The following is a 57,671-nucleotide window of genomic DNA, read 5'->3' on the forward strand; positions in this document are numbered from 1 at the left end:
TAAAAAGTTATTTCCGAAAATTATTTTTGAGCTTTAGAGGGCTCAAAAATTTTTCAGAATAACTTTTTAACTTACACAGTTAGTGAGACGCTACCAATTTTATTTTGTATCACTTCATTTCTAAGTGTATTATTCTCACTGCTATCAAGAAACGAAGGTGAGAATCCAATTACTAATATAGGTTTTCCTTTTAATTTTTATCATCAATTTTGGTTGAAAAACAATGATTTACATTGGGGGTGGAGTTTTAAAAATTTAATTTTCAATTATGTTATTTAATTAATTATAATTTTTGGGATTTACCTAATTAAAAATCGAAAGTAGAATTAAATATTCTGAATAAGTTATCAGAAAAAATCCGCTGTGAGGCGGATTTTCTAATTTCTATTTTCTTCTTTTCAATTCTTTCTGTATTAATCCTAATTCTCGTCCCGTTTGTCCGGCAACAGAAGTATTTTCCTGCGCACGTCTTGTCAAATATGGAACAACATCTTTTACAGGCCCATACGGAAGGTATTTTGCGACGTTATAATGTTGATTGGCTAAGTAATAAGTAATGTTATCACTCATCCCATAAAGCTGTCCAAAATAGATATGTGGATTATCGTGTTCTAATCCTTTGGTTTTCATTTTGTCCATCACCAATTCGGATGACTTCTCGTTATGTGTTCCGAAAAATGCAGAAACCTTGTCCAGATGTCCCATTACAAAATCGATTCCGGCATTGTAATTATCATCAGTTGCTTGTTTATTCGGCTGGATTGGGTCTGGATAATTTTGCTCTTCGGATCTCTTTCTTTCCTTCTCCATATATGCACCACGAACAATCTTATAACCAATGAAATAACCTTTTTCTCTCGCTCTTTCCAGATGAGCATTCATATATTCCAAACGACCGGTTCTGTACATTTGGATGGTGTTCCAAACGATGGCTTTTTCCTTATTATACTTTTCCATCATTTCTTCGCAAAGCTGGTCAGCCGCATCCTGCATCCAGGTTTCTTCCGCATCGACCATCACTTTCTTATCACTTTCATAACAAAGTTGACAAACTTCATCAAAACGAGTGACTACTCTATTCCACTCTTCTTTCTGACTGGTTGTGAGTTCTTTTCCTTTTCCAACTTCTTCATAGATATCAATTCTCCCAAAAGCTGTTGGTTTGAAAACAATAAATGGAATCGCAGGATTTCCTACAGAAAATCTCACAATATCCTTAATTTCCTTACATACAGCATCAAAAACTTCTTCCTCTTCCTTCCCTTCAATCGAGTAATCGAAAATACTTCCAACGCCGCGTTTGAACATCTGTTTTACCACTTTCATACTTTCTTCTCGGGTTTCGCCTCCGCAAAACTGTTCAAACAAAGTCTGCTTCACAATCCCGTCCACAAACGGAAAATTGTTTCTAACGGTAAAATTGAGAAGAGAAACACCAATATTGGTCAATGCAGGCTGTTCAATCGCCTTGAACATCCAATAGGCTTTTTTGAGCTGAGCATCCGTTTTATCGGCAAATGCGAGCTTTGTATCATTGAAAATACTCATATCCAGAATTTGGTCTCAAATGTAAATATTATTTCGATTTTTGAATGACTTTTGAAGCTAAAATTTGTCATCCTTTTTTTATTTTTAAATACAACTTTTTTAGATATTAAAATTTAAAAATTGCTTTATAAAATTAATACATACAGTGTTCTGGGACATCAATGCGTCAGATTTAATAAAAATATTGCCTTTTTGATAGAAAGAATTACTGTTTCCGGGCTTATATTTGTAATTTGTATCTTTGCAGCGATGAAATTGAAGATTATGTTTCTGGAACAAAAGATTCTTTGCACCAACAAGTTAATTGTTCTGTTGATGGTTGTTTGTGCGAATTTTTTGTGGTCACAGAAGCAGTCGGAAAATGAAGATATTTTTGAAAATGCAGCCGGAAATCTTTATACTCATCCGGAAAAAACTATTACCGTTTCCGAATACCTTTCCATCAACCCCGGTTCCAACGAGGAACGTTTCAAAGCGTTGAATCTGAAAGCCGAAGCGCTGATCTTACAGGGAAATTACATTCTTGCACTCAACGCACTTCTGGAATCTTTTCATCTCAATTCCGACAGTGGTGATACTACAACACTTTCCAGGACTAATCTTATTTTAAGTGAGCTTTACAGAAAGTTGGGAATCATCCCAAAAGCTGAGGAAAGATTAAGTCTAGTTGCGAAAAGTCTCAATAATGATCCTGCTGATAATCCGGAAAAAGCCAGTCTTTATATTGATTTTTTTACAGCAAAATCTTCATTACTACTTGAGCAAAAAAAATATGAGGAAGCAATAAAAGCTATCGATATTAAATTTCTTGAAAGATATTCTCATCAATTTCCATATCAGGTCTCCAAATCTTACCTTCAATTAGCACGCATTTACGGGTCAGCTCAGCAATGGAAAAACGCTTCAGTATATGCTGGAAAAGCATTGCAATTGTCTCAGGAATCTGGGTTGGGAGAAAATTATAACGCTTATGCCGAGCTGGAAATTTCAAAAGCCGATTTTACTCAGAAAAACAGGCAGAAATATCTTAGTGAGATCCCGCAACTTCTTATTCTTTCGGAAAAAGTTAACGATATTGTTCTAAAGAAAAACATTCATCAGTTTCTAGCCGATTATTACCGCTCGGAAGGTGATAACAACAAATATCAATTCCATAATCTTAAGTATCTTGAACTGTCAGAAACCATTACCACTGCTCAGCAAAAAGCCAGCGACTTGATTCTTTCGCTGACAGAAAATGATCTTAAAACTAAAGATGACCAGCGTTATAAAACCAATCATATTTTGATCTGGGTTATCGGTTTTGCGATAGTGATTCTTGGTTTGGTATTCTGGTTTCGGCTCAGGACAAAGCAGAATTACAATAATTACAAGGAATATATCAGCAAGCTGAAAAACAAGCAGCAAGAGTCTCAAATGCTTGTTCCGAAATCTGAATCTGTAGAAGAAGTTTCTAAAACACCACAGTTTATCCCTGAAAAAACAGAACAGATTCTATTGGAAAAACTCCTGGCTTTTGAAAACGGAACAGATTTTACCAAGAAAAGTCTGACGCTCCAATCTCTCGCCAAAGACCTTGATACCAACACAAGATATCTTTCAGAAATTGTTAATAAGCATAAACAAAAGAATTTCAACGCTTACATTAATGAGCTCAGAATCAATTACATCATCAACAAACTCCGTAATGAATCTGCTTTCCTGAATTACAAAATTAGCTATCTTGCAGAGGAAAGTGGATTTTCGTCGCACACTTCGTTTTCGACTGTGTTCAAAACGGTTACAGGAATTCCGCCAAAAGAATTTATCAGTTTTATCAAAAAAGAAGTTTCCTTAGCCGATTGATTATGAAAAGCCTTCTCCAAAAAATAAACAAATTTATTATAGTCTGCATTTTTCTTTTTATTGTTGATTATCAGATAGTATCGGCGCAAAAGACAGCGCAACCCCACCTGGATTCTCTATTTCTGATGATGAACTCGAACCCGGATAAGGTGATAAAGCTGGGGACAGAGCTTTATAAAAAATACAAAGGAAATCCAAAAATGGAAATTTCTATTCTCACCATTATCGGTAGCAGCTATTCTATAAAAAAGGAATATGAAAAAGCTATTGAATATGCGTTTAAAACAAGAGAAATTTCCCAGAAAATCAATGATTATCCTACGCAGATTCAGGTGGCGGGTTTCATTGGTGAAAAATATCATAATCTTAATATCTACAGCAAAGCCAAATATTACGCAGACGAAGCTTATGAACTGATAGAAAAACATCCTCTACCCGACGATTTGAAGTTCTATAAAGGCAACATTTTGTATTTGAAAGCCTTAATTTACCGAGATGAATTGGGATGCGATTTCGCAGAAACCTATTACAACCAAGCGCTTGAAGTTTATATATCAGCGTTGAAAAATCGAGAAATGCTTCGGTTTTCGATAGCAGATCTGTATAACGAAATCGCTAGCTGCTTTTTGGAAGAAAATAAGCTGGCAGCAGCGAAAGAATCCTATGATAAATCATTGTATTATGCTGTGAATGGTGACTATGATTTACTGAATGCAGAAAGCATTGCCGGACTTGGCAGGATTTATTATCTTCAAAAAAATCACGGAGCAGCCAAACGGGAATTTGATAAAGCTATCAGCATTTTAAACTCAAAAAAAATAGAGAATGCGAATCCGGAAGTCTATAAATACATCTCTGAAAACTATTACGCCCTTGGTGATATAGAAAATTACACATCTTATCTCAACCTTTACAAGCAAAAAACCAATACAGATATCAGTGCCAAAAAAAAATCGGTAAACGGAATTATCGTAAAAAAAACAGCTGAGGAAAATTCCGATGACGATAACAGCAGCAAATACTGGATCATCTCCATTCTTGCGATTCTGATTGTTTTAATTATTTACCAGATCGTCCAGACCAAAGTCAAAATTGCAAAACTGAAAAAGCAAATTTCAAAAGACGATAATACTTTTTCCTGATCACAAAAATCGCAATGTTCTTTCAAAAACACTGAATATTTCTTCATTTTTAAAGCATAACAATAGGAATCATCAGGCTTCTGCTCTATGTTTGTTGAAAAATGAAATATATATGAACAAAGCATTAACTTTTTTTTCTTTGCTCTGTTTTCTATTCACCTTTGGACAAACGGATCCGGTATCGCTTCCGTATTCCAATGGTTTTGAAACAGCAGCAGAACAAAACTATTGGTACAAAATGATGTCAGGTCCTGGAACTCCCTGGGAATTTTCTGATGAAACCAGTACGATTTATGGTCCTTCACAAGGCCAGTATTATGCAAGAGCCCAGAGCGACTTCGAAAATGGAGGAGCAGCGTGGCTCATTTCGAAAGGAATCAATATCGAAGCCGGTCACACTATTGCATTGGATTTCGATTACCGATCCAGTCTTAATACTCTTTTTCCGGTTAAATTAAAAGTTGTACTGAAACAACAACCAATTCCGGTTCTTGACAATTCGACAGAATTATGGGTTAACGAGAATATTCAGATCAGTACTTACCAGAATGCGCACAAGACATTCGAAGTTTCTGAAACCGGTACTTATTATCTGGCTTTTTACTTTTATCCGGATCCCAATATGGGATATATTAGTTTGGATAATATTAATCTATATGAAGAGTTATGCCCAAAACCCGTAAATGTAAAAGCAATTCCTGGACAGACTACAGCAAACATTTCCTGGGAAAGTGCTTCAACGCCGGGTGCAGGATTTGAATATGTAATTAAAACACCAGGTTCAGGCATTCCTACTGGGTCAGGTATTCCGGTACAAGGTCTGTCAACAACTGCTGAAGATTTGCAGCCAGCAACCCAATATGAATTGTATGTAAGATCTGTCTGCACAGCAGGTTCACTTTATGGAAAATGGTCCAGTCCTGTTACTTTTAAAACCTATCCTGCCACAACAGCAGCTCCAGTGAATTTGCCATATAATGAAAGTTTTGAAGGCGATAGCCGTTGGACACTCCTTGAGCCAACAGTTGGAAAGCCTTGGGTAAAAGGTGATTTTGATTCAGGTCCCGGAGGTCTGTATGGCCCATCTGACGGGAAAAACTATTTAATGCACGATGACAGCGAAAATGTTTCCGACGCTTGGGTAATCTCCAGAGGAATTAATCTTCCTGCGGGTAAGGAAATTACTTTACAGTTTGATTACAGATCCAGCCAGGACGAGTATTATCCACAAAAAATGAAAGTGGTTGTAAGCAAAGACCCGTTCCCTTCTGCAAACTCCGTCGAGATCTGGAATAATGATTTTATCCAAAGTACGACTTACAACACTGCTAATGTAACATTTACTGTCCCGGATAATGGCGTTTATTACTTAGGTTATCAGGCCTATTCCGACGCTAATTATGGCTTTGTTATGTTTGACAATGTAAAAGTTTCTGATAAAGAATCTTCTCCCTGCGAATATATTCTTCGTCTGAAGGATGCGGAAGGCGACGGATGGAATAATAACACCATGAATCTTTACGTTAACGGAGATGCTGTTTTTACAGATCTTACATTACCAATCGGAGATGTATTGGATTTTCCTTTCAAAATCAATTCCGGCGATGCCATTACTACTGTTTGGAACGGTGGAAGCCACAGTGGGTTTGAAACAAGCTACGAGATCCTGGATTCCAACGGCAATATTGTGGGAAGCGAAACTGAGCAAAGTATCAGCATACCAATTATCGCTTCCTGCCCTAACTGTGCAAAACCATCCAACCTAAAAGCCAACTATGGACAGACAACTGTAGATCTGACTTGGGATTTTCTTACACAATCCGCCACCAGTTACGAATATGTTGTACAACCAGCCGGTACGGGTACACCATCTTCCGGAACTACCATCAATAATGTGCAGGCTCATGTAGAAGATCTGGCACCAGAAACGAATTATGAAGCTTATGTAAGATCAAGCTGCGCAGAAAATGAATTTAGCTCTTGGGCAGGACCTATATATTTTAAGACTTTACCGAATCCTGGGACAGCGGTTAATTTACCTTATAAGTATGGCTTTGAGACAGATGACCAATGGATCACTCAATCTATAACAAGAAATAATCAATGGGAGATTAATTCAACTTATCCTGTTGAAGGAGAATTTCACGCAATTCAAAATTTCAATTATTATTTTGATGCTAATTCCTGGTTCTTCTCAAGAGGTCTGAATTTACAAGGCGGAAAGGAGATTCTTATCAAATTCAAATACAGATCTTTAGGAAACAATGTTCCGTTGAGCTTCAGTATTGCCGATAAAGCTTATGCATTTGTTCAAAAAAACAATATCATCTGGAGCAAAAATGTGAGCAATGAGAAGTATGATGAGGCGATCTTATCGTTCACGCCATCCAGTTCAGGGGTTTATTATTTAGGATTTAATTCCCTGGCAGCCAAAGGAACATCAGCCCTGATTGATGATGTTCAGGTTTACCTTGTCGGCTTGCCGGATCCACCTCAATGTGAATATACTTGTCCTGAAAATATGACAGTCTACACAAATCCAGGGAATATCGGTGCAGTTGTTGACTACAACCTGACTTTTGCTTGTGATGGTAATTCTAACGGCGTTTTTTCAGTGTTAGCACAAGGTTTACCTTCAGGCGCCATTTTCCCTGTTGGAGAAACGACTGTCAAACATAACCTGATTTTCAACGGACAGGTGATTGATACTTGCAGCTTTGTGGTAAAGGTTGAAGAGAGGCTTGGAACTGCGGATAATAGCAAAGATCAAGAACTTCAATATTATCCAAATCCTGTAGTTGATAACCTGACGGTGAAGATGAATGGTGATACGATTGAGAATATTGCGGTATATAATTTTGCAGGAAGTATGGTTAAATCAGAACAACCTAAAGCAAAAACAGCTAATATCGATATGAGAAATTTACCTTCCGGAGTTTATATTGTGAATATCAGAACAGCGTCCAATGTAAAATCATTCAAGGTGATTAAAAAATAAGAAAGAACTAATAACCATAAAAATAAACCCCAACTGAATTACAGTTGGGGTTATTTTTTATAAATGAATTGAAAATTCAATAGTTTATCAATGCAAGAAATGTCTCATTCCTGTAAATAACATTGGTATTTTGTGTTCGTTTGCCGCTTCGATAGAATCATTATCTTTCATACTTCCACCCGGCTGAATAATCGCTTTGATACCTTCCTGTGCACAGAAATCCACCACGTCTCTGAAAGGGAAGAACGCATCCGAAGCCAAAACCAATTCACCATCGAATTTCGATTTTGCTCTTTCAATTGCTTGTTGTGTTGCCCAGATTCTGTTCACTTGTCCACCACCTATTCCGATGGCCTGAACGCCATTTGAAACCACGATTGCGTTTGATTTCACATATTTAACAACTCTTTGAGAGAACAGCAAAGCTTTTCTTTGTTCTTCCGTCGGAGCCGTTTCTGTCATCAATTTGATATCTTCTGAGAATTGGTCGTCTGCATTCTGAACCAGCATTCCGCCATCTATTTTTACCCAAACCTGTTTATCAGTAACATTGTTTTTGATTTTAATGATTCTAAGGTTTTTCTTTTTTCTCAGAATTTCCAAAGCATCTTCATCAAAATCTGTCGCCATTACAATCTCTAGGAATGTTTTGTTTAATTCCTCTGCTGTTGCTGCATCTACTTTATAATTCATTCCAATGATTCCTCCAAAGATAGAAATCGGGTCACATTCAAAAGTTTTGGTGTAAGTTTCCAAAGCGGAAGTTCCAACGGCAACACCGCAAGGCGTAGAGTGTTTTACCGCACAACAAGCTAATTCTTCTTTGAACTCGTTAACCACTTTCCAGCATAAATCCATATCACGAAGATTATTGAAAGACAATTCTTTACCTCCCAAAATCTCAAAATCTTTCATCGCACCATTTTCGAAAGTCGAAGTGTAATAAGCTGCAGACTGATGAGGATTTTCGCCATATCTCAAGTCAGAAACCTTTTTGTAAGAAGCGTTTAAGTAAGTTGGATATTCTTCGTCCAAAAGCATACTGGAAATCGCTGCATCGTAAGCAGAAGTCAGGTTGAATACTTTTCCTGCTAATTTCTTTCTTGTTTCGATGGTTGAATCTCCGTTTACTGACATTTCATTTTGAACAACTTCGTAATCATTAACATCTGTCAAAACTGTCACAGAATTGAAATTCTTAGCTGCAGAACGCAACATAGAAGGCCCACCAATATCGATGAATTCTACTTTTTCATCAAGAGAAATATCTTTGTTTACGTTTTCAAAAAACGGATAAAGATTCACAATCACCATATCAATCAGCCCGATTTCGTACTCCTGAACTGTTTTCATATGTTCTTCGTTGGAACGAACTGCCAACAATCCGCCGTGAACTTTTGGATGAAGCGTTTTCACTCTACCGTCCAGCATCTCTGGAAAATCGGTTACTTCATCAATCTGAATTGGATTAAGTCCGGCATCTTTCAGATGTTTGAAAGTGCCGCCTGTGGAAATCAATTCGTAATTGTTAGCTTCCAAAAATTTGGCAAAATTTACCAAACCGCTTTTATCAGATACGCTGATAAGTGCTCTCTTTTTACTCATTTTTTCTTTCAAATTTTACTTTTTACAGTTTTATTCAAACTGTGATTTACCGGTTCTTTCACCTCCGGATTTACTTTTTATTTACTTTAGATTTTATCTTTTATTAATTAAAGTTAATTTTAATTAAAACTCATAAATCATTATATTAAAATAATTTACGAATTAAAATATTATTTTCACTTTAATTAAATCAATTCTGTTTATTAAGAACCAAATCAATGGCTTTTGGGAAAATATCATATTCAGTCTGATGAACTTTTTGAGCTAATGTTTCAGCTGTATCATTTTCATTCACCTCAAATTTTCCCTGCAGAATTATCTCGCCTTCATCGATTCCTGAAGTCACAAAATGAACGGTTGCTCCACTTTCTTTTTCGCCGGCTTCAATCACAGCATTGTGAACGTGATGTCCCCACATTCCTTTTCCACCAAATTTTGGCAGCAGTGCCGGATGAATATTAATAATTTTACCTTCCCATTTTTGACAGAACTCAGGTTTTAAAATGGATAGAAAACCTGCCAAGACAATCAAATCTGTATTTTCCGGAATTGCTTTTTCTAAGTTTTCAGAAAAATCTTTTCCTCGTTTGATCAATAAGTTCGGAATGTTATGTTTTTCTGCTCTTTCCAATCCGAAGCATTCTCTGTCTGCAATCACTAGATTCACTTTTGCATTTCGGATTTCGCCGTTGTCAATACAGTCTATGATTCTTTGAAGATTGGTTCCTGAACCTGAAATTAAAATGGTAATATTTTTCATAATCTAACCACAACGACACAAAAGGATTCACAAGGCTCGCAAAACAATTGTGTTCTTTGCGCAATGGCTTTGCGACTTTGTGTTTTTAATATAATTTAATTTTCTCAGAATCTTCTGTTATTTCCCCAATTTCGTAAGCATCTTCCAAAAGGTCAAGGATTTTGTCAACGTGATTCTCGTCGGTTACCAAAACCATTCCCACACCCATATTGAAAGTTCCGTGCATTTCTTTTCTATCGATGTTTCCTCGTTTTTCTAATTCTAACATCACCGTCGGAACTTTAATTTTGGATTCATCAATGCTTGCGCAAAGTCCTTCCGGAATGATTCTCGGAACATTCTCGTACAGCCCGCCTCCTGTGATATGCGCAATTCCGTAAACCGGAACTTCTTCCAGAACCTTGTGAATGTCTTTGTAGTATAATCTTGTGGGAACAAGCAAAGTTTCATACAATGGTTTCCCTTCGAATTCTTCTTCAAAATTTGGAAAGATCTTTCTTACCAAAGAAAACCCATTGGAATGAAACCCAGAACTTGGAATTGCAATGATTTTGTTACCTTTTCTGATTTTGGAACCGTCTATAATCTGGTCTTTCTCTACAATTCCTACACAAAATCCAGCAACATCGTAATCTCCTGGTTGATACATTCCTGGCATCTCAGCCGTTTCGCCACCAATTAATGCGCAGTTATTATCCTTGCAGGCATTCACCATTCCAAGAACGATTTCCGCAGCAATGTCAGAATCCAATTTTCCGCAAGCCAGATAATCCAGGAAAAATAATGGTTTTGCACCGTGACAAAGGATATCATTGGCACACATTGCAAAACAATCGATACCGATAGAATCATATTTTTTAGAATCTAAAGCGACTTTCAGTTTTGTTCCAACACCGTCTGTTCCGGAAACCAGAACAGGATTTTTATAACCAGCGATTTCGTAAAATGCACCGAAGCTTCCAAGATTATTAAGAACATTTTTGTTGTGGGTCTCAGCAACAGCAGATTTGATTTTGTCAACGGTTTTGTAACCTTCTTCCTTATCTACACCGGCTGATTTATAGGTATTGCTCATTTTACTTTCAGAATTGCAATTCTTTCGATTCCTTCAGGCTTTTGAAAACCTGAAAGAATCTTGGAATTCATTAGATTTATTTCAAACTTACTTTTTCAATTTTATCAAATAAAAAAGCCGACAATCTTAGAGATAGTCGGCCGTTATTTTAGTTCACAAGTTCGGAGGTGTTTGTGTAATTCTTTTTGCAAGAATTAAAATACTGTTGGAAATGAACTTGTGGGATTTTCATCTGATTAATTTCATTTTTCTTTGATGACAAAGTTAAGCATTCTTAACATTAATATCCAAAATGTTATCCAAAAAAGTTTTTAACAGCAGATAATTTCTCCTGAAACTCAGCATTCTTTTCTTCATCTACAATACCTTTCTCAATATCAAAAGTCTCTTTGAACTTAGGCAAATAGAAACTTTGAAGCACATTTGCACCACTAGATTTAGCTCTTTGTTCGAATGCAGCTACTACATGTCTTCCACCGCCAGGACCTGTTGCAGTTGCCAAAAGAAAAACAGGCTTCTCTCCAAAATGTTTTCTGTCCTTTATTCTGGAAACCCAATCGAACACATTTTTGAAAGCCACAGTATATGAGCTGTTATGCTCTGCCAAAGCAATAATCAACAAATCAGCTGCATCAATTTTCTCAGCAAACCTCAACGCCAGAGTTGGAATTCCGTCGTGCTTTTCTCTGTCAACACTGAAGATTGGCATTTCGTAATCATTCAAATCAAGAACTTCTACTTCAGCGCCATTGAATTGTTTTGCTGTGTATTCTGCTAATATTTTGTTGATGGATGCTCTGGAATTGCTTCCTGCAAAAGCTAATATTTTCATTCGTTTAAATTTTAAAGCGTCAAATGTAGAGACTTTAAACCAAAAATGGATTGATGTAGGTTAGTTTTATAACAAAAAAATTGAGCATCTGATGCTCAATTTTCAACATAACTTTGTCAAATTATTTTATTTAGCTGCAGCTTTGGCTTTTTCAGACTCCATCAAGTGATGTTCCAATGTTGGAACCGTTTTATTGGCAAAAGATTTAAGCGAAGATTCCGTTCCTTTAGACGCTTCTTCTTTGAATTCTGCAATATCTTTTTTATGATCGCTGACCATCAGATCCGTATAAGCACGATCGAAGTCTGCTCCTTTTTTAGCTTTCAGATCATCATATTTTTTCTGTTTGTCTGCATCCAGACTTGTTGGTAAAGTATAGCCTGCTGTGGATGCCCATTGCTTCAGCTCATCATTTGCTTTGCTGTGATCTTTTACCATCATTGCTCCGAGAGATTTTACTTCAGCACTGTTGGCGTTTGTTGAAGCCAGCTGCCCCATCATCACTTCCATCATTCCGCCTCTTGCAGCAGCGTCAGCAAATTTTTTGTCCTGAGCGCTTAGGTTAGCAGTCACACTGCTGTTGGTTCCTGTAGCGGCAGAATCTGCGGGCATCATTGTGCTATCATTGCCAACAGTTGCAGAATCATTAGTCATCATTGCTGTGCTGTCACCTGTGGTGTTCATAGTTGTCGTGTCACTTTTCTTGCAGGCTACCAGAGCTGCAACAGCCAGAAGGCTTAGGATTGAATTTTTCATAACAATATTATTTAGTGTGTGTAATGTGTTTGACTTAACAATTTGTCTGCCAAATAATTAGTTAGACCAAGTATTATGAACTCTATTCGTCTTTCAATCTGTGATAAAAAGGGAGAGAAACAAATTTGAGCTGCTTCTCTCCCGAAAGAATATAATCAATTTGTGGATTATCAGAAAAGAGGACATTGCTGCCCTCCTTATCAAAAAATCTAATACTATGAACTAGATTTCTTTGAAAATTTCACATCAAAGTATTTGCCAAAATTATCATAATCCTGAATTAAATTTGACTTATACAATTTATAACCAGTCTAATAAGGATTTACAAACTGATTAATATGATCAAATATCAATCCTACTCAACATGAAATATCTTTATCAAATAATTATTAAACTAACTTCTAAACAATCAAATTGTTATTCAAATTGATTTATGGTCTTAAAATTGATATTGAATCTCAAATACAATTTACTATTTGATTTAATTAATACCTCTTGCGCTATGATATTTGATAAAAACTACCTTAAACCAAGTAACGACAGCTCATACTTCGTTTACCAAGAAGAGCAGGAAAACACCAATTTCATCAACCCTTATAATGATAATCCTTATATGATCAGCTCTCTGCAAAAACTCAAAAAACGAATGACCTGCAAAAAGAAACAGTCTATCGTTAATGAATGTCTCAATGATTATAAAGATCATATAGTAGAACATCCTCAGATTAATCATGCTTTTGAAACAGAAGATATCAAGCCTCCTAAGGCATCCTTTGCAGAATATGCCAGATCCTCTTACCAAAAGGTTCTGAAAGACCTGGAAAACATCCAGAAACTTATTGATAAATTGAGTATCAATGAAGTAAGACTATAAAACAATTAAATAAATATTAGTTAATAGATCAAGAAAACCCGGAAGCAAATACTTCCGGGTTTTTCGTATCATAGTAATTCTGATTAAAGATTCTGGTCTTCGTGTTTACCTTCTTTGATCTCTTCCACCATTTTTGCATTGAAAGCTGGCAGATCTTCCGGAGTTCGGCTTGTTACCAGACCATTATCTACAACCACTTCACTATCTTCCCAAACTGCGCCGGCATTTTTGAGATCGGTACTGATAGAGTTGACAGAAGTCATTTTCCTGCCTTCTACGGCACCAGCATTGATGAGAAGCTGCGGACCGTGACAAATGGCAGCGACAGGCTTATGCTGTTTGAAAAAATCCTGAACAAAGGATATAGCCTTGTCATTAGTCCTCAATTGATCCGGATTGATAACGCCGCCCGGAAGTACCAACGCATCGTAATCAGATGCTGAGACCTGATCCAAGGTTTTATCTACTTCATAATCTCGTCCCCAATCTTTTTCTGCCCACGCCTTAATGGTTCCAGATTTTGGGCTGATAATATGAGTAATCCATCCCATTTGTTGCAGGTAATCTTTTGGAGATTTCAATTCGCTTTCTTCGAAGCCATCTGTTGCGAGTATTGCAATTTGCTTTGACATAATAAATATTTTTTGTGATTAATATGGTCACAGTAAGGAAAATATTATGCCGACGAAACCATTAGAATTATAAAACTTTGTTAAAGGTAGAGTGAGTCGGGTTACAAGTTGCGAGGTTTATGTTTAAAAAATCTTTAAGATTAGAAATTGACAACTGCATTATGGCTAACTTTATACCTCAATTAATAGAGAAATGACAGTAAATGATTTAGCAGGAAATTATGCTGTAGAAGGCAGCAATCAGAATGAGAATGAGATTGCTTATCACGGGATATTGACATTAAGCCTTGACAACAATAACAGAATTATAGCGAAATGGACTATTGGCGATCATATCCAGAATGGTACAGGCTTTTTCAAAGATGATATTCTGGTTATTAATTTTAATTATGAGGGTGATGAAGGTAAGATTTATAAAGGCGTGGCAGTCTATCGATTCATCAATCCAAATACTTTAGATGGTTTTTGGTCAGAGAAGCACGGTAATCCGTTATATCTTGGCAGTGAATATTGTGTTAGAATTCCTGCTCCTGAGTTTTTGAATTAATATGTCATTGCGAATGAAATGAAGCAATCTCTCGTCTTTTTGAATAAATAAGCATATTGACAAGCTGAAGCTTCATTAATTAATCATTCATAACTTATAACTCATTATTATATAAGCTTATTCTCTGCTGCTATCTTCACTAATTCGATCATATTTTTGGCTTTGAATTTTTGAAGCAGGTTTCTACGGTGGGTTTCTACGGTAATGACTGAAATGAAAAGCTTTTCTCCAATCTCAATAGACGTATGACCATCTGCAATGGCTGAGAGAATCTGCTGTTCCCGCTTGGTTAATCTCGGAAGCTCGAAGTTGTCTGAGGAAGCACGGAGCATGATTTCCTGAACTTCTTTACTCAAAGCTAAGTCACCATTGATGGCTTTATTGATACAATCTGTAATTTCTTTGGGGTTGGCGTTTTTGAGAATATAACCATTACCGCCATTTTCCAGAAAGCGGAAGATAATACTGCGTTCTGCCTGATTGCTGATGCCGATAACAATTGTTTTGGGTAATTTCTGCTTGATGCTTTTACAAAAGTCAAGACCGCTACCATCATTCAGAACTATATCCAGCAATACAACATCCACTTGGTTTTCCTGAATAAAATCCAGAATAGCAGAGCCTTTGGTAAAGGAAAAGATTTGGAACTGATTATCCTGTTGCAAAAGGGATTTCAGGCCTTCCAGAATCATGGGGTGGTCATCTACAATAGCCAGAGTGAGTCGGGGTTTGTTATACATAGCATTCTACATTGATGGTTGTTCCTTCGCCTTTTACCGAATGGATCTCTACTTTACCATTAATCAGACGGACACGGTTTTCTATGTTCTTTAAACCTAATCCGTATGTGATCTTGGACTTATCGAAACCTACGCCATCGTCTTCTACAGTTAAGGTAAGCGTATTACCGTCCTGACTGATTTGGACAATCACATTGTTGGCCTGCGCATATTTGATGACATTGCTGATGCTTTCCTGTGCGATACGATAGAACGCCAACTGAATCTGAAAAGGAATCTTTTCAGACACATCAAACGCTTCAAACTGAATCGAAAAATGCTTGTGTGTCATTGATTCGCAGAGTTCTTTCAAGGCGGTTTCCAATCCTAGATTTTTGAGCGTCTCAGGCATCAGGTTTCTGGAGATTCTTCTCATTTCCGAGATAGACTTATCTAATTTTTCAACAATATCCGTCGATTGGTAAAGCTCATTAGCAGAGATAGACATTCTGATATTAGCCAACATTCCGCCCATACTGTCATGGAGATCCTGAGCAATACGTTGTCTTTCCTGCTCTTCTCCCTGCAATACGGCTTGAGTAGCTTCATATTTTCTTTCGTTTTCTATGTGGAGAAGATCCTGTTGATGGCTGATGCTAATCTGCTGATTCAGTTTTTGTTGTTTTCTGTAGGTTAGATAAATCAGAACAGCAATGATGAGACTTAATCCTAATGCAATAGCTAAGATGGTGATACGCAGATTCTTGTTTTTAGCCATCAATTCATTCTCTTTTTTCTCCTGCTCCAATTGATTAATCGTCTTTTGCTTTTCTGTTGTCTTATGGAGGATTTCGTATTCATTCAATTTCTGGAGAAGCTTTTGTTGATTAAGGCTGTCACCCAAGTCATTGGATTTCTTCATCCATTGGTAGGCTTCTTTAGATTGACCCAACACATCATTCACAGCTGCTAATTGCGTGTAAGTGATTCTTCGGTTCAATGCTTCTTTACTTAATATATTTTCTTTGAGGATTTGCTCCAACTGTTGCTTGGCTTTAACATAATCCTTCTGCATCAGATAGACATTGTACATTCTGAAATACAAAAGATGCAAAAGCTTCAGCTGATTTTTCGCTTTAGCCAACTTCACACCAGCATCCAGACTGCTAAGCGCTTTTGGATAATCCTGCTTGGTTGTATAGTACATCCCTTCCTGATAGTAGTAATTGGCATAATGCTGAGACTGCGGATAATTCTGAATCATCGCTTTGGCTTTATCCAAATAAACCTTTGCTGTTTTGCTGTCGGGTTTGTAACAATAATTACTTACTAGGTTGAGATAGGTAATCAGGTGAACTGTCTGTGTTTTCGGGATTTGCTTCAATACTTCCAAAGCTTTTTTATGATATTCTTCAGCTTTGTCCAATTGTCCTACCGACATAAACGTCAATCCCAATTGGGTATAGCTGTAGGCGAGCAGTTCCTTGTTGTTGGTTTTCTCACTTAGCGGGATGCATTTTTCTGTCAAAGCCTTAACCAAGAAATCATAACTCTTGTCTTCTATCTGGATATAAGCTTCATTGTATAAGGCTCTTATCAGGATGCCTGAGTTTTTCTTATCATTCTGTAAGAGTTTTATGGCCTGTTCATAATGTTTTTTAGCATCTGTCCTGCTCCCCTGGTTGGTAGCGAATATCCCTTGGTAATATTCTAGAAGTCCTTTTGAAAGGAGATTTTTCTTGGGGGAATTCAGTACGGTGTTAAGAGCCTGAGCACTTTTCAGACTATCGGTAGGTGCCCAATATTCTGATAACAGCAGGTAATTCTGCAAAACTACTCTATCATCTTTGCTTGTATTGATGGTATTATTAATCTGATTCAGATACCTGACCTCATCTATCGGAATCAGCTGTTGCGATTTGCAGACTACAGTCAAAAGCAAAAACACCAGTAATAAAAATGTATTTCTGAACATTATTCCCTAATTATACTACAAATATCCAAATAAAAAAAACGCGATGTCTGACCGACACTCAAAATCATGGTAAACCATTAGAAATAAAATCATCGTTTCTGATGATTGCCTCCCCAAGCCATTCTACAGAAATTTGTGTTTCACAAACCTATAAAAATAATATTATGAAAAAGATAAGCACCCGAATAGCCCTATATGGCTTTTTATCTGTAATGACTTTTGGAACTGTATTAACGAGCTGTAGCAAGGATAATGATGACATAGTGGACGAGGTTATCGGACAAGGCAGTCATTACAAAGTGACTGTAACGCTTGAAAATGTGAATCCAGACGATGATTTTGTGTCTGTAAGCTTAGCAGGCGGATCCGGCGGTACAAAGACTGATATTTGGAAAGTGAACGGCGTGGTAAGAACAGGCGAATCTGCAATAGGCTTAAAAGACACTGACTTTGCAGGTGCTACAAAAACCTATGTTATCGAAACTACCGAACCTATCAGAGCCTTTGCCAATGGTGTCCAAATCATCAATTATGGTGCACCAATGGTTGTAAAATACAAAATTGAAAAAGGCAGCGAAACGGTTATTAATGAAAACCTTACCCTTACTGGGGACGGTGCTGACTTTACAAAACAATACTCTTTCTAAGAACACAAATATATTGTAAAACTGATGGCTTAATGATATAATAGAGGCCCTCTAATTTTAAATCCTGAGACTTGTCTTGGGATTTTTTGATAAATCATAATTAGAATGGCAAATCCTCGTCAGTTCGAGTGTTTTCGGAGTATAGCGGAGAAAATGTATCGAGAACCATTCTAAAACAACCAATCCTACACACTCTCAATTCCCCTCCCTCGGAGGGGTGGCAATTTGCTTCAGCAAATTGACGGGGTGGTTTATTCCAAGAAGACCTCCGTCAATTCGAGTGTTTTTCTGCAGCATAGCGGAAGAAAAATGTATCGAGAACCTATTAACCTAAAAACAAAAAGCCTAACATTATATCAGGCCTATTAAAAGTTACTTTTTACGATTAGGATTCAGCTGTTTTCCTCTGTTCCCTTGGTTTTGGTCATACTGCTTATTAGTTCCTGCAGTTCCTTTGTTCGCATTCTTTGTATTAGAAGCGTTTTGTTGTGGTGTGATTTTGTTTTTCATTGTTTTAAAATTTTAATTAGTAAGTATTTTTTAAATGGACACCTTGATTTTGCAGTTGTTTGATAATCCAGTCAATCGCTTCAGCATTTCTAACCTTAAGACTAAAAATTTCATCTACATAGATGTCACCTTTTTGGCTGGCACTACACGGTCGCCCATAGGCATGAGCAAAGTCTGCCCAACCCTCCAACTCTGCCACCGAAAACATAATCCGTCTTAACATCGCCGGATGCGCAAGACAAAATGCCAGTTCAGCAAAATTGAGAGATTGGTTTGATTTTTTTATACAGACATCCACTTCAAGTTTAGACTCATAATATTGAGAGGTTTCATTTAAAATAATTTCGCATCGGTATCCTGACATTTCCAAGGCATCAACCAAAGCACAAACCATTGCGCCTTTCTGAATAATGACGTCTGAGTTTATCGCTGCCGAAACCGAAATATTACATACAATGGTCACTATTTTTCCTTTTATTTCTTGTTCTGCTATCTGTTTAGTCAAAAAATATTCAGGTGAGTTGCTTAAAAACATGCCCACATCTACAACATTACCGGCAAAACAATATTCAGGATCATACCTTACAATTTTTGTAGCTACAACTTCCGACAGTTCTGCAGTGATTGACCTTACTTTTTCCATACCTTCCCACCAACCAGAAGTAGCAAGCTTTTTAGTTTGCTCCCATGTGACACCGCCATACCACTCTGATGCTGGTTTTCGTGAATCTTTCTTGTATGAAATGCTTTCTCTAAAAGAAAAATCCCAAAAGTCTTGAAGATTTCCAAACTGTAAATACCGATTACCAAACATTGATATTATTTTTAATCAGTTCAACTCTCGAAGCTTCAAGTCCTTTCCACAGAACATCATTTTCAACATCTTGTCTCCTGATGCCAACTTTCAAAAGTTCTGCCCCTATGATAGAAGCTCTTGGACTTATTACAATTCGTTCATTTATTTTTGCAACAGCTTTTCTCACTTTCTGAACATAGCTGGTCCATTCATCATTTCCCGCCAGTTGACGTTCCAGATTTTCATCAATTTCCCAAGACATAAAGATAAATCGATCAAGGCTCGCAGCGTCTAGTTGGTTTCTTCCTACATACTGTCGATCAGCTCCTGTTCCGTAGGTATTAGCGGCAGCAATACAATAAAAATCCTTATGCTTTTCTACTCTACCATCCGGAAAATCCATAAAGTCATTGGCCAATGCCGCATTGAAAGCTAATATAGCTTGAGGAAAACTCGCATCTATTTCATCAAAAAGAAAAACACCGCCCTGCTCATACGCTTTCCTAAAATCAGTGGATACAATCTTTCCGTGCGCATTCATAAAACCTGTTAATTTAAACTCACTGGTAATAGCACCTGTAAAATAAAACTCCATACCAAGCGCCTTGGCAATATTTTTTGCAGCGGTGGTTTTTCCCGAGCCAGCTGATCCTACCAAGAAAATATTATTTTTGGTCTGTACATATTTCAGTAGCTTTTCAAATTGATAATGCTGGAGACCAAGATCTTTGATTTTATGACCATCCACAACTCGGATACTCACACTTCTATAGTTTCTTAATTTATCAATTCTACTATTCAGTTGCTTATTTTTTTCTTGTAATACTTGATGATTCTCTTGTAACTGGATAATTGTAGCTTGTAACTTCTTGATTTCAGAATTAGACCTCCCTAATTGAGATTTGAAAACGTGATCCAAATCTTTTTTCAGATTTAATTTAATGTCCTGTTCCACTTTGCTCTTTATGAGATCCAAATGTTGATGCACATAATTTTCAAGTACGCTATTACCATTTTTGTGATTCTCGGGTTTTGAAGTTCTGTGGCTTCTTTTAATTTCCATAATAGTTTTTAAAATTGTTTGTTATACCATAGACTTATCAAAACAGCATCCGAAAACAAAAAAAAAGCGTTTCCGAAAAACATCATCGGAAACGCAGGAACAAAAGCTTTTTATAGAGGAACAAGAGCGGTATTAGCCCAACTCTTTTTTAATGACACTTTGGTAATTTTCAGACACAGGCAGATGCAATTTTTTCGTTTTACCCTGTCCGTCATACACCGTAATTTCTACAGTCTCTGTTTTTTTATGATAACATTGGATATACTTCCTGTTCACACGGAAAGACTTATGAATCGTGAGAAACTGACTTTTCAGCAGACCTTTCTCCTCCATCTTGGAAAATGAGAAGTCAATCAGGTTCTCTGGCTTGCGGTCGATGAAATAGATCTGCTTATTGTTGGACTCAGATCCGGCTTGTTTATCGGCACATAGATAGACAATGTTGTCCAGTAGAATTTCGTTTCGCTTGCTTTTATTAAAGTCAAGATACACATATTGGAGTTTTGCAAAAAGAGACACCTCCTGCAGAAACCGCTTAAAGCTCTTCACAAACTGCTCCTCCTTGAAAGGTTTGGTAATATGATCCACACAGATTTCAGCTTCCCGCTTCAGATTTTCAATATCCTCTATATAGTCTGCTGTATTTACGCTGGCAAAGAACACTGGCATTCTCACTTCCTGCGCCACTTCCATTCCCGTCATACTATCATTACCAAGGTCAAGATCTGCTACTAGGATATCAGGATGAGCATTAGGAAACTCCTGAAAAAAGTGATCCGAATCTCTGCTTTTCAGCACGATCTGGACATTCGGGATTTGGTTGAGATAGGCTTCCAGCTTATCCAGCTGTTTGCTGTTGTCTTCTAGAATGGCGATGCGGTGGGTGTGGTGCATAGTTTAATTTCATCAAAAAGGTTTATTATTTTTTCTCCAAGCAATACATCCAATTCATTAGCTTCATTGAATATTGTAATTTTTCCTAATCCACATTGATGATTGGAATCTTTATCAGTTGGAACAAAAGGTTTAAAATCATTTAAATGACTGCTGTTAGATGGGTAAAGTAAAAGAGCTCTGGTACTTTTCCAATACTCATTGTACACATACATCTGCCTCAGGTCGTGAGTGGATGGTTGAGATTGATCGATATTTTTCCATTTGGTGTCAACAATCAGAATATCTTTAGTCTTATCATCTATTTTCTTTTCCAAAACAATATCTGGTCGAATAGTAATCCCGTTCCAAAATTCCAAAGAGTTTTGTCCATATACCTCAACTTCTTTCTCCTTCGCAACTTGTTTTAATCTTACCAAAACATACTCTTCCCAAAGACTGTTCATATCAAAAAGCAAAGCCAGCATATTCTCTGATCCACTTGAAACATTGGGTGCATAATTCAGAATAATGAGTCTGGCGATAGCTAAAGCCGTTTCGTAAGGCGCTGTTTTTCTTGATTTGGGGATTTTACTGAAAGTGTTTTCATTAGCATTGATGGTTTTCACTTCCGGAAAATCAAGTTGTACAGTTTTGCATTGGCTGTAGAGATAAGTTCCTTTTGAAAGATGGGCAACGATATCCAAAGCCTGACCTAAAATCTGATGAATCAGATGGTCTTTTTCATATACCTGATGCGTGGTATAAAACCGTTCTTTATGAACTAAGTTTTTATTGATATGACCTGCAAATTCCAGTTTTCCCTTCAAAGCCTTTACATTCCCCGTCTGTTTATAATACTGTTTTATTAAGCCTTGATGAATAAGTAACTGCACCTCACTCAAAAACCATTCAAAATAAATATCCAAAAGATGAATCGACTGTCTGGAAACATTGGCTTGCCCTACTTGCTGAATCTTCAGCTTTTTGGTCACTTTCAACATTTCTATCAGAACCTTTTGCCACTTGGCTTTGTTATCTTTACTTTCAGATTCGTAACGGTCTATTTTAGGCAGAATTTCTATTATTAAACCATCCACCTGAATGACACCGACGAATTGTTTGAAGACGACGCCATTATGTTTCAAATCAAAATACTTGTAATCGTGCAGCGCATTGAGTTTTGATAACGCTTCAAAATGCTGCTTCTCAAAACCACTTTCTCCAATAGCCAGAAAACTATGTTCAAAAACCTGAATTTTAGACATTTGTTTCTTCAACTTTTTTATTCATTAAAATTTGAATTGCTTTAATGATTTCAAAATCTTGATTAATGGTTTTCAATCTAAAAAAACGACCGCCTTGTGGATAGTTTTCTGTTTGAAACTTGGCAAATAAAGAATTGTCAAATTTCTCAAACTCTTCAAAAAATTCCATTCCCAATACCATCCCAATCTTTTCATAATCTCCATAAAAATACTCTTGCAGCAATGGGATAATATTATTTTTGAATGTATTTCTAAGGTCATTTTCATTTTTAACATTGATAAAATAAGAATGCCCTATAGTGTGATCTCTATCCAATAAAACTTCAATTCTTTTGTTGATGATAGTCAATACTTCCTCTAGGTTAACTGTCCCAATATTCTTATCTTTCAGTAGGAAAGGTTTAGGTAACATTTCTTCAAAGGTAAAGCGTCTTCTAAGTGCGGTATCAAGAGCTTCCACACTCCTGTCTGCCGTATTCATCGTACCGATAATGTAAAAATTAGATGGAACACCAAATTCTTTTTTGCTGTAAGGCAATTTAACTTCCAGACTTTCATCTGCATCTAGTCTTTTACTTTCTTCAATCAAAGTAATAAGCTCTCCAAAAATTTGAGAAACATTTCCTCTGTTGATCTCATCGATGATTAATACATACTTTTTAACATTTTTATTTTGGAGAGATTGTTTATCTAATGCATCAAATTGATCTTTTATTTCCTCATAAGATTGATCTTCATAATTGAAATATATGGTCTCTATTTCTCCTTTATTAGCAATTACAAATTCATAAAAAGACTTGTAAACAGCAAAAAGTTCACAATGTATATGCCCTACAATAGGATGTAATTCAGCTTTTAAACTCTTTACTTTATCTGGTTCAATACCTTCTAATAGAACTTTCTTGAGTTTTTCTTTAGTTACGCTAAATGTATGTTGTCCTTCCTCTGTCTTATTTTTATTACTCCAAAGATATTTTACCAGAATCGAGTTTTCATTGGCATCAATCAACATTATCTCTACTCCTGTTTTGGTTGTAAAGATACCTTCTCTCTTGTTTTCAAAATCCTTAATACTATTAATGTAAGAGTTATAAATAGAATCAAAATCATCAGATTCTGAAACTTCATCATCTTTATCCAGATACTCAATCAAAGCTTTCTTTACAAATGATTTGAATAATCCGTCTTCGACAGAATAGGTTACCTGTTCATTTTTTGTTTGTGGTTTGATCCCTTCTACAAAATCCTCATAACTCATACTTTGATGAAAAGTAGTGAAGACCACCTGTCCAGATTCAATATAACTTTCAAATCGTTGTTTTAAGTCATTTCTATTTTCATCCTTTAGCTCAATCTCATATTTATTTTCAAGAATTGATATGGCTTTATTAATCGTATTGTAAGTCTTTCCGGTTCCGGGAGGTCCATAAAGAATTTGGTTGAGAGGCATATGTATTGGAGTGTTTTTATTTGTATAAAGTGTATCAGAGTTTAATTTAAAATATTCTTTTAAGAATGTTAAATAATTGTTTTTCCCTAATATAGCAGTAGGACGATAATTGCCTTTCTCTCTACCATTTTTTGAAAAAGAAGGAGAATTGCTGTAAACATTTTTACTTATCTCATTATATTTGTTTTGAGCATCTGTAACATCAATTAAAAATAAATCTGTCTCAAAGTCTGTTTTGTACCACTTTTCATAGCTATCAATCTCGGATTCAAACCGTTCCATATTGCCATTGAACTGTTTAGAAAAGTATGTTTTGAGTTCCTTTTCTTCTCTAGATACAAACCAATTAATAAATTCTTTTTTTACATCTCTAAAAACTAAATTCCTGACTTTCTCTCCCAATGTTTCTTCAAATTGAAATAGCGCCTTTTCTAATTTGCTAAATATATCTTGGTCTTGAAAATCAATGTTATTTTCAAAAGCTATACTGTTCTCTGTTCCTCCGTGATCACTATTCCAAAAAAAGCCTTCAGGTAATTGATCAGTTAACAAACTTTTATTTTCTATTCCTAACAATTAATTCGTAGTGGCAAAATCCATCCCTTCCTATAATTCCTTTGCTATCTGATATCCAAACATAACTATCATAGACCGTTTGAATTTCAAAATCTTTGATTAGAATATCTTCACTTTTTATATAATCTTTAAAATCATAAACAACCTGTTTAAATTTGGAGTAATATTGTTCTGAATCTGAAAGATAATTATCTAATAAATTAGAATCTTTGGCAATATTATAAAGCTCTTCAATATGATGTTTTCTATACTGAGAACGCTCTTGTTTTGGTAAATAGCTGGTACAGCTTTTCAGCCAATAGTTTGTAATTAATTCTTGATTATTAAGGAATTCATCTAAACTGAAAGAAACATTAAAAGAAGCAGGTTCATAATTTCCGAAAACGTCTTTATCAATATGAGGAATGTTTTCAAAAAGATGCCAATCATCTTTGTTAATCATAAAGCCAAATTCTTCTCCTCCTTTGATATAAAGCACCAACCTGCTGTTAATATTCACAGAAAATCGTTTCCTAGAATCGTTTCGTACATTCAACACAAGACGCTCATCATCTGCAGAAAGATTATTTTCTGTAATCAGTTGGTCAATTAAATTGAAAAAAAGTCTTACTGCTTTTGGATGTGCAATAGTATCAATTCTTCTTTTGATATCGAGATTCATTTAGTTATTAGTTTTATTTTTTATTATTTTCTATTTACCCTCTTTACTTCTTTCCCCCAATATTGCCGCCACATCATTCTCTACCTTCCAAACTCAAACCTCGCCAACCTCAAATACTGCAACCTATACCGCAAAGCAGCTTCCGAAACACCATATCGCTTCGTAAGTTCATCTCGGATTAACACCCAAATCCCGAAAGTATAATCATTTTTGACTAACAAAAAATCTTTGATTTTCTTTCTACTTCGGTTTTCTAAGATGCTTAAAAATGCTACTTTTACTTTTTCCTCGGGCATTAAAAAGCAACTTGCAAAATAATTGGCTTCTCTTTCAATGGGGTCAAATTGGTTACCTTCTTCTGCAATATCCGTATTGGAGCAATAGATGGAATTATCCTTTAACTGATGTGCTAAAAAATAATGTCCCAACTCGTGAGCAATCGTAAAATGCCTGCGACCTGTATTGTCGATATTTCCATTGATGAAAATATAGCTTTTCTGTCCAGTATTTCCTTTAGTGAGTGCGCCGACAAAATTCTGATTAGCACTGTTAATTTCTTTAAACACAATCCCTTCTTCCAACATAATATCTTCAAAGAGTTTGTAGCTTCCGCCTCTTTTTTGATATTTTGTTAAAACACCATTTACGATAGCTTCTATTTCACTATTTGTCTTCATCGTTCATAGCATCGAAGAGTTCTCTAAGGGTATCTTTATCCAAACTTCCTCTTGCCGCAAGACCTTGTTGAGAGACCCACAGTTCAAAACGTTCATCATACCAGGCGGCAGTTCTCTCCACTGGTGTACTATATTCTTTTGTATCAGCTTCCGCAACAATTCTTAAAATCTCCTTAGGCTGAACATACTTTTTAGAAACAACTTTCTTAGCTTTCCCCCCATTCTTCAACGCCACAATCTCCTCCAGCAAATCTTTGGCATCTCCATCAGTCTCCAACTGCTCGCTCAGCTCCCCTTTGAAAGCTTTGTGCAAAATAGTCTGTGGCAAAGTTTCTATTTTGGTTTTTAGTTTTTTGTATTTTTCTTCTATGGCATCTGCTTTGGCAAATAGACTTTCTACGCGGGAAACGATTTCTTGCTGTTCTTCAAGTGTAGGTATTTTAATATTTATTGATTTTAAAGCTGTTAAACTTAAAAAAGGTTGCGCTCCTCCTCTAACTTGATTAGTGAGTATTTCTGCTTTATGCTTATCAAAAGAAAACTTTAAAAATCTACCATTAATGATATCTCGTTTAGGTTTGACAATTGCAATGTTTTTAAAACTAAATTCAATATCTGTATCAATTAAAACATTGTTTCCAGTTCCAGCTCCTATATTAACAATTAATAAATCCCCTTTTTCAGGTTTACATTTATTATAAAGTTCTTGATGATCTTTTTCACTAATAAAATTATTTTGGCTAAAGTCTAAAAAACCACCTGTTAAATCTTTTGCCATTAAATAAGGATAACCAGTTTCAAGTACTTTTGGCACATTGTGAGCTCCATCGGTAATTTTAACAGAAATTTCTCCTAGCAAATAAGATTTCCAATCTTCCAACTCCTTCCCCTCTCTCCATTCTTCTGTCAATTTTCCTGTCATCGCCTGCGTCAAAACCTGCTGACGAAAGTTCTTCAACAAAACCGGGATTTTTTCCATTGAGCTTTTTATCACTTCCAACTGACCAAATAAGCGATCTAACTTTTCTACAATGCGGTTTTGCTCGGATAAAGGTGGAAGTGGAAATTTTAATCCAGAAAGCTTCGGAGCATTAATATTTTGTACGGCAATTCCTGCGGAAACATCAGAAATTGCATTCCAATAATCAGATGATTTTAAATAATACTCAATTAATTTAGCATTTACATAAGGTTTAAATCTAATCAAATATGAAGCAAAAACAGCTTTTTCAGGAGATTCTTCTATCCTATAACTTAATCCTACTGAGCCTGCTCTTGAAATTAATATATCATCTTTCTCAACTTGGTATTTTGAAATATCATCTGGAATATCTATACAGAATGGCACTAAATCCCAATCAACTTTCCCTCGACTTAAATCTGTTGTTCTTAAATATTTTACATCACCATCTATACCTGCCTTTGAAGTCCATCCATACTGAGGTTTTGTAGTGATTTCACCTAATACAGTTTCTACCCAATTCTTTGGCAATTCCTTCTCCATTAATTCAATTCTTTTATCATTGCATTCAATTGCTCGGTAATGCTTTGCAGTTCTGCTAAAGCGTCTTTGGCGATATCAATCGGCTCTCCCAAATCTTCGCTGTTGCTCAGGCTACTGTCGGCAATCAATCCTAAGTCGAGGCTGTAGTTTTTCTTTTCTATTTCTGCCAGAGAAATGCACTGCCATCTTTCATCGGTAATGGTTTTTCTTTTCTCTTCATCTATTTCGGCTTCATAGTTTTTCATTACGTCATCTGCACAAATGCCACCGGTGTAAGCGGTAATAAAATCTTCAAAAGCTTTTTCGGTAAAAGGCGTACGCTTCCCAAAACTCGGCATATTGGTACGCATATCGTAGAACCATACGTTTTGGGTATTGGCTTCATCATTTTTACCTCGGGTAAAAAACAGGACATTGGTTTTCACGCCTGCTGCATAGAAAATTCCTGTAGGCAAACGTAGAATGGTATGCAGATTACACTTTTCCATCAGGTCTTTACGGATGCGCTGTCCGTCTCCATCTTCAAACAAAACATTATCGGGTAAAACCACAGCGGCACGGCCAGTTCCATCAGTAATCAAACTTCGGTAGATATGCTGTAAGAAATTAAGCTGTTTGTTGCTCGATACATATTTAAGGTCGTTTCTGGTAGGCTTTTCTCCTCCTTTTTTGGTTCCAAATGGCGGGTTGGCGAGTACGCCGTTGTAGCCTTTCAGGTTTTCTCCCAGACTGGTTAAAGTATCACCAAGATAGATGGTACTTTCCATTCCGTGAAGTCGTGCATTCATCAACGCCAAACGGTGTGCATCACCCACCAGCTCAACGCCTGAAAAAGCTTTTTCTTCCTGAAATTTTATCTGGTCAGCATTTAAGGTATAACGGTAATCGTATTTTTCTTTCAGATAATGGTCTGCCGAAATCATAAATCCAAAAGTTCCGCAAGCGGGATCGTTCCATTTCTCGCCCAATTTAGGAGCCATCAGTTTTACCATCACATTGATGAGCGGACGTGGCGTAAAGTATTGTCCTGCTCCACTTTTCTTTTCACCCGCATTTTTCTCCAATAGACTTTCATAGATGTCACCCATTACATCACGGTCAGATTCTTCATACCAGTCTAAATCGTCTATCGCCTTTACCAAAGTATTAAAGTTCACTGGCTTCGTCAACGTAGTAGAAGCATTGGTATAAATATCTTTGATGGATGCGCTGTCGGTTTTACTGCTTACAGTAGCCAAAAACTCACGATACAATCTGAAAGCTTCAATATTATCCGTTTCCTCCGTAAACTTCGCCCATCGGTATTCTTCAGGAATCTGCTCTGCAAATCCTTTTACTTCTGAAAGTTTCAGAAAAAGGATGTAGGTCAATTCGTTAAGATATTGGTGGTAGGTAACCCCGTCATCACGGAGTACATTACAAAGATTCCAAAGTTTATTGGCTATTTCCTGTGCGCTCATATATTATGTGTTTCTTGCTGTTATTCTGCATTTATCTTTTGCCATTCTCAGCTCCGCTAATGCAAGAGGATTGTGGCTATCATTCAGCAAGGGTTTCAGTTTGCAAATTAAATGTTTTTCTTCCTCAAAATTGCTAGTTTTAAAAACGGCAATCTCTAAATTATTTTCGATCCAAAAGATAATTTTCTTTTGGTCTTCCTTTATAAATTTATAATTATTTTGATTTGACTTTCCGTGTAATGATCCTGCCTCCGGTAGGTATCCTAAGACTGCACCAATACTTCTGAAAAAAGTTCCGTGACCTTTTGCAAAAAGCTCTTGATTTAATCGCTCTTTAAGTGTTTGACCTTGTGCTTTACCAACATATATAATTTGATGTTCTCTTTCAGATAAAAATTGCTGGAAAGGTTTTGGTAATAAACATTTCTCTTTTAGTCTTAAAGAATATAAACCATAAAAGTTCAATTCATTAATAAAATCTCGATTGATAGTAGAATATTCAACAGCTAGTAAATTAAAAACAGAAGTAGAAACCTCTTGAAATTTTTGTTTTGTTGTACTATTAATTTTTGAAGTAGGGATATTAGAAAGGATTTTTATTTTCCCACTAGAAATTAATTTATTAAAATCCGAAGAGGTTATATTCCTTATATTAAAGTCAGTCATACGAAAATCAAGCTTCTGCATTTTGCGTCTAGCTTTTTTTCGGTCTTCCGCACTGTCTGACTTTTCATAAGTAATGACAAGACCTCTTAACCTTTCAATTATTTCTTCTGAAAAATTCATCATTATGCAGAATATAAATCATTATTTAACTCAACAATCAAATCTTCTAATTCATTATTGAAAATTTTATTAATTCTATTAAAACCTCCTTCATCTAAAAACGGTTTCAAATCAAGATCTTTCTTAGTTAAAATGCTTTCAGCAAGCAATTGCTTTTCAAAACGGTCAATCCATTTTAACTGATGAATATTCCAGTCTCTACTTGATTTAATCTTACTAATCGCATTTTTCACACGCTCTTGTGGTGAAATAAGGTCAACACCCATAGAAAGAGTTCTGATGTATGCGATAATATCTGCTGCAATGTCTATATTTTTTGCAGATTTCCAAGCTGTATTGAGAGAGATTTCATTGAAACCTTTTTCATCAAGAATCAACTTTAATTCTCTCAAAGATTTCCGATCCAATTCCTGAGGTTTATTACAGATAATGTTGATGGCTGCAATGGTGTTGATGTTTTCTGCAATGAATTTCTTGAAGCCTTCAATGTAATCTTCCGGCTTTTCTGCATTGCCATAACCACGGGTGACTTCTTTTACAGAATCTTCGTGAGTTGAATAGACTTGTGTGTACTTCTTATAAACTTTGTTATCCAGATAGTTCCAAAGTGAACTGAGTTGCTCTACTTTGCTTTTTATTTCGGAACTGGGCGTATTTTTCAAATCGGCAATGAGTTCAGCGATTGACTTTCCATCCGTATGAAGTTTTATATGTTCCTGTTGATGCGTTTCTATCAATTTTGATTTGCGTTGTAGCTTCGCAACGATTTGCTCGATTTGGCTGTTTAGTCTTTGCTCATTAGTAATCTTATCAGTTTCTGCTACCAACTGTTCAAAACTGTAAGACGGATTAGAAACGGTTTGCATTTGGGTATAATCCTGCAACGCTTCGTATAATCTCACCGCATCATAAATTTTAAACGCTTCTTTTCCTATTTCAGGACAAAGACGGGTAGCTCTTCCCAACATTTGCTCATACAGAATACGGGATTGCACACGTCTCATAAAAACAATATTGCAAATCGAGGGAACATCTACTCCTGTACTGAGTAAATCTACTGTGATGACAACGTTTGGATATCTTTCGTTTTTAAAATCTCTTGTAAGTTGAGCATTATCGTAAACACTTCCGGTAATTTTTTCAATAGCTTTGTTGTGAACGTCTACACCAATGTTTTGAAACTCTTCTTTCAGCATATACAAAATAGTATCTGCGTGGCTGTCTCTCGCTGCGAAAATCAAAGTCTTTTCATTGCCGTTTGGATCTAAATTTTCCGCTAAATATTTTACAACTGCTCTGTTGAAGTTATCATTAAGAACCTGTTTATTGAAATGCTCTACATCAAATTTAAGTTCATCGTCTAAAGCTTCAAGGTCCGTAATTTCTCCTGTCTCAGCATCATAAGCTTGAGGTTTTTCGCCTTTTTCCCATTTAATCCCTTCAGAATTGAGATTAGTGGAAATATTGTAAGGAGGTTCGTGATCCACCAAGTTACCATCTATGACAGCTTGTCTATAAGAATAATCAAAAACAGAATCTCCGAAGATTTCTTTTGTATGCAAAGCTGGTGTGGCAGTCATTCCAATTTTAAAGGCATCGAAATAATCCAGTACCTTTCGGTACTGTGCTACATAATCGTCCTCATTTCTAATACCAAAATCATCCTCGTTCATTTCTTTATCCAGCTGATAACCTCTGTGCGCTTCATCAACAATTACACAGTCATAAGTATCCACAGTTAAAGGATTTTCAGAATAAAAAAGTCGTTTTACCATACTCTGAACCGTTGCAAAATGAAGTCGGGTTTCAGAATCGGGCTGTGTTATGCTGGTGTCTTCAAATTTATAAATCCCTCCAAACGATTGTTGATCTTCTATTTTATTTTCTTTAACGCTGTCTTTTGCTTGTGAAGCAAGCAATGTTCTGTCTGTTAAAAAAAGAATTCTTTTGAAACGGTTGGCTTTAATCAATCTATAAATCAATCCGTTGATTGTCCTTGTTTTTCCGGTTCCGGTTGCCATTACTAGCAACGCTCTTCGGTCTTGTGGGTATTCAATTAATTTATTTTCAACTGATTTGATGGCTTCTATTTGGTAATCACGAAGATTGAGACCTTGCGGAGAATTTAGATAATCATAATCGCTATCTGTCAGTTTTTTATTCGCTGATTCTGTATCACGTTCATAAATTTCTTTCAGTCCATCAGGAGAAAGCCATCCGCGTAAAGGATAAGCGTGATTGGTATTAATTCGGATATCCTGAAACCATATACCGCTTTTGGTTTTTATTTGCTCAAGATATTTTCTGCCATTCGTAGAGAATAGAAAAGGAGCTTTCAAGTTCTCCCATTTACCCAGAAGTTGAAAACTATCGTTAGCTGTGATTTTTTCTGCATATACTTTAGATTGTCGCAAATCAGTTGAAATATCAAGTCTATATTTCTTTGCTTCTACCAATCCATACAACTCCAATCCTATAAACAATGCGTAGTCTGCATATTTACTACCACAAGGCCATTCTGCTATCGCAATATTTCGCCCTTTTTCGGGAAGTGTTTTATGGTATTTATAATTGATCTTTTCAGTATCGCATTCCCATCCTGCATCTCTTAACTGTTTATCAATCAATTCGAGTCTGGTTTCCTGTTCACTCCAGTCAATTCGGTTTGCAGATTCAATTGATTTAACCCTTCTTGAGTTAATCGTCTGTTTCGATTGATTTAAGATTTCAATCTTATTTTGATAATCTTGGATTTGCTCAGCTAAATCTGCTAACTTTTCATTCAGCTTTTCAGTTTCAACTTTAGATTGCTCTGGTGGGAGTTCATAAACTTTAGCTTCAACATAGTCATTCTCATAGGTTTCGTAGAACCATCTTGAAAGTGTAAATAGTTTTTTAAGAACAAAGAGAGCTTGCTGTTTGGTACTTTCTCCATTATGTGAAGCATCATTACCAGATTTTCTAATAGTATGAAAGAGTGAACCTATTGCATCAGGAAACACATTTCTATTTTGCAGAAACTGGATAGACTCCACTTGATTTCTGCCATTCAGATTCTCAACTTCCAAATCTGCAATTAGCTTAATAAGCTTTTCACCAAAAAGTCTGGCTTTTGAGATAGAAGAACTTGCGTCCACATAATACAAACTTTCCGCAAGCCTTGCTTGATGAAATAACGAAGGATAAGCCTCACAAAGAAAATTAAAACTAGACAAATCTGCCATACATTATGATAAATTAGTTTTTCACTCCCAAATATAACCAAAAACCCAATCCCATACATACGTTTTTCCGTACTCCGCAAAAAAATCATAAAAGCCCAATCATATTTTCAACCCAAATCACAAAACCAATTAAAAATTTTTATTAATTTTAATCTCCAAAAACCCAATAATATGAAAAAAATACTACAATCAGAGGTAGCGCAACACTTAGCGCAATCTCATTTGGCAAACAATTTCCCATTCAATTTATCGGATATAGACTTATCCAAGGACTTATTGACAGACAAAGATGTACTCAAGTTATTTGGCATCTCAGAAAGAACACTGTCCAATCACAAGAAAAAAGGATTAATATCCTATTTCAAGATGGGCAGCAAAACAATGTACCTCAAACCCATTTTAATGATGGACATCCTCAAGATCTACAACGATTAAAATGTTACAAAACCAAATAAGCAGACCTCACAGTCTGCTTTTTCACTACCAAATCCCGTCAGTCCGACTACTGTACCTTTGGTGGATGTATCAAAACCAATTGTAAAAAACGGACAACTTACGTCAGTTCGAGTGTTTTCGTAGCATAGTGAAGAAAATATATCGAGAACAATTCATAAAAAACTAACACCAATTTCTAGATACAATTCGCCTATCAGCGAATCACTCGAAGTGACGATTGATTGAACGACTAAGGGATAATTTACGTCAGTTCGAGTGTTTTCGTAGCACAGCGAAGAAAATATATCGAGAACCTCAATTATTTCTTACATTTAATAAAACACAAATTCTATGCTTTCATCTTATGTTTATATTTTAGAATGTTCTGATGGGACTTATTATACAGGCATCACAGAAAATGTTTATAAGCGTTTTGAAGAACATCAAGAGGGCAAATACTTTGGCTCCTATACTTTCAGTAGAAGACCTGTACAGTTGGTTTACTTTTGTCATCTTATGGATATTGAACAAGCAATTACTTTTGAAAAGAAGATTAAAAAATGGTCAAAAGCCAAGAAGCTTGCATTGATAGAAGATCGTTTTGAGGATTTACCAAATCTAGCTAAAAAGAAGTTTAAGTAAATTAATGGATAAAGTACAGTAAGAATCTTCAATAACTAAAAACCAACTCTCGTCAGTTAGAGTGTTTTCGGAGCACAGCGGAGAAAATGTATCGAGAACCGGTAGTACAAAACACCAACTTCTCAATACAATTAGTCTAACGACGAATCACTCGAAGTGACGAGAGTTCAGATTACTTTACAGGTATATCTTCTATAAAATCCGCAACCAACAACTAACAACTAACAACTAACAACTAACAACTAACAACTACCTCACCAACGCCGTCTTCACGCCTTCTTTCTCTAACTGATTCTGTAATTCTTTGATATAGGTTTTGACCGTCGCTTCTGATTCGGAGAGCAAAGTGACTTTAGTAGAAAAGTGGGTATTAAAACTCTTTTTACCATTTTTCATCACAATCTGCATTCTGCCACTGTAACCACTATTGCTTCTATAGTTGGATCTGACTGCTGAGAAAACAACTTTGTCAATCTCTGTGAGTTGGTATCTTTTAAAATTCATGTTGTTGAACATCAGATAACCGTCTTGCAATATAAAAGGTGAGATCTTTTTATTTCTTAAAAGGAAAGCAACTAAACCAGCGATGCCGCCACCTCCCAAAATCAGTAAATAAGGCCAATACCAATCTCTGTTATAAGAGACACTGGATGTCAAAACATTATCGCTTGGAGGAAACGACAGAGCCTCTGAACGGTTTAGCTTCCGGATATCATCATACCTCAAGTCAGATTGGGTAAGGATATCTCGTGCTGTAGCTTCGTCCTTGATTTCATAAACTGCTGATGACATCAAATTGGAGCTGCCAAAGTTGTCCAAATAAAAGTATCGCTTACCAGCCTGCCAAATATTAATGTAGGGATTCTCACCATTGTCCAGCTTTTTAAAGTCTGATGCACCGACATCTTCCAGCTCTAAAAGATGGGTAGATCGACTGCTCAGACCTGTTTTTCTGCCCCAATGTTCCGAAGCGGCCAGAAAATAAACCTTATTAGCACTGGCAAAAACATCCGGAGCCAACTGCGTGAACTGATTATCTACAAATGGATTGTCGCCAGCGCGTTCCACTTTTTCACTTTCTGGATCGTAGAAATAGACACCTTTCCGACTGCTGAACAGCGGCTGATTGGCGTGTTTCAGATTAGCACTCAGCATTTTGTATGGTGCTTTGGACACATCAAAAGCATGTCCATCGGCATACACCATCCCGTGTATGCTATCAATAAGATAAGCGCTTCTGGATGGGATATCACCTTCTATCCCTACCTCAAATAAACTGTTATTATAAACAAGAGGCAACAATTGGTTTTCGTAATATACATTCTTACCATCGGTAAAATAACTGGAGCTCTCCCGCTCCTGTCTATCTGCATACCGTATATTGAGTGGACGTATGGATTTAGGATCTGCTTTTGGCATCACTTGTCCTCTAAAAAAAGCCTGATACGCATTGCCTCCAATATTAAAACCCTTTTTTGAAGTGTAGAACTGATTCTTTGGAAGTTCAACAAATGGATACCAATAGGTCTGTGGTTTCTCGGCAGTCCCCATACTCTGCCTTACCAATTGTAAGACTTCTTTTAAAGTGCCAAGCTCCTTATTACGCTTTGAATTTCTGGCGCAGAAATAAGTCGTAGCACCATCGGTATAGTAGTTATTAGCCAATGCTTTCAGATTATTGGGATTAAGACCTTTGAGAATGATATTTCCGGCATATACATGCTTGCCATCCCAACCGATGTGCGCATCCTGATAATTATCTGTAAAAGTCTTAAAGGTCTTGGCATCGGCTCCTTTCACTTCACAATAGCCATTACTCGGTACTGCTGCATAGACTTTGCCTTTGTAAGTGCAAAACACACTATTGAGATCGGTCTTGGGTGTGCTGTAAGTAATAGGCTCCGCTTTGTCTGACAACGAGACATACAAAAGACCAAAACAGGCAACAAAAATTAAAATCAATAAGCAGCCAATAAGAATTCGGAATCTATAGAACATGAAGTGTTTTTATAGAGGTTGACTCTCAAATTTAATAAAAAGATTGGTTACTAATGGTTAATTATTAATTATTAATGATGATTAAATTCCGAAGTTGATAAATAAGCTGAATCTGGATTTGGCTTCGATATCACCACCTGCCAATTGGGTATAAGCAGGCAACATCAGCTCGCTGCCGAGACTGAACTTCTTGTAAGACACTTCGAATCCCAATCTACCATACAAGGCACTGCCAGCTGTCTTGGGCATTACCTCGCCAAACTGCTTGTTCCAGTCATAGACTTCACCTTGCAAGCCCAATTTTCCAGAAAAGATACTATTCTCGTTACGCCACAATCTATAAAATCCAGTTGCAGCATAATTCCATTGGTTACCAAAGCGGTAGTGTTTTTTATTTTCGGTTTTGATAGTGTAATCGGTATTTAGCATCAATGCAAAGAGGTTTTTCTGGAATTTGTAACTCAATGCCAACTGGTAATCCCAGCTTCCTGTTCCCAATTGGAAACTTGGATTAACACCTGTAATTCCTTTCTCATCAAATCTCCCCAACGGAATTTTTACACCTAAACCACCATTCAGCTGATGGTATTCGTTTTTGGATTTGAGGATTTCGTAAATTCCCATCACACTTGCATCTCCTATCCCATTGATGCTGATGTCGCCCTGCAAGGTTTTCTTCTCGTGAAACTGAAACGGAATACTTCCATAAATACTTAGCTTCTGAGTTACCGGAATCTTGCCCCAAACCTGAATGGTATTAAAATATTGGTTCTGCGTCAAATCCTGCGTAAACAGATTTTCTTTGGCTTTGTAATGCTGGGCAAAATATTTAACACCAATAAATTGGGGATTCAATAACGATTCGAAGCCGGAAGAGCCATTGCCAGCAGCACAACCACAGGCGTCACAGAAAAATTTTTCGTATTTGGCTAAATACTGTAACTGGTTTTCATATTGAGGAATGTAAAGGCTGTCTCGGTTGGCTTTTATTTGCTGAGACAGGATGATTAGTATTAGGAGTAGGATTGATTTTTTCATTGTTGATTTTTATTTAACCACAAAAGGCACAAAAGTTTTGGTTTTGAACACAAAGGGCACTAGGTTTTTGTTTCAAATGCTGTTGGTAGTCTCACAAAGGCGCTTCACTTTGATGAGATTTATATCTATTTCTCGCAGATTTTTAGGATTTTGCAGATTATTAAATCCGCTTGATCTGTAAAATCTGCGAGTTAATTATTATTGGACATTGCTTCACTTCGTTCGCAATGACAATAGCAGTTTCGTATTAATAGCTACTATTCTGCAAATTGCTTGTTAGTAATAAATTGTTGGTCGCTGAGGGTTTTCAGGAAAGCGATGATGTACTGTTTTTCTAAAGTAGTCATTGGGAGACCAATACGTCCATTCTGTTTCAGAATTGGGTCCAGATTGGCTTGATTCTCGACATTATCCGAATAGAAATTGAGCACAGCATCCAAAGAATAGAAACGTCCGTCGTGCATATAAGGTGCGGTGTATTCTACATTTCGGAGGCTTGGCACACGGAATTTCATATTATCATTCCAATCCAATGTCACACGGTATCTACCACGGTCGTCATACTGTGCATTGTAATACATTCCGGTATTTCGATAACTTTCATCGGTAAACAACTCTCCTGAATGACAGCTTGCACATTTATTTTGAAATAATACCATCCCCTGAGATTCTTCATTTGTGAAAGAAGCTTTTCCTTTCTTCATTCTGTCATATTTGGAATCGGCGGAAATCATTGTGACCATAAATTGGGTCAATGCTTTCAATAATCTTTCGCCGGAAATATTCTCATCACCATAAGCTGCTTTGAATAGCTTTTTATAATTAGCATCCTGACTTAGTTTTGAAACGACTTCGGGCAGAGAACTGTCCATTTCAAAATCTGTAGTAATAGGAACCAAAGAACGCTCATCCAGATTATGGCTAACGCCATCCCAAGTGTAGTTTTTGAGAAATGCCATATTCTGAATTGGCGGTGCATTGCGGATTCCTAATTTATCATCAATACCGTGACTCACAGGATGTCCGTGATGGGTGAACGCATACTCCTGAATATGGCAGAATCCACAAGAAATGGTATTGTTACGCGACAGTTTGCCTTCATAAAATAATTTCTTACCCAAGGCTACACCATTTACAGTTACAGGATTTTTTTTAATATCAAATGCCAACGCGGGAAAATTTGTCGGAACCTCTAGATTGTACGTTTTGTCTTCTTCAAAAGCTTCGCCTTCATATTCGTAGGAGCAAGACATTGATATTCCTGAAATTACAATGAATAAAATCCAAAGAGAACATAATCGCCCTCTTTGGAATTGTTGAATTGACTTAATCATTATGGACGTGGTCTACTTTGAACATATTGATGAGGTTGTTGCTGACATTTACTAAATGTGCGCTGCTGCCCATCGCCATATTATTGGAAGTATCCAATGACAACGTTGTTTTCCCACTCAAATATTGGTTAAAATCTGCCAGAATATGAACAGAAGGTGTAATATCCTTATTCACTCTGGCTGTAGTCGGTAAATCCAAAACCACTTCTCTATAAAGATCTGCGGTTCCGTTTGAGGAAACATCTCCCATATTGCCGCAATGGTTCATAAACTCGGTATCAGGTGTTGATGTTCCGTAATTCCCTTCCAGTTTTGTGAAGATATAACCAGCTGCCCAAGACCAAGCCATTCCTTCTTGTTTGGCTTTGTCCCAAAACAAACCTTGTCCGTCCTGACCAATAAGATAAGCCGCAGGGCTGATCCCCAAGCCTAATTTAATTTTTTTATAATTTCCTTTCGGGACTTCGTTGAGGTTAATGAAGACGATTCCAGCTTTGGCTTCTTCCTGATTGATGATGAAAGCACCTTTGTCCGGATTGTTGTAATGGTATTTAAATTCCGATCCGTTTTCATCGATGAGTGAGATGTTGCTGATGATGTATTTAAGCGTTGAGAACTGGTGTTTTTGTCCTTTGACTGAGGTTTGTATGGTCTGATTCAAAACAATATCGCCGAGATTATAGAAGCCGTTCTCGAATTTGACTTGAAGATTTCCAGTTGTGTTATCTTGGATATCGTCATCGTTGTTACTGCAAGATGAAAGAGTTATTATTGAGATGAATAGTAATGATAATAGTTTATAGATTTTCATTTGTTCGATATTATGATTGATAATTTTTAAAGGTTTTTATCGCAAAGGCACAAAAGATTTTTTAAACAATTCTTCGTTTCTAAGGCACAAAGGTTTGACTTCGCCAATATTGACAAAGACTGTTTTGTTGAAATGTGAGTTTTTGTGCTCTGCTGCGATAGGGATAGCAGCGGTTACCCCGCAGGGCAGCGGCGGAGCGAAGCGGAGCCGTTGACCGAGGAGTATGAGCGGATAGCCGACCCGAGTGGCTGCCTTAGCGTCGGAGAGGGAATCGCCCTAATTACCTATATTATCTAAACAATTGGAGGTCTGAAAATGTGTTTCAGATACAGATAAGAATAATCTGTGGTGTATGGGAAAGTAAGGCTGGTAAAGAATCTTTGCCCTACTGTTTTGACTGCAGCAATCTCAACCGGAATATAGCAGTCGATGATTTTCTGGGTCAGATTTTTGGATTTGGAATCTTCTGAGCTATTTTTGGCAAGCTCTTTTCCGAGGTAACATTTACCGTTGCAATGCAGCTCCGGTTTTTTCTTGTTGATACACAAAACGTTTGAAATATAATCATAATTAACAGCATACTCTACCAATGGCAGCAGTGGTTTGAGCACCAAATAAAAGACTAGTAAAAGGTTAAAGATGAGTTTCAAGACTTTGTTTTGAGGTTTTTAAAAAGCACAGGCTAGCTGTGCTTTTTTTGATATATTGAGGCTGTTATTTAATAGCTTCCTCATATCTTCTGCTGATTTCTTTCCAGTTGGTCACGTTCCAAAGTGCAGCCAGATAATCGGCTCTTTTGTTCTGATATTTAAGATAATAAGCATGCTCCCAAACATCGATTCCGAAAATTGGCGTTCCCTTTACCTCGGCGATATCCATCAAAGGATTATCCTGATTTCCGGATGAAGTCACCGCCAATTTTTTGTCAGCCGTTACTACCAGCCAAGCCCAACCTGAACCGAAACGATCAGCACCGGCTTTGCTCAGCTTTTCCTTCAAAGCATCCAAACTCCCAAAAGAATCGTTGATGGCTTTGGCTAATTTAGCGGAAGGCTGTGTATTTTTCTCAGGTGTCAACACTGTCCAGAACAACTCGTGGTTGTAGTGTCCGCCAGCGTTGTTTCTAACGGCAGGACTTTCTTTGGAAATGTGGGAAAGAATCTTTTCCAAACTTTCTTTTTCTAGTGGTCTTCCTGCAATGGCTTTGTTTAAATTTGCAACATAAGCTGCTGCATGTTTTGTGTAATGGATTTCCATTGTCTGTGCATCAACAGATCCTTCCAAAGCATTGTAAGCATATGGAAGCGGCGTTTGCTTGAACTGTGCCGTCGCAAAAGTTGCTGCAGATATAGCACTCGCGAGGAATATTTTCTTGATTTTCATAATAACTTTTTTAGTGGTTAGACATCTATTATTTTAATAATTTTCTGATATCTTCTATTAATTTTTCTCTATCCGGATGGTACTTCCCTTTCAGGCTGGTTTTAGTTCCAGCTTCATCTTCGTAATTCAAACCTGAATAATAAAGAATCGGCATATTGTTCTCATCGAACCGGCAACGGAGGTTTCCTTCTTTATCTACCAAAGCAATCATCCCACTATGATTGAGACTCTCCGAATCATCTTCCTTATCTCCAACATAAATGTCAAACATATCCGCTAAGTTACCGATATAGTCCCGGTCTCCCGATAGAAAATGCCAATTGGGCGACTTGGCTCCAATCATTTTAGCGTGGTTTTTCAGCACTTCCGGTGTATCATTGGTTGGGTCTATGCTGATGGAAATGATTCCGAAATCCGGATTATTGATTTGCTCATCAATGTATTTCATATTGGAATTCATCACAGGGCAAATCGTAGGGCAACGGCTGTAAAAGAACTCTACGAGATAAACTTTTCCTAGCATATCTTTATCGGTAATCTTCTTGGAATTCTGGTCTGTGAGCGCAAATTCCGGGACTTTCATTACCGTGTAAAGACTCTTTTTGAAATAGCTCATCCCAATTCCTATCACCAAAAATAGTACCGCAAAAACTATTATCGGCAGAATCAGTTTGCTTTTCTGGAAAGACTTCTGTTTCTTTCTGTTTATCATTTCAAAGCATATTTGGCTGGGGTTTTCTTGAATTCTTTTTTGCAATGATCGCTGCAAAAACCATAAGTTTTGCCTTTATAAATGATAGTATCTTTTAGGAATTCGGCTGTTTTCATATGGCAAATCGGGTCATCTGAGTTCACGACCTTTACACCTTTGAGGTCGGTCTTGGGCTTCATTTTGGAAACCTGTTTTACTTTGGGTGTCTCCTGTGCACAAGACAGTGCCGACACCGAAAGCAGTATCATCAAAATATTGAATTTCATTTTTTTGAAGTTGATTTAATGTTTTACGAAAGCTTTTGAACACAAAGCGCACAATGATTTTTACTTGATGCTTATTAAGGTTCACAAAGGCGCTTCGCTTAAAAAAGATTTTAGCTATTAACTGTTTTAAAGTCCCAAAGACAAGTTTTGTTCAGTTAATTTTCATAATTAAACTAACGGTGGATGGAATATCCTTGAATCTAATGAGAAATTGTAGAATGAACTTAAATAAGAATTCTGTTTTTGATTGTCCAGATTGAAATTAAAATCATTCAAAACTGTGAACACATTGCCTACAGTAAATAATTCTGAGAATACAGAAAGTTTCAGTTGATCTTGCTTGGCAGAGTTTTGTGAGGATTTGGAAAGTTCTTTTGCCAGGTAGCATTTGCCGTTACAATTCATTTCTTTTTTTGCTCTGTTCTCACAAAGGTTTTTGGTGATGTAACTGTAATTCACGGTATAATCTATCAACGGCATTACCGGCCGTAATGCTATTATGAAAATGATGAATATGGAAATGAAAGCTTTCAACACAACAAAAATAACTTATTAGTCTCAGATAGCAAATGATATTTGACAGCAGATTCTTAAATATGACTTATTTTAAGGTCGTACCTACGGCACTTTTGTCTATCATTAATCTTTTTTACTATTAACAGGTCGCTCGTACCGAGGTTCTAATAATCAAAATTAAAAAACAAAAAAGTCAGAAGAAAAACTCCTGACCTTTTTGTTATAATTTGAAAATGATTAATCAACAATTACTTTAGTGCTGCTAGATTTTGTTTTTACAAAATAAACACCTTTAGAAAGTTTTTTCAAGTTAATCTTTTCGTTGTTGTTAACGTTATTGATTGTTTGAACCAATTGCCCGTTGACACTGTAAATCTGAACTGTTTCGTTCTTAGAAATTCCACTGATGAACAATTCGCTGTTTTTAACTGGATTTGGATAAACTGTTAGTTTTTGGTTTTTAGCATTAGATTCTGAAACTGCTAATTTTGTGTAGCAAGTCCAAGATAAGTTATCAAAAGATACTCTGTTACTTGTTGTATCATCTACTAATTCAATCACTACGTCACCTTCAACATCAATATTAGAAATTGTAGTCGTAGTCGCTGTTTTAGAATAAGGGATTTGTCCTTTCACAACGCCATTAACTTTCAAAGTATAATTACCCGCAGAATCCGCAAAAGGTAAATAAGTTTTAACTGTCAATGAACCAATACCTCCGGAAATTGTAGAAGATTTCAACGAACCTTTTCTTAAACAAATTGCTCTGTTGTTATCGCCATCGATATAGATTTGCTTATCTGTTCTTGCATTAGAAGCTGTCCAAACAATATTCTGGTTAGACCATTCTCTATCCAAATAAGAAGAGTTAGTCGCAGGCATACTTTCAAAATCTTCTGTACCACAAGTTGTTCCGGTTCCCGGAGTTGTACCGTTTTCTGTAGTACCTTCTACCGATGTACTATTTCCAGATTTGTTTCCAGCAAAATCTTTAGCCACTACATAGAAAGAATATGTTGTAGCCGGTGCAAGACCTGTTACAGTTCCACTATTAGTCGATACGGACATTTTATAAGTGTTGTTCAAATAGATATCATAGCTGTTCACGCCAACGTTATCCATAGAAGCTGTCCAAGATAAGGAAATACTTGAAGATGTTTTTCCAGAAACTGCTAAGTTGGTTGGTGTAGTTGGAGCTTCTGTGTCACTAGTACTTCCACCATTGAAGGTATCTGGCCAAGTATTCTGAGCTGCAGGACCACCCCAAATCACCGTTGCCAAATAAGGATTATCTATGAATGGATTTCTGTTCTTTTGCGTGTTAGCAACTACATTGTTTCTTTGTCTTTCGAAATCTGAAACAGGGTCTTCCACATTCCATTTTAAAAGAATATCCGGGAAATCTGAAGAATAAGTAGCTGGATTCATTGTGATGTTCAAAGGAAGACATCTCGTGTTGTATCTTACATACATATACATCAGGATCCTGGCAACATCTCCTTTCCATTCGTCTCCAGGATACCATCCGCCACGACTTGTTTTGTAAGCTGTTGCTCCGGTTCCGTCATCAAATAACAAACTTCCTCTGGTACTGTTCAAAGTATTATCTGCCGGACGAAGATGATGACCATCTGCTCCGGGACCGGAAGTTCCCAAGTTTGGTGTTCCTTTCGATTTTGCATAAACATGCTCACGGTTCCAAGAACCATTAATCGCACGACTTCTCTGGTGCGTTCCAGAAGCTTGAGAACCATAAATCAACAATAGATTGGATGGATTTTGAGGATCAACATCACTCCTTTTCAAAAGCGTTTGCAACTCGCTGTAAGAAATAGTTTTGGTGTGAGTTGTTGTGATTAACGTTGCAAGTTCACTCTTTAGTTCATTTTTTGTTTTGTTAAAATTAACTCCGGAATAATAAGACGGAGCCGATTGTGCAAAAGCAAACAATGAAACAATACTTGCAAAAAAAGAAATTTTTAACTTCATTCTATAAAATATTTAATTTTTTGTAATGTTCTTTATAATTTTATTTTGATACACGATATCAAATGGATGTTCTTTAATAGTTACCGAAATTTTATTTTCAAATTCCAGATAAAAGCTGTTATCAAACCTATAAAGTTTAGCAGGGAGCTCATCTTTATTAACTTGTGTTGAAATTTTTACATCAATTCCTTTTTCTAATTCTTCTTCTGAAAAAAGAATATCAATCAATTCTAAATTTTCTCCGAGACGAATAACACTCGTCAAAAGTCCAGGATGGGAATCTCCTGCCCCGACAAAAAGCCTGTTTTCTTTTTCATCTATCCCGATCACATACAAAGGCTCCTTTTTTCCGCCTACATTGATTCCTTTTCGTTGTCCAATCCTGAAATTTTCAACACCCTGATGTTCACCAACCAAAAAACCATCAAACAGCGAGTACTCTTTTTTCCTGGATTTCCAGATGAGTTCATCTTTCTTGGAATGAAATACCGGCAATTCTATACTATAGATTGGAGCGCTTGCAGGTATTTCAACTATTTGGCCTTTTTGAGTCATTAAAATCTTCGATATAAACCTCTTGTATCAAGAGGGGCGCGCAATTTAATTAATTTAAATTAAATACAACTATTTTTCAAAATTTTTATTGACTTATCTGTAAATAGTTATTTTATTTGAATCGTAATAATTTATCTCAACCAAATAAAAACTTCCCATCAATTCAGATAGGAAGTTCTTTAAAAGAAAATAATATAAAAACTCGATTTGTGAGATCAATTCTTATTAGTAGCCATCATTTTGTATCAGATTAGGATTAGCTGTGATATCAGATGACGGAATTGGAAATATATTAAACTTAGCATCTACAGCCTTGCCAGCCTGAGCATTACCTTTCCAACTCCATAGATAATCTGCAGTTGTAAACTTATTGAAACGGATGAGGTCTGTTCTTCTCAGAAGCTCCCAGGATAATTCTCTTGATCTCTCATCTAAAATGAAATTCAAATTCATATCTGACAGGGAAACAGCGCCATTTCCATTGTTGTAAGCTCTGTTTCTAATAATGTTCACATAATTAAGTGCATCAGAATTCTTGCCTAATCTAACATACGCTTCAGCTGCCGTCAAATAAGCTTCGGAAAGACGGAACATTGGAAAATCCGTATCCACATAAGCCGCATCTGAACCTGCTACTCCATTCTTCGTTACATTTCTCCACTTGGTAAAAGCATAACCATCCTGAAAAGTTCCCGGAAGTGCGGCAATTTCTTTCTTATGACCAATGTTGAAGAATAAAGCTCTACTGTCATTTTTCGTGAACGCATTAGGATCCGTAGTTACAAAATTTTGATCTGCTGATTCAAACTTATTGACAAATTCCGGACGAAGACGGATATTGCCCCAGCCTCCGGCAATTCCCAAGTTCAGATAATTTAGCATCGTTCCTCCTGTTTGAGCTAAAACAAAGAATGTTGTTCCTCCATACGTTTTGGACTGAATGCCATCCAAATTCAGCGACCAAATAATTTCCGGAGAAGTGTGATTGTCTGCAAGGAAATTGTAAAGATATTTCGGAGCAAGGCTATAATGACTTTGGATTACTTTTTCTGCATATTCCGCCGCTTTTGCCCATTGTGGACTTTTGGTGTAAACTTCAGCATTGAGATAAAGTCTTGATAATAGAAAATTGGCTGCTGTTTTATCAACTCTTCCGTATTCATTAGTTTCAGGAAGTGTTGTTTCAATTTCTTTCAATTCATTTTCTATGTAAGAATAAAGATCAGTCCTGGAAATTTGCTTTGGTAAAAACTGAGGATCTTGTTTATCAGCATCTGTTACAAATGGCACTTTTCCAAAAGTATCCAATAAAACCCAATAAGAATAGGCTCTCAAAAATCTGGCTTCTGCCCGAAAATATGAGACTTGCTGTTTGAAGCTGGCATCTGTATGACCTCTTTCCTCGAGTTTAGCATCAGTCGTTTGTCTGAGAAACTCATTAGAATAGCCAATAATCTGATATAATCTGGCATAATAACCATTCAGAATTGCGGTGTTGGAGTCCCAAGTATTGGTCGCCATTTGTCTTAAGCCATTGGTTTGGGAACCCATGATAGCCTCATCGGTTGTCAAAATCTGAACATAGAAAGCCAATCTAACAAAAGAGCTGTAACCTTCATCAAAATTACTGATATCCGGATCTCCGGTTGGACCTTGTTGTCCACTAAGACTTAATGCAGCATAACATTTTGCCAAAACACCTTTGTAGTTTTCCGGATTTGAATAAACCTGTTCCGTCGTTACGATATTTGGGTCAATAGGAACTGTGTCAAGGTCATTAACACAAGAACTTAATGTGAAAAGAGAAAATATAAAAGTTATATATATACGTTTCATAGTTGAATTATTTAAAGTTAACATTAAGTCCAAACAAGAAAGAACGTGGTCTGGAATACATATTATTATCAATTCCCAGATAAACTTCGGGGTCAAGTCCGCTGTATTTGGTAATGACAAAAACATTTTGAACGGAGAGATTTACACCTAAATCGAACTTGTCGCTGATATTCTTGAAATTATGTCCTAGCGTGATATTGTCCATTCTGAAAAAAGAAGCTTTTTCAAGGAAGAAATCTGAGTAAAGCTGCAGATTATCAAAACCTTGTTCCGCTGTATAACTCAAAAGATTGGAATAAGTTCCGTTTCCTAAGGTCGCTTTGGTTTTATAATCTTTGGATTTCACATTGTTATAAACATAGTTCCCAAAATTAGCGTGACCATTGAACCCTAAATACCAATTCTTATAACTCAACTTGGAAGAGATTCCAAGGAAAGATTTTGGCATTGGGTTTTTATCTTTTACTAGTCCGCCTTTGTATTTTCCTTCAATCGGTTTTCCTGCTTCATCATATTCCTGCTGATACAAATAAAAAGTATATGGAGAATATCCAACAGAATGTGTCTGAATTGTTCCTGCTGTTGAACCGGAAACATTCCCGATGTTCACACCGTAATTTGGACTATCTACAAGTGTTAGTTTAGTAATTTTTGATTCGTTGAATGTAATATTTGCATCCAAAGACCATTGCCAATCGGTTGTTTTGATTGGAATTGTATTCAATGAAACTTCAACACCTTTATTTTCCATTGAACCAATATTCGTAAAAATCATATTGGTCAAATTGGAACCCGCCGCTACTGAAATTTTATTCAATAAATCATCTGTTGTTCTCTTATAAACTTCGATCGAACCGGAAACTCTGTTCTTAAGAATTCCGAAATCCAAACCCACGTTATAAGTAGAAGTTGTTTCCCACTTCAGATTCGGGTCATAACCGTTTGGTCGGATGGTCTGATAATACTGGTTTCCCAACTGATACAAAGCATTGGACTGGCTAAACGTATAAGTCTGCATCCATTCATAATCTCCACCAATATCCTGCTGACCGGTTTTTCCATAACTCAATCTTAATTTCAAATCAGAGAAAAAACTACTGTCTTTCAGAAAACTTTCTTCATTGATTTTCCAGGCAAATGCTGCCGACGGGAAAAGTCCCCAATGATTATCTTTTGAAAACCGCGAAGAACCGTCGTTTCTAAGTGTTGCCGTGAAAAGATAACGGTCTTTGAAAGTATAATTCAAACGTCCATAAAATGAAACCAAATAATATTCTGACTTCGAAATGATATTCTGATAGACTTTATTTCCAGAAACATTGGTTTGATTATCATCATAGCTTTGCCAGAACTTCTGCCAGGAATAACCTCCCATCACATCAATTTTATGATCGGAAAGTGTTTTGGTATAATTTGCATATAAGTCCAACTGGGTATTATTTTTCTTCTGAGTATAATTCTCAATCAGACCTTGTCCATCGTTTCCAATAGAAGTCCAGGCCAAAGGCGCATTGTCCGGAACGAAGATATCGCCGTTACTTTTCAAAATATCAAAACCTGCATTGGCATTCAATTTCAAATCCTCAAAACCATGAATTTTATAATCCAACTGAATGTTCCCAATATGACGAACCACTTTGGACTCATCTTTTCTTAGATTAAGGACAGAAACAGGATTGGCACTTGCGATCGTAATCGGTTTTCCAGAAGCATCTTTCCATATAAAATAACCTAAACCATACTGAGAAGAATTATCATAAACAGGACGAGTCGGGTCAAACCCCACAGCCGAACTTGCCGGATTGGAAATGAAATCGTTATTCTCAATACTTGGTTTATAATTAAGATTAATGTTCAAATGTTTATCAAAAAATGAAGGATTGATTGCCAAACTCGCATTCATTCTCTCATAAGAATTTTTCCTGATAATCCCTTGCTGGTCTGTATATCCTAAAGATAAACGATAAGGAATATCTTTTACAGCTCCGGTCATACTGAAGTTCTGATCATTACTGACAGAAGTTCTGTAGATCTCTTTTTGCCAATCGGTATTTCCCGTTCCAAGACCATTGATTATAGTATTGTTTCCAGCGTAATAATCCTTAATAAAACTTCTATATTCATCGCCACTCAAAACGTCCAACATTTTAGGATTGTAACTCACTTTTGTATTGGAAGAATATTGGAATCTTGTTTTTTTACTGCCTTTTTTAGTTGTAATGATAATCACACCATTCGAAGCTCTGGAACCGTAGATTGCTGTTGAAGAAGCATCTTTCAGAACCGTGTAAGTTTCGATATCGTTTGGATTAATCATCCCCAAAATATTGCTTGAACCTGATGTTGAGGAATTATCAATCGCAATCCCGTCGATAACAATCAATGGATCATTACTGGCAGACAAAGAAGAACCACCTCTGATTCTGATAGTTGAACCTGCACCTGGTGCTCCGCCAGGAGAAATAATATTAACTCCAGCCGCTTTTCCCGTCAAAGCTTCCTGTGCCGAAACCGGACTTCCGTCATTCTCACTATCAATTTTAACAGTCGTAAGAGAACCTGTTGCATCAGACTTTTTAACTTTACCATAACCGATAATCACCACCTCATCAATCTTCTTCTCCTGCACCGAAATAGTGTCTTTGGGAATGGGAAAATTTTCTGATTGGGAAATTAATTTGACATTGGTTTTCCTAAGAACAACCGTATTATTTTTTATTTCATATTCTATCGGATAGAATTTTTTGAGATATTTTAATGATGATTCCAAAGATGAATAATTGATAGCGCTATCATTCACAAAAACATCTTTGAAGTCTGTGCTAGAATAGAGAAATGGAATCTTGGAAGATTTACTGAGCTTATCAAAAACTTTGATAATGGACACCCGATTCTCTTTTTTCATAGCAACCGGCGGTGTTTGACCGGCTTGTCCGTAAGCGATTGGAAGACCTGTGGCAACCAATAAGATTACAGACATTACTGTTTTTTTCATAAATTTGGGGATTAATTTGATTATACTTTAGCGAGTCGAATCATTTATTGCATCGATAACCGTCATTATCGGTGCTTTTTTATTTTAATTGTAATTGATTGTCAGATTTTTTTTCAGCTTTAAGATTGAATGGATAACAGATGGCGAACAAGACCTCACTCATATCGCCCGAGAATGAACCTTTGATTTTCTTTCTAGCATATTCCTGAGGATAATCGATTTTAACATTATAAACCACTTCCAACTCTTGGATGATATTTTCAAAATTTTCATCTTCAAAAGAGAAATTTCTTTTCACATTTGCAACAATATAAGTCTGAGGCTTTTCTTCCATATTCTTGTTCCACGACTCGTTAGGAAGCAAATAAGTGATTTTCCCTTGATGATTGACTTTTACTTTTCCTTCAAAAAGTTCCACTTTTTCTTTTCCGCTTGTTTGGTCCAGGAAGAATTTAGTTCCTAAGACTTGTACTGTAAAATCTTTCGCATTGATTTTAAAAGGTCTTGTCTTATCTTTTGCAATATCGAAAGTTGCTTTTCCAGTAAATGTGATTTTTCTGTCTGTTTTGCCGAAATCCTTTGCCAGTTTAAGTGTACTGTGAGGTTCTAAGACAATATTACTTCCGTCAGGAAGACTAATCTTTTTCGTGAAATCCACACTGGAATAAAATTGAGACTGAGCTTTCTCCACAGAAGCCGGCGAAGAAAGCATATAAAAAAGAATACCAAATCCAGTGATTACCGCAGCTGCAGCAACCCAATATAATTTTTTGAACTTGTTAACGGATTTTATCTTCCGTTGAATTCCCGCACGGATTCGCTCATCAGTTTGCGAGTCCATTTGCTGATTTTCTTCGGCAACTTTTTCCCAGTTTCTTTTAAAATTTTCGTCTTCTGTGTGATTCATATTTAGTATTACGCAGGAATTTTAAATCGTCAACCTTTGAATCAAAGTTTTTTTAAAAATTATTCTGTCTCAAAAATTTAACTCAAATTATTTCTGAGAACTTGTCAAATTCTCAAGATAAGCTTTCACATCATTCCATTGATAGTAAGGAAAACTATTGGTTTTGATGGGAATATGAACTTCGTTTTCGTTATGAAGGAATTTTACCAACACATCATTTTTCTTATTCTTGTAAAAAATCATCTGGAGATTCGCAGCCATTGGAGCAACTTCATAGGCATTCCAGACTTTGTAAACTTCTCGTGGATTGATTTCTTCCGCACCCATATTTTCAACATCCAAAAGAGCAAGCAATGGCGCAATATTCCCATCGTGACCGAATCTGAGAGACGCTCCTTTTTTATTGTTTTTAATATAGTCTTCAGCCTCTTCCAAAATATTTTTCACCAACGGAATGGCATTATTCTTCACCAATCCTTTGCTCAAAGGCGACGCTGCATCATTGACATAAAATTGATAATTGATAGCCTGATAGATATTGAATATTTCTTCTTTTGTGAACAAATCATAGAATGAAATATCAGTTTCAAGATTTTGCATATCGCTGGCTATCCAATAGAATGACTCCACCACTTTTTCAGGGTTTACATTTTTGTAGATGTAAACGTCATTGTTAAACAGGTTTTTAATAAATCTGTCCAAACGGAGCCCATCTTGCTTGAATTTCCTTTTCTCTTCCTGCCAAAAACTATCTTGGCTTTTGAAATCGATGGATTCTTTGGTATGATGGTTCAAGTACTTCATATACTTATCAGAAGACTCTATACTGATTTGTAGTTTTGGATTATTCCCTTTTAACTCATTCGTAAAATAAGCCATACTGATGATGCATCTTGGAACAATCGTAGATTTTGCCGTCACAATTGCATTACCCTCAAAGGCATGGGGATTATTTTTGAACATCCTCTGAGAAATCTGCTGATGCTGTAATCCGCCTAACTCTGTCAAATCGCCATTATGCCCTTCCGCAATCGTCCAGATTTTCTCAAGACGTTGTAATGCCGATTTTCCGGTTTCTGTCAAAGCATTATTATCATTGGCTTTTTTCAAAACATCCATCACACCAGAAAAATCTTTGTCATTGATTAGCCATCTGGAGCCGTGTCTTCCGTAATGACTGATGTAAAATGGCTGATATCCTGATGGAACAGCAGTCAGTTTTTTTGTCGGAGTTGGATAAGCATAGTAAACACCGCCTGTTTTATTGAGGTCTGAAAGGATTTCTTCTTTGGTAGTTTGTCCCTGATAAAAAAAGGAAACTGCAAGCAGCAGAATAGAAAATGATTTCTTCATTATAAACTTATTTTAGTTTCAGATTGATTTCTGTCTTACGATTAATTACGCAGACTTACCGGAATCGTCAACCCTAAAAAAGTTTTTTAATGAAAATCACTAGAAGAAAAAATAAATTAATATTTGTTTTTAGAATATGAAGCACCTTATTAACGTGCTTAGCCACAGCATTTTTGGAAATACTGTTTTCTTTTGCAATTTGAGAATAACTCAAACCATCAATTGTATGTTTCAGGAAAAATGATTTGCTTTTTTGGGGAATAAGCTCTAGTAATTTTTCTGCTTGTTCAGATTGTGATTTGAACTCTTCCTCATCATACTCATCTTTCACAATACTGAGATGAGATTCCTCTTTGAAATCCGAGAAAGACAACTTATTTTTTCTGTAGAAATTGGCAATCTCTTGTTTTGCAGTTTTGAAAACAATGGCTTCTTTATTTTTGTCTAAAGAATCTCTATGTTTCCAAAGATGAACAAAAATATCCTGCACAATATCCTCAACGTCATCCTGTCCGTGAACATATTTTTTCACGAAAAAGAAGACCTGATTTTTGTAATCAGAGTATAGTTTTTCAAATTGAGATTGCACTTAGAGAATATATTTTAAGGTCTATATATATACGAAGTTCTCAAATATATCAAAAAATAGCAGCCTACAAAATAAAATTTAAACTCTTAAAAATCAATCAAATACATATAAAACTAAAGAAATACATTTACCCAATACTTCAACTCAAAACATTATTTTGAAAATCCAATGTTTTATTCCGGAAACTCCACTTTGAAACCAATACCGCGAACAGAATCGAATTTGATTCTCTCATCTTTTTGGAAATATTTTCGCAGTCTTGTCATAAAAACATCCAGACTTCTTCCCAGAAAATAATCATTTTCGCCCCAAAGTGTTTCAAGGATTTCCTTACGATTAATAACTTTCTGATTGTTTTTGGAAAGCAAAAGCAACAATTCAGATTCTTTCTCAGTCAACTGAATGGTTTCGTTTTGAAAAAGCAACTGAAACTGCGACGGAATGAAAGAATAATTGCCAAGTTTAATTATTGCTTTTGTAGAATTCTGTTGTCTTTTGAGAATATTTTTGATTCTTAAGATCAATTCTTCCGGCTCGCAAGGTTTTGTGATATAATCGTCTGCACCAAGCTTTAAACCAAGAATTCTGTCGATACTTTGACCTTTTGCTGTTAAAAATAAAAATGGAATCTCAGAGGTTTTTCGGATTTCTTTAGACAACTCAAAACCGTCGATAACAGGAAGCATTACGTCGAGAATTGCTATTTGATATTGTTCAAGTGATTTTTTATTTTTCAAAATTTGTTCAGGATTCGGAATCCAATTGACTTCGAAATCAGAAAATTCCAAATACTGTTTCAGAACCATTCCCAAGTCCGGGTCGTCTTCAACTAATAAGATTTTAGGCTTCATTGGGAATTGTAATTTTAAATGAAACACCTTTCTTTTTTGGATTCACATCAATATCGCCTTTGTATTTGTCAACGATTGTCTTAACCAGAAAAAGTCCGACTCCAAGACCATTAACGTGAAGATTTTCGTCTCTCGTAATGCGGTAATATTTATCAAAAATGTTTTGCTTCTCTTCTTTCGGAATTCCGATGCCGTCATCAGAAACTTCCATTCCAATTGCGTTGTTTATTTTGATCAAAATCTCGATTTCCTTTGCGCCATATTTTGATGAATTATCGATGAGATTATCCATAATTTGCTTGAAATCGTTTTGATACAAAGATTTGTTCTCAATAAAATCCAATTTAATTTTAAAATCGATTTTATTAAAAGACTTTTTAACCTCAGAAAAATAATTCTCAATCTCTTTTTTGTCAATTAGAATATCATCAGAATCATTGTTATGAATAGACGAAACGATATTTTCAAGGCGTTTGATCTGACGCTCCAGCAAAGCTTTGGTTTCAGAATCAGAAGATTGAGCGACTGAAAATTTCAAAGTTGTAATTGGCGTATTCAGTTCGTGAGCGATGGAATCGATTGTTGTATGGAGCTGTGAGATTTTCTTTTCCTGACGACTTAGATTTTTGATACTGTTTCTGAATAAGATGATAATCAGAACTATAATCAATAGACTAATGATAATCAAAGGAATAATTTTTTTTAAAACCAAAATTTTGACATTCAGAAGCTGAAAAGTTGATTTAGATTTTACCAAATAATAATTTTTCTCATCCAGCTTCAAATCTGTATTTTGTTTGGATTGCCGACTCGACCATTTCCCTTCGTTAATAACTAAAGGTTTTGACATTTTTTTTACCGTTTGATATAAAACAAGTGAGCGACCAGCCGGCAAAAGTTCCATTTTCTGAACTTCATCCAATATCGAATAGATTTCACTTTTCATTGCAATTTCAAAACCTGTGTTACCAATATTTTCTTTAAGGATCTTCTCTAATTTCTTGTTGTATAGCTTTTCCGAGTTATAAATTCTTTCGGGATTTGTAATCTTTTCTTTTTGAATAGTAATACCTGTTTTCAGCCTTTGGAAATCACCAACCAATTTTTCCTCATTGGTATCGGTTTCATATTTTTCCATTGTATCCAGCGTTTTGTCCGCAATAGCTCTTGCTTGTACGGTAAGGTCTCTTTCCTGAAGACGATAAGAATTGTAGATATAATAGCCTTGCAGAACAACCAAAATAACAAGGCTGAACGTGAACAAAGTAATCGTGATGTTTCTCTTCCGATTCATATTGATTTTTATAAAAACTACAAAAATAATTTAAACGCAAAGTCCGCAAAGTTTTTTGAATCTTATTGAAAATATTTTTAAGATTCGCAAATCACATATTCATCGATTCATTTAAAAAACAATAAACATAGTGAGATAAAGGCGCTTCGCTCAGCAAAAAATTAATCTTGCAATATTCAAATTCGTGTTCTTTGTGAAAATCTTTGTGTCTTTGTGTTTAAACTTTACACTTCAAAAATACAATCAAATTTCTTTCAAAAAAGGCATTAACCTTCCATTAACCGTTCATTAACAAAAATTTCCTACGTTTCGTCTCAATTTTGTCAAAATTATTGAAATGAAAATATATAACGCAATTGTACTTCTGTTTCCGATTTTTGTCTGGAGTCAGAATATCAAAGGCCATATCGAGAACGAAAATCAGGAACCTATTTCTGAATCAAGCATTGAAATTAATGATAATCAATCAATCAATATTTTATTCTGATAAAGAAGGGAATTTTAGTCTTGAAGGCATTTCGAAATTTCCTATATCAATTGTTATTAAAAAAGCAGATTATCAGGATTATGAAATCATTTTGGAAGATAACCAATCACTGAATATTATTCTCAAAAAAGACACGGTAAAATCAATTGCAGGTGTAACAATAAAAGCTAACAAACCTTTATTGAAAAGGAAAATTGACCGATTGGAATTCAATATCGATAAAACACCACTTCAGAATCTGAACGCTTGGGATATCCTTAAAAACACACCCAATATTTTGGTTAAAAATGAGGAATTGAGCGTTCGTGGGAATTCTCAAATTATTGTCACTATCAATGATAAAAAAACTATGATGACACAGGAGCAACTGAAACAACTTCTTGAAAATACGGATGGAAACAATGTTTCTTCCGTTGAAGTCATCACCAATCCACCTGCGAAATACGAAGCGCAGGGAAGCGCGATTATCAATATCAAAATGAAGCAAAATGTTTTGTCCGGTTACAAAGGAAGAATCTCGACAAGATATACGCAGGCAACTTATGCAAAGGGACTAATCGGGACTTCACAATCTTACAATACTGATAAATGGCAACTGACCGGGAATTACAATTTTGTAACCGGAGATTATGTCCGAAAAAACTTTGATGTTGTGATTTTTGACAAGGACAAAACCCGTTGGGAAAGCGATATGGTAAGAAAAACACACGCTCACGAACAGCACGTCTACAACTTCTCAGGACAATATAATTTGGATAGTTTATCGACTGTACAATTTGGGTTTGATGGTTATAATGCGCCCAATAACAACGGACATTACAATGTTCCGACGAATATTTACAACACGGAAAATAATCAACTGCAATCTTATTATTTGACTTCCAACAAGAAAAAGCAATATGATAATAGTTTTAATTCTTATTTGGTTTTTGATAAAAAATTTGGGGATCATAATCTGACTTGGACGAATAACTCGAGTATGAAACGATTTAAAGAAAATCAGGATGTCGAGACATTGTTGAATTTTGACGGTCGACCTGCAAATAATAACAGATTTGCGAATAATAGTATTCAGGATATTTCGCTTTATGCCACGCAATTGGATTATCGATTTTCGAATGATCAATTTACATTGGAAAGTGGGCTGAAATACAGTTTTGTAAAGAATAAAAACGACCTTGATTTCTTTGACGGAACAAGCGGAAATTTGGTTCCTGATTTGTCGAAAAGTAATTTATTTAATTATAAAGAGAATATTTTCGCTGCGTATATTTCTTCAGAATACAAATGGAGAAAATGGGAAATGAAAGCAGGTTTGCGTTCAGAAACGACTTTAATTAAAACCAATTCTGATAATCCGGTTGTGGAAAACAAGACAACCAGAACCGGACTCTTCCCTACTTTTTATCTGATGTATAACCTGAAAGAAGACCAACAGTTGGGACTCTCATACGGGAAAAGAATCGACAGACCTAATTATGATTTCCTAAATCCTTCGAAATCTTACTATAATTTATATTCATATTTTCAGGGCGATGCGAATCTGAAATCAACCATCATTCATAATCTGAGTCTGACTTACACGGTGAAAGACTGGAATTTTGAAGCTTATTACAGCTATATCAAAGACCCTTCTATGGAAATCTCTGTACAAAATCCACAGACTTTTGAAACGGTTTATAATTACACCAATATCGACCACGGACAAAACCTGGGAGCTAATTTCTCCAAAAGTTTTTCTATAAAGCCATTCTGGAAACTGAATATTTTTGCAATGGGAGAATATCAGGAGAATTATTTTATGGGAACGGACAAAGTTTTATATAAAAATGATGTCTTCTTTTACAATGCTAATGTTTCCACACAAATCACTTTGGACAAAGCCAAAACCTGGGATTTGAATGTGTCTTATGTTTATAATTCTAAGACGGTTCAGGGTTCTTTTGACATCAGTTCTTCCCAGAGAACGAATATTATCATTAATAAAAAAATGTTTGATAAAAAATTAGAAGCTGGTATGGTTTTCAATGATATTTTCCGAACGGACAGAAACACCATATCTACGAGATATGCTGACCAAAATCAGTATTTCAAAGATTATCGCGATACGCAGTATTTTATGATCAATCTGAAATACAATTTCGGAAATCAGAAAGTGAAAGATGCAAAAGCCGGACGGAAAACAGATGAGCAAAACAGGTTGTAAACACTATTTAATTATAACAAAACGCCAGCTAATGTAATCAATAGTCGGCGTTTATTTTTTTAATTTTTAAGATACTTTGCTACCTTTTGTTCCAAATCCTCCAGATCAAACGGCTTGGCAACAAAATCATTGGCTTGCGCACTTTCTGCAAGAGCTTCTATATCGTTATTGGCAGTCACATAGATAACAGGAATGTGTTTGAATTCTTCCTGACTTTTCAAAAGTCTGGTAGCTTCTATTCCACCGATGTTTGGAATCCAGTTATCCATCAGAATAATATCGGGATGAAACTCGGAGACTTTTTCCAAAATATTGTGTGACGTCTGGGAAATGTCCACTTCATAACCGCCGTCTTCAAAAATAATTGAAATCAGTTCCAGAAGCGTGGTGTCATCATCAAAAATTAATATTTTTTTCTTGCTCATATGTAGTAAATTTAAAATCTATAGTTTATTATTTTTATTAAGTTGATTGATATAACGGGGTAAATTTTCTGGTGTGATTATCAGGTCAAAATACACGTGATCAACCGCTTGTTTCGGCATAAAATCGATCTCTGCAGTTTCGGGATTCTGTATCCAGACCTGGCCACCATTCCTTTTAACATACTGCAAACCTTCTACACCGTCCGAATTGGCGCCAGATAATAAAACAGCTACCAAACCACCCTC

51 protein-coding genes (1 of these 51 running past the window's edge) are annotated in these 57,671 nt (G+C 36.1%); 10 read left to right on the plus strand and 41 right to left on the minus strand.

Going from position 1 to position 57,671, the window contains the following annotated elements; genetic code table 11:
* Positions 1–384 precede the first annotated feature (384 nt).
* A complete protein-coding gene (locus tag BXY58_RS15225) occupies positions 385–1,548 on the minus strand; it encodes a proline dehydrogenase family protein (protein ID WP_120214731.1) in 1,164 nt (387 codons plus the stop codon).
* Between the two features lie 192 nt (positions 1,549–1,740).
* Here BXY58_RS15225 and BXY58_RS15230 point away from each other — a divergent pair, with 192 nt between their 5' ends.
* The 3 genes from BXY58_RS15230 (at position 1,741) to BXY58_RS15240 (ending at position 7,533) form a co-directional block, all read left to right on the plus strand.
* Positions 1,741–3,393, plus strand: coding sequence for a response regulator transcription factor (locus tag BXY58_RS15230; protein ID WP_147366859.1), 1,653 nt, complete (start codon positions 1,741–1,743; stop codon positions 3,391–3,393).
* Positions 3,394–3,518: 125 nt separating this feature from the next.
* The gene (locus tag BXY58_RS15235) at positions 3,519–4,535 is read left to right on the plus strand and encodes a tetratricopeptide repeat protein (RefSeq protein ID WP_147366860.1); all 1,017 of its coding nucleotides are present in this window, start codon (positions 3,519–3,521) and stop codon (positions 4,533–4,535) included.
* 112 nt (positions 4,536–4,647) lie between these two features.
* Entirely contained in the window at positions 4,648–7,533 is a 2,886-nt protein-coding gene (locus BXY58_RS15240) for a T9SS-dependent choice-of-anchor J family protein (protein WP_120214734.1), read from the plus strand.
* Positions 7,534–7,620: 87 nt separating this feature from the next.
* On the opposite strand, the gene purH is transcribed toward BXY58_RS15240, so the two are convergent.
* From purH to BXY58_RS15265, 5 genes are all read right to left on the minus strand, one after another.
* Positions 7,621–9,138 (minus strand): bifunctional phosphoribosylaminoimidazolecarboxamide formyltransferase/IMP cyclohydrolase, encoded by a 1,518-nt coding sequence (gene purH, locus BXY58_RS15245; RefSeq protein ID WP_120214844.1) that lies wholly within the window; start codon positions 9,136–9,138, stop codon positions 7,621–7,623.
* Between the two features lie 190 nt (positions 9,139–9,328).
* Positions 9,329–9,898 (minus strand): phosphoribosylglycinamide formyltransferase, encoded by a 570-nt coding sequence (gene purN / locus BXY58_RS15250; protein ID WP_120214735.1) that lies wholly within the window; start codon positions 9,896–9,898, stop codon positions 9,329–9,331.
* Between the two features lie 85 nt (positions 9,899–9,983).
* Positions 9,984–10,973, minus strand: coding sequence for a phosphoribosylformylglycinamidine cyclo-ligase (gene purM / locus BXY58_RS15255; protein ID WP_120214736.1), 990 nt, complete (start codon positions 10,971–10,973; stop codon positions 9,984–9,986).
* A gap of 295 nt (positions 10,974–11,268) precedes the next feature.
* The gene (locus BXY58_RS15260; RefSeq protein ID WP_120214737.1) at positions 11,269–11,805 is read right to left on the minus strand and encodes an NADPH-dependent FMN reductase; all 537 of its coding nucleotides are present in this window, start codon (positions 11,803–11,805) and stop codon (positions 11,269–11,271) included.
* Between the two features lie 126 nt (positions 11,806–11,931).
* The gene (locus BXY58_RS15265; RefSeq protein WP_120214738.1) at positions 11,932–12,561 is read right to left on the minus strand and encodes a DUF4142 domain-containing protein; all 630 of its coding nucleotides are present in this window, start codon (positions 12,559–12,561) and stop codon (positions 11,932–11,934) included.
* A 502-nt stretch (positions 12,562–13,063) separates the two neighbouring features.
* Between BXY58_RS15265 and BXY58_RS15270 the strand changes: the two genes are divergently transcribed.
* A complete protein-coding gene (locus BXY58_RS15270; RefSeq protein ID WP_120214739.1) occupies positions 13,064–13,435 on the plus strand; it encodes a hypothetical protein in 372 nt (123 codons plus the stop codon).
* Positions 13,436–13,518: 83 nt separating this feature from the next.
* On the opposite strand, the gene BXY58_RS15275 is transcribed toward BXY58_RS15270, so the two are convergent.
* On the minus strand, positions 13,519–14,067 hold the full coding sequence (locus tag BXY58_RS15275) for a type 1 glutamine amidotransferase domain-containing protein (protein WP_120214740.1): 549 nt from the start codon (positions 14,065–14,067) through the stop codon (positions 13,519–13,521).
* Between the two features lie 193 nt (positions 14,068–14,260).
* On the opposite strand from BXY58_RS15275, the gene BXY58_RS15280 reads away from it, so the two are divergent.
* Positions 14,261–14,614, plus strand: a complete 354-nt coding sequence (locus BXY58_RS15280) for a hypothetical protein (protein ID WP_120214741.1) — start codon at positions 14,261–14,263, stop codon at positions 14,612–14,614.
* Between the two features lie 107 nt (positions 14,615–14,721).
* Here BXY58_RS15280 and BXY58_RS15285 read toward each other — a convergent pair whose 3' ends face one another.
* Together BXY58_RS15285 and BXY58_RS15290 are read right to left on the minus strand one after the other, a co-directional pair.
* Positions 14,722–15,354 carry a response regulator gene (locus BXY58_RS15285; protein ID WP_120214742.1) on the minus strand — a complete coding sequence of 211 codons (633 nt, stop codon included), beginning with the start codon at positions 15,352–15,354 and terminating at the stop codon, positions 14,722–14,724.
* Positions 15,347–17,308 carry a tetratricopeptide repeat-containing sensor histidine kinase gene (locus BXY58_RS15290; protein WP_120214743.1) on the minus strand — a complete coding sequence of 654 codons (1,962 nt, stop codon included), beginning with the start codon at positions 17,306–17,308 and terminating at the stop codon, positions 15,347–15,349. Before BXY58_RS15290 ends, BXY58_RS15285 begins: the two co-directional genes overlap by 8 nt.
* Positions 17,309–17,472: 164 nt before the next feature.
* Here BXY58_RS15290 and BXY58_RS15295 point away from each other — a divergent pair, with 164 nt between their 5' ends.
* The gene (locus BXY58_RS15295; protein WP_120214744.1) at positions 17,473–17,955 is read left to right on the plus strand and encodes a hypothetical protein; all 483 of its coding nucleotides are present in this window, start codon (positions 17,473–17,475) and stop codon (positions 17,953–17,955) included.
* A 372-nt stretch (positions 17,956–18,327) separates the two neighbouring features.
* On the opposite strand, the gene BXY58_RS16995 is transcribed toward BXY58_RS15295, so the two are convergent.
* From BXY58_RS16995 to hsdR, 12 genes are all read right to left on the minus strand, one after another.
* A complete protein-coding gene (locus BXY58_RS16995) occupies positions 18,328–18,465 on the minus strand; it encodes a hypothetical protein (protein ID WP_170144254.1) in 138 nt (45 codons plus the stop codon).
* 16 nt (positions 18,466–18,481) lie between these two features.
* A complete protein-coding gene (locus tag BXY58_RS15300; protein ID WP_120214745.1) occupies positions 18,482–19,279 on the minus strand; it encodes a DUF7192 family protein in 798 nt (265 codons plus the stop codon).
* The gene (locus tag BXY58_RS15305) at positions 19,269–20,324 is read right to left on the minus strand and encodes an AAA family ATPase (RefSeq protein WP_120214746.1); all 1,056 of its coding nucleotides are present in this window, start codon (positions 20,322–20,324) and stop codon (positions 19,269–19,271) included. The genes BXY58_RS15300 and BXY58_RS15305 overlap by 11 nt, the downstream gene beginning before the upstream one ends.
* Positions 20,325–20,456: 132 nt before the next feature.
* Positions 20,457–21,218, minus strand: a complete 762-nt coding sequence (locus tag BXY58_RS15310) for a LytR/AlgR family response regulator transcription factor (protein WP_120214747.1) — start codon at positions 21,216–21,218, stop codon at positions 20,457–20,459.
* On the minus strand, positions 21,188–22,465 hold the full coding sequence (locus tag BXY58_RS15315) for an McrC family protein (protein WP_120214748.1): 1,278 nt from the start codon (positions 22,463–22,465) through the stop codon (positions 21,188–21,190). The genes BXY58_RS15310 and BXY58_RS15315 overlap by 31 nt, the downstream gene beginning before the upstream one ends.
* On the minus strand, positions 22,458–24,491 hold the full coding sequence (locus tag BXY58_RS15320) for an McrB family protein (RefSeq protein ID WP_221408307.1): 2,034 nt from the start codon (positions 24,489–24,491) through the stop codon (positions 22,458–22,460). The genes BXY58_RS15315 and BXY58_RS15320 overlap by 8 nt, the downstream gene beginning before the upstream one ends.
* Entirely contained in the window at positions 24,472–25,152 is a 681-nt protein-coding gene (locus tag BXY58_RS15325; RefSeq protein WP_120214749.1) for a hypothetical protein, read from the minus strand. The genes BXY58_RS15320 and BXY58_RS15325 overlap by 20 nt, the downstream gene beginning before the upstream one ends.
* An 80-nt stretch (positions 25,153–25,232) precedes the next feature.
* A complete protein-coding gene (locus BXY58_RS15330; protein ID WP_120214750.1) occupies positions 25,233–25,829 on the minus strand; it encodes an ImmA/IrrE family metallo-endopeptidase in 597 nt (198 codons plus the stop codon).
* On the minus strand, positions 25,816–27,333 hold the full coding sequence (locus BXY58_RS15335; RefSeq protein ID WP_120214751.1) for a restriction endonuclease subunit S: 1,518 nt from the start codon (positions 27,331–27,333) through the stop codon (positions 25,816–25,818). Before BXY58_RS15335 ends, BXY58_RS15330 begins: the two co-directional genes overlap by 14 nt.
* The gene (locus tag BXY58_RS15340; RefSeq protein ID WP_120214752.1) at positions 27,333–28,793 is read right to left on the minus strand and encodes a class I SAM-dependent DNA methyltransferase; all 1,461 of its coding nucleotides are present in this window, start codon (positions 28,791–28,793) and stop codon (positions 27,333–27,335) included. Before BXY58_RS15340 ends, BXY58_RS15335 begins: the two co-directional genes overlap by 1 nt.
* A 3-nt stretch (positions 28,794–28,796) precedes the next feature.
* On the minus strand, positions 28,797–29,582 hold the full coding sequence (locus tag BXY58_RS15345; RefSeq protein ID WP_120214753.1) for a GIY-YIG nuclease family protein: 786 nt from the start codon (positions 29,580–29,582) through the stop codon (positions 28,797–28,799).
* Entirely contained in the window at positions 29,582–32,803 is a 3,222-nt protein-coding gene (gene hsdR, locus BXY58_RS15350) for a type I restriction-modification system endonuclease (protein WP_120214754.1), read from the minus strand. The genes BXY58_RS15345 and hsdR overlap by 1 nt, the downstream gene beginning before the upstream one ends.
* A 171-nt stretch (positions 32,804–32,974) precedes the next feature.
* Between hsdR and BXY58_RS15355 the strand changes: the two genes are divergently transcribed.
* The gene (locus tag BXY58_RS15355; protein ID WP_120214755.1) at positions 32,975–33,238 is read left to right on the plus strand and encodes a MerR family transcriptional regulator; all 264 of its coding nucleotides are present in this window, start codon (positions 32,975–32,977) and stop codon (positions 33,236–33,238) included.
* Positions 33,239–33,589: 351 nt separating this feature from the next.
* Positions 33,590–33,880 (plus strand): GIY-YIG nuclease family protein, encoded by a 291-nt coding sequence (locus BXY58_RS15360; RefSeq protein WP_120214756.1) that lies wholly within the window; start codon positions 33,590–33,592, stop codon positions 33,878–33,880.
* Between the two features lie 249 nt (positions 33,881–34,129).
* Here BXY58_RS15360 and BXY58_RS15365 read toward each other — a convergent pair whose 3' ends face one another.
* From BXY58_RS15365 to BXY58_RS15450, 18 genes are all read right to left on the minus strand, one after another.
* Positions 34,130–35,842: a DKNYY domain-containing protein gene (locus BXY58_RS15365; protein ID WP_170144255.1), complete on the minus strand. Its 1,713-nt coding sequence runs from the start codon at positions 35,840–35,842 to the stop codon at positions 34,130–34,132.
* A gap of 117 nt (positions 35,843–35,959) precedes the next feature.
* Complete coding sequence (locus BXY58_RS15370; protein ID WP_120214758.1) at positions 35,960–36,916, minus strand: transporter; 957 nt, start codon at positions 36,914–36,916, stop codon at positions 35,960–35,962.
* 257 nt (positions 36,917–37,173) lie between these two features.
* On the minus strand, positions 37,174–38,250 hold the full coding sequence (locus tag BXY58_RS15375; protein WP_120214759.1) for a cytochrome-c peroxidase: 1,077 nt from the start codon (positions 38,248–38,250) through the stop codon (positions 37,174–37,176).
* On the minus strand, positions 38,243–39,061 hold the full coding sequence (locus tag BXY58_RS15380) for an MbnP family protein (protein WP_120214760.1): 819 nt from the start codon (positions 39,059–39,061) through the stop codon (positions 38,243–38,245). The genes BXY58_RS15375 and BXY58_RS15380 overlap by 8 nt, the downstream gene beginning before the upstream one ends.
* Before the next feature lie 293 nt (positions 39,062–39,354).
* On the minus strand, positions 39,355–39,672 hold the full coding sequence (locus BXY58_RS15385) for a hypothetical protein (RefSeq protein ID WP_229728461.1): 318 nt from the start codon (positions 39,670–39,672) through the stop codon (positions 39,355–39,357).
* 103 nt (positions 39,673–39,775) lie between these two features.
* Positions 39,776–40,444, minus strand: a complete 669-nt coding sequence (locus tag BXY58_RS15390) for a superoxide dismutase (protein ID WP_120214762.1) — start codon at positions 40,442–40,444, stop codon at positions 39,776–39,778.
* Positions 40,445–40,472: 28 nt separating this feature from the next.
* On the minus strand, positions 40,473–41,156 hold the full coding sequence (locus tag BXY58_RS15395) for an SCO family protein (protein WP_120214763.1): 684 nt from the start codon (positions 41,154–41,156) through the stop codon (positions 40,473–40,475).
* Positions 41,153–41,422 carry a YHS domain-containing protein gene (locus BXY58_RS15400; RefSeq protein ID WP_120214764.1) on the minus strand — a complete coding sequence of 90 codons (270 nt, stop codon included), beginning with the start codon at positions 41,420–41,422 and terminating at the stop codon, positions 41,153–41,155. The genes BXY58_RS15395 and BXY58_RS15400 overlap by 4 nt, the downstream gene beginning before the upstream one ends.
* A gap of 168 nt (positions 41,423–41,590) precedes the next feature.
* Positions 41,591–41,902, minus strand: coding sequence for a hypothetical protein (locus BXY58_RS15405; RefSeq protein ID WP_229728462.1), 312 nt, complete (start codon positions 41,900–41,902; stop codon positions 41,591–41,593).
* A gap of 273 nt (positions 41,903–42,175) precedes the next feature.
* Complete coding sequence (locus BXY58_RS15410) at positions 42,176–43,927, minus strand: endonuclease (protein ID WP_120214765.1); 1,752 nt, start codon at positions 43,925–43,927, stop codon at positions 42,176–42,178.
* A 12-nt stretch (positions 43,928–43,939) separates the two neighbouring features.
* Positions 43,940–44,482 carry a tRNA methyl transferase PRC-barrel domain-containing protein gene (locus tag BXY58_RS15415; RefSeq protein ID WP_120214766.1) on the minus strand — a complete coding sequence of 181 codons (543 nt, stop codon included), beginning with the start codon at positions 44,480–44,482 and terminating at the stop codon, positions 43,940–43,942.
* A gap of 225 nt (positions 44,483–44,707) precedes the next feature.
* Positions 44,708–46,318, minus strand: a complete 1,611-nt coding sequence (locus tag BXY58_RS15420; protein WP_120214847.1) for a RagB/SusD family nutrient uptake outer membrane protein — start codon at positions 46,316–46,318, stop codon at positions 44,708–44,710.
* Between the two features lie 7 nt (positions 46,319–46,325).
* On the minus strand, positions 46,326–49,313 hold the full coding sequence (locus BXY58_RS15425; protein WP_120214767.1) for a SusC/RagA family TonB-linked outer membrane protein: 2,988 nt from the start codon (positions 49,311–49,313) through the stop codon (positions 46,326–46,328).
* Positions 49,314–49,392: 79 nt separating this feature from the next.
* The gene (locus BXY58_RS15430; RefSeq protein ID WP_120214768.1) at positions 49,393–50,220 is read right to left on the minus strand and encodes a FecR family protein; all 828 of its coding nucleotides are present in this window, start codon (positions 50,218–50,220) and stop codon (positions 49,393–49,395) included.
* Between the two features lie 87 nt (positions 50,221–50,307).
* On the minus strand, positions 50,308–51,573 hold the full coding sequence (locus BXY58_RS15435) for a histidine phosphatase family protein (RefSeq protein WP_120214769.1): 1,266 nt from the start codon (positions 51,571–51,573) through the stop codon (positions 50,308–50,310).
* A gap of 73 nt (positions 51,574–51,646) precedes the next feature.
* Positions 51,647–52,162, minus strand: coding sequence for an RNA polymerase sigma factor (locus tag BXY58_RS15440; RefSeq protein ID WP_120214770.1), 516 nt, complete (start codon positions 52,160–52,162; stop codon positions 51,647–51,649).
* A gap of 173 nt (positions 52,163–52,335) precedes the next feature.
* Positions 52,336–53,013 (minus strand): response regulator transcription factor, encoded by a 678-nt coding sequence (locus tag BXY58_RS15445; RefSeq protein WP_120214771.1) that lies wholly within the window; start codon positions 53,011–53,013, stop codon positions 52,336–52,338.
* Entirely contained in the window at positions 53,003–54,307 is a 1,305-nt protein-coding gene (locus BXY58_RS15450; protein ID WP_120214772.1) for a sensor histidine kinase, read from the minus strand. Before BXY58_RS15450 ends, BXY58_RS15445 begins: the two co-directional genes overlap by 11 nt.
* Positions 54,308–54,644: 337 nt before the next feature.
* Between BXY58_RS15450 and BXY58_RS17000 the strand changes: the two genes are divergently transcribed.
* Together BXY58_RS17000 and BXY58_RS15455 are read left to right on the plus strand one after the other, a co-directional pair.
* Positions 54,645–54,794 carry a hypothetical protein gene (locus BXY58_RS17000; protein ID WP_170144256.1) on the plus strand — a complete coding sequence of 50 codons (150 nt, stop codon included), beginning with the start codon at positions 54,645–54,647 and terminating at the stop codon, positions 54,792–54,794.
* A complete protein-coding gene (locus BXY58_RS15455) occupies positions 54,763–57,000 on the plus strand; it encodes an outer membrane beta-barrel family protein (protein WP_120214773.1) in 2,238 nt (745 codons plus the stop codon). The genes BXY58_RS17000 and BXY58_RS15455 overlap by 32 nt, the downstream gene beginning before the upstream one ends.
* A gap of 59 nt (positions 57,001–57,059) precedes the next feature.
* Here BXY58_RS15455 and BXY58_RS15460 read toward each other — a convergent pair whose 3' ends face one another.
* Together BXY58_RS15460 and BXY58_RS15465 are read right to left on the minus strand one after the other, a co-directional pair.
* Positions 57,060–57,425 (minus strand): response regulator, encoded by a 366-nt coding sequence (locus BXY58_RS15460; RefSeq protein WP_120214774.1) that lies wholly within the window; start codon positions 57,423–57,425, stop codon positions 57,060–57,062.
* Between the two features lie 18 nt (positions 57,426–57,443).
* Positions 57,444–57,671 carry the 3' end of a chemotaxis protein CheB gene (locus tag BXY58_RS15465; protein WP_221408308.1) on the minus strand. The gene runs 357 nt beyond the window's last position, so 228 of the gene's 585 nt are visible here — the last part of the coding sequence; the start codon falls outside the window, past its right edge; it ends in the stop codon at positions 57,444–57,446.

It is taken from the genome of Epilithonimonas arachidiradicis (assembly GCF_003610695.1).
GTDB classification, from domain to species: domain Bacteria; phylum Bacteroidota; class Bacteroidia; order Flavobacteriales; family Weeksellaceae; genus Epilithonimonas; species Epilithonimonas arachidiradicis.

Bases quoted from the DNA above. Each gene is read 5' to 3' on its own strand.
- BXY58_RS15225 (WP_120214731.1), bottom strand. From the start codon at position 1,548: ATGAGTATTTTCAATGATACAAAGCTCGCATTTGCCGATAAAACGGAT.
- BXY58_RS15400 (WP_120214764.1), bottom strand. From the start codon at position 41,422: ATGAAATTCAATATTTTGATGATACTGCTTTCGGTGTCGGCACTGTCT.
- BXY58_RS15445 (WP_120214771.1), bottom strand. From the start codon at position 53,013: ATGAAGCCTAAAATCTTATTAGTTGAAGACGACCCGGACTTGGGAATG.
- hsdR (WP_120214754.1), bottom strand. From the start codon at position 32,803: ATGGCAGATTTGTCTAGTTTTAATTTTCTTTGTGAGGCTTATCCTTCG.
- BXY58_RS15370 (WP_120214758.1), bottom strand. From the start codon at position 36,916: ATGAAAAAATCAATCCTACTCCTAATACTAATCATCCTGTCTCAGCAA.
- BXY58_RS15310 (WP_120214747.1), bottom strand. From the start codon at position 21,218: ATGCACCACACCCACCGCATCGCCATTCTAGAAGACAACAGCAAACAG.
- BXY58_RS15375 (WP_120214759.1), bottom strand. From the start codon at position 38,250: ATGATTAAGTCAATTCAACAATTCCAAAGAGGGCGATTATGTTCTCTT.
- BXY58_RS15285 (WP_120214742.1), bottom strand. From the start codon at position 15,354: ATGTATAACAAACCCCGACTCACTCTGGCTATTGTAGATGACCACCCC.
- BXY58_RS15340 (WP_120214752.1), bottom strand. From the start codon at position 28,793: ATGAGCGCACAGGAAATAGCCAATAAACTTTGGAATCTTTGTAATGTA.
- BXY58_RS15330 (WP_120214750.1), bottom strand. From the start codon at position 25,829: ATGAAGACAAATAGTGAAATAGAAGCTATCGTAAATGGTGTTTTAACA.
- BXY58_RS15265 (WP_120214738.1), bottom strand. From the start codon at position 12,561: ATGAAAAATTCAATCCTAAGCCTTCTGGCTGTTGCAGCTCTGGTAGCC.
- BXY58_RS15420 (WP_120214847.1), bottom strand. From the start codon at position 46,318: ATGAAACGTATATATATAACTTTTATATTTTCTCTTTTCACATTAAGT.
- BXY58_RS15315 (WP_120214748.1), bottom strand. From the start codon at position 22,465: ATGTCTAAAATTCAGGTTTTTGAACATAGTTTTCTGGCTATTGGAGAA.
- BXY58_RS15380 (WP_120214760.1), bottom strand. From the start codon at position 39,061: ATGAAAATCTATAAACTATTATCATTACTATTCATCTCAATAATAACT.
- BXY58_RS15345 (WP_120214753.1), bottom strand. From the start codon at position 29,582: ATGATGAATTTTTCAGAAGAAATAATTGAAAGGTTAAGAGGTCTTGTC.
- BXY58_RS15360 (WP_120214756.1), top strand. From the start codon at position 33,590: ATGCTTTCATCTTATGTTTATATTTTAGAATGTTCTGATGGGACTTAT.
- BXY58_RS15455 (WP_120214773.1), top strand. From the start codon at position 54,763: ATGATAATCAATCAATCAATATTTTATTCTGATAAAGAAGGGAATTTT.
- BXY58_RS15270 (WP_120214739.1), top strand. From the start codon at position 13,064: ATGATATTTGATAAAAACTACCTTAAACCAAGTAACGACAGCTCATAC.
- BXY58_RS15335 (WP_120214751.1), bottom strand. From the start codon at position 27,333: ATGGAGAAGGAATTGCCAAAGAATTGGGTAGAAACTGTATTAGGTGAA.
- BXY58_RS15325 (WP_120214749.1), bottom strand. From the start codon at position 25,152: ATGAATCTCGATATCAAAAGAAGAATTGATACTATTGCACATCCAAAA.
- BXY58_RS16995 (WP_170144254.1), bottom strand. From the start codon at position 18,465: ATGAAAAACAAAATCACACCACAACAAAACGCTTCTAATACAAAGAAT.
- purM (WP_120214736.1), bottom strand. From the start codon at position 10,973: ATGAGCAATACCTATAAATCAGCCGGTGTAGATAAGGAAGAAGGTTAC.
- purH (WP_120214844.1), bottom strand. From the start codon at position 9,138: ATGAGTAAAAAGAGAGCACTTATCAGCGTATCTGATAAAAGCGGTTTG.
- BXY58_RS15260 (WP_120214737.1), bottom strand. From the start codon at position 11,805: ATGAAAATATTAGCTTTTGCAGGAAGCAATTCCAGAGCATCCATCAAC.
- BXY58_RS15240 (WP_120214734.1), top strand. From the start codon at position 4,648: ATGAACAAAGCATTAACTTTTTTTTCTTTGCTCTGTTTTCTATTCACC.
- BXY58_RS15450 (WP_120214772.1), bottom strand. From the start codon at position 54,307: ATGAATCGGAAGAGAAACATCACGATTACTTTGTTCACGTTCAGCCTT.
- BXY58_RS15395 (WP_120214763.1), bottom strand. From the start codon at position 41,156: ATGATAAACAGAAAGAAACAGAAGTCTTTCCAGAAAAGCAAACTGATT.
- BXY58_RS15300 (WP_120214745.1), bottom strand. From the start codon at position 19,279: ATGTTTGGTAATCGGTATTTACAGTTTGGAAATCTTCAAGACTTTTGG.
- BXY58_RS15355 (WP_120214755.1), top strand. From the start codon at position 32,975: ATGAAAAAAATACTACAATCAGAGGTAGCGCAACACTTAGCGCAATCT.
- BXY58_RS15305 (WP_120214746.1), bottom strand. From the start codon at position 20,324: ATGGAAATTAAAAGAAGCCACAGAACTTCAAAACCCGAGAATCACAAA.
- BXY58_RS15275 (WP_120214740.1), bottom strand. From the start codon at position 14,067: ATGTCAAAGCAAATTGCAATACTCGCAACAGATGGCTTCGAAGAAAGC.
- BXY58_RS15430 (WP_120214768.1), bottom strand. From the start codon at position 50,220: ATGAATCACACAGAAGACGAAAATTTTAAAAGAAACTGGGAAAAAGTT.
- BXY58_RS15415 (WP_120214766.1), bottom strand. From the start codon at position 44,482: ATGACTCAAAAAGGCCAAATAGTTGAAATACCTGCAAGCGCTCCAATC.
- BXY58_RS15280 (WP_120214741.1), top strand. From the start codon at position 14,261: ATGACAGTAAATGATTTAGCAGGAAATTATGCTGTAGAAGGCAGCAAT.
- BXY58_RS15295 (WP_120214744.1), top strand. From the start codon at position 17,473: ATGAAAAAGATAAGCACCCGAATAGCCCTATATGGCTTTTTATCTGTA.
- BXY58_RS15235 (WP_147366860.1), top strand. From the start codon at position 3,519: ATGATGAACTCGAACCCGGATAAGGTGATAAAGCTGGGGACAGAGCTT.
- BXY58_RS15290 (WP_120214743.1), bottom strand. From the start codon at position 17,308: ATGTTCAGAAATACATTTTTATTACTGGTGTTTTTGCTTTTGACTGTA.
- BXY58_RS17000 (WP_170144256.1), top strand. From the start codon at position 54,645: ATGAAAATATATAACGCAATTGTACTTCTGTTTCCGATTTTTGTCTGG.
- BXY58_RS15410 (WP_120214765.1), bottom strand. From the start codon at position 43,927: ATGAAGTTAAAAATTTCTTTTTTTGCAAGTATTGTTTCATTGTTTGCT.
- BXY58_RS15435 (WP_120214769.1), bottom strand. From the start codon at position 51,573: ATGAAGAAATCATTTTCTATTCTGCTGCTTGCAGTTTCCTTTTTTTAT.
- BXY58_RS15425 (WP_120214767.1), bottom strand. From the start codon at position 49,313: ATGAAAAAAACAGTAATGTCTGTAATCTTATTGGTTGCCACAGGTCTT.
- BXY58_RS15460 (WP_120214774.1), bottom strand. From the start codon at position 57,425: ATGAGCAAGAAAAAAATATTAATTTTTGATGATGACACCACGCTTCTG.
- BXY58_RS15390 (WP_120214762.1), bottom strand. From the start codon at position 40,444: ATGAAAATCAAGAAAATATTCCTCGCGAGTGCTATATCTGCAGCAACT.
- BXY58_RS15405 (WP_229728462.1), bottom strand. From the start codon at position 41,902: ATGCCGTTGATAGATTATACCGTGAATTACAGTTACATCACCAAAAAC.
- purN (WP_120214735.1), bottom strand. From the start codon at position 9,898: ATGAAAAATATTACCATTTTAATTTCAGGTTCAGGAACCAATCTTCAA.